We start from the raw sequence: 54,994 nt of genomic DNA, 5'->3' as shown, positions 1-54,994 counted from the left end.
CCTCGGGGGGCAGCGACCCACGCGAAGCGGGGAGCGTGGGGGCCTGTTTCTTCCATGGGGCGAGTTGCAGCACGCTGGCCCAGCTGACCAGCAGCATCAGAACGCCCACCCCGACCATGATGCGAAAGGCCCAGAACACCGGCGCCACCGGCGGGTGCTTGCCTTCAAACTGGTCCAGGCCCTTGACTTCGCCGTCCAGCGAATGGGTGAGGTAGAGCGAGGCCAGCTTGGGAATTGCGATTTCGTAGTGGTTGGCCTTGGCCTTTTCGTCCGGCAATGCGAACAGAATCGCGGGCACGCCTTTTTCGGTCTTCCAGATGCCTTCCATGGCGGCCAGCTTGGCCGGCTGGTGTTCCATCGTGTTCAGGCCGTGCTGATCGCCCGCGACGATCTGCAGCGGAATCAGCATCGCAGCCATGTAGATGCCCGTCTTCAGGCCGGCCATGACTTCTGCCCCGCGATCGTTACGCAGCCAGCGGTAGGCCGAAACACCCGCCACCAGAAATGCCACCGTCAGCCCCGACGCCAGCAGCATGTGCGTGAGACGGTAAGGAAAGGACGGGTTGAAGATCACCTCGAACCAGCTCGTCACATGCGCCTGGCCGTTGATCATTTCAAAACCCGCCGGCGTCTGCATCCAGGAGTTGAGCGCCAATATCCAGAAAGCCGACAGCGTGGTGCCGCCCGCCACCAGCAGCGTGGCGATGGTGTGCATGGTTTCGCTCACGCGTTCACGCGCAAACAGCATCACGCCCAGCATGGTGGCCTCCAGAAAGAAGGCCGTCAGCACTTCGTAGGCCAGCAGCGGCCCGGCGATGTTGCCCACTTTCTGCATGTAGCCCGGCCAGTTGGTGCCGAACTGGAAGCTCATGGTGATGCCGCTGACCACACCGAGGGCAAAGGTCAGCGCGAAAATTTTCACCCAAAACTGGTAGGCGTCCATCCAGTATTGCGCTTTGGTTTTCACGAAGCGCAGCTTGAAGTACAGCAGCACCCAGCCCAGCGAAATGCTGATGGTGGGAAACAGAATGTGGAAGGTGATGTTGGCCGCGAACTGGATGCGGGCCAACAGGAATGCGTCTAAACCGTCCATCATCAACTCCTGTTTTCGTCGGGAAGGTTGGCAGCGGGTGCTGCTGGGCCGGGAAGCTCGCCGGAAGGCTTCGCCGCCACTTTGCTGGATGCGGTGCGGCCTGTCAAACCGGCCTTCATGCTGCTGGCGACCTTGTCTTTGACCTCCAGCAGCTTCTGCACCTTCGCGCCCATCTTCATCAGGCTCATCAGCGTGGCCGAGTCCATCTTCTGCACATCGGCCAGCCAGCCTGTCATCAGCTCGATCAAATCGTGCATCTGCTTCATGCGCGCCTGGGCGTGAATGTCGTCCTGGTTGGCCGGGTGTTCCATCAGCGCATCGCGCAGCATGGAAAGCGTCGGGTCAATCTCGCGCTTGCGGCGTTCCTCGGCCAGTGTGCGGAAGATGGCCCAGACGTCTTCCGGCGCACTGAAATACTCGCGCCTGTCGTTCGGCAGGTGCTGCAGCCGCACCAGGTTCCACGACTGCAATTCCTTCAGCCCCATGCTGACGTTGGAGCGCGAAAACGCCAGCGCCTCGCCGATTTCGTCGGCATTCAGGGCCCGTGGCGAGACGTACAGCAAGGCATAAATCTGCCCAACAGTCCGGTTAATGCCCCAACGGCTGCCCATTTCACCGAAATGGAGGACAAATCGCTGGGTTAAGGGGGCAAGGTTCATGGCGCAGGGCCTCTTTGGTTTATTGAATTTTCAGGAATTACTGAAATTCTAATAAATTGAAACGATTTGCGCTGGCGACCGGATTGACCTTGTGTGCAGCCGGGTGAAATCGGGTGTAGCCGTCGAACGCTGACCTGACCCGACACCAGTTTGTGCTGGCAGGTTGCTATCGAATTCGTAGCTGCTTGCGTTTGTATCTATTGGGCTAGAGGCCAATCTCATGCGTGAAAAAGCCCCAAAACAGCGTCAAAAGCGGCCCCGCAAACGTTCATGTGCGAGCTAAAGCTGTTTTTCGCCGGTTTCAAGGCTATTTTCAGCATGAAAACAGCCTTCAGGCCAATCCAGACAAGCGCAATAAGCTATCAAATATATAGCACTCCCAACATACAACCCAAGCTGTGGCAGCGGGATTTGCGCTGAAACGAAACGACCGGTTGCCGGGTCGGGTCACCGCTATTGGCAAGCCCGTCGCAACATGGGCATACTGGCCCGCCCATACACAACACCCCACAAAAAGGATTCCATGCGCCACACCACCACCGTCCTCGGCTTTTCCGTCACCGTTGCCTTTGTGGCCGGGATTGCGCTGTCGCCGCTGGCCCAGCACGCCCTGCCCGATGCGCATGCGCAGGCCGTGCCCCTGGCGCCGGCGATGATTGACCTTGCGGCGCTCAAGCACGGCGACATTCCCGGCACCCCAAACCCTGAAATGAATGCGAAAGGGCTGGTCATCACCGACAACGCCACCATCGGCATTCAGTCCGGCAATGTGGCCAAACACATTCACCCGAAAACCGACGAGATCCAGTACATCATCGAAGGCAGCGGTGCCATGTGGCTGGGCGGCGAGCGCAAGGAGTTCAAGCCGGGCACGCTGATCATCATTCCCAAAGGCACGGCACACGGCGGCACGCTGGTGACCAGCGGGCCCGTCAAGGCGCTGGCCATCAAGATCCCGCCGCAGGCCAGGGACGACGTGACTTTTGTGAATTGAGCGAGCGCGCCTCGTCAGCGGGGCGATTCAGCGCGGCGTACGCGGCGCCGCTGGGCGCCGCCTTGCAGGCGGGCGCTTCCGGACCGCAGGCGCGGGTGTCGTCGCGACCTCCGGTGTGGACTCCGGCACCAGCAGCACAACTTCCTTCAGCCCCATGCCCAACATGCCGAGCTCTTCCGCCGCGGCGCGGCTCAGGTCGATGATGCGGTTGCCGCTGTAGGGTCCGCGGTCGGTGATGCGGACGTCCACATCACGGCCGTTGACCAGGCTGTGCACACGCACCATGGTGCCAAAAGGCAGCGTGCGGTGCGCAGCGGTGAACTCCTGCATGTCAAAGCGTTCTCCGCTGGCGGTGCGCCGGCCGTTAAAACGCGGGCCGTACCAGGAAGCCTGGCCGCGCTGGAATTCGCGGGGCACTTCGCCGGCCAGCAGCGACGGCCTGGGTGCAGCGGCAGAAGGCGGCACCTCGTCGGCTATCTCACCGGTCGCGGGTGATGCATCGGTGGCGGGACGTGAAGGACGCGGCGCCGGTGCAGCAGCACCCGGCACGGTGGATGGCTTGTTGGGTGGCGGCGTGGTGCATGCGGCCAGCAAGGCCAGCAGCACCGCAGCGCTGAGGGTGACGGCAGACCGGCGTGCACCCTGCTGCATGGCGTGTAGCCTCAGGCGCGCTGCAGTCGCCCGATGATTTCGGTCGTCGCTGCGGCCTGGTTCATCGTGTAGAAATGAATGCCGGGCACGCCTGCGGCGTAGAGCTGCTCGCACAGGCCGGTGATTACGTCCAGGCCGAAGCTCTTGATGGACGCGGTGTCGTCGCCAAAGCCCTGCAGGCGCAGGCGGATCCAGCGCGGAATCTCGGCGCCGCAGGCATCGGAAAAGCGCATGAGTTGCGTAGAGCTGGTGATGGGCATGATGCCGGGCACAATGGGCACGTCCACACCCAGAGCCTGCGCGTCGTCGACAAAACGGTAGTAGGCGTCGGCGTTGAAAAAATACTGTGTGATGGCCGAGTTGGCGCCGGCCTTGACCTTTTGCACAAAGGCCTGCAAGTCGGCATCGGCCGATCTGGCCTGGGGATGGATTTCCGGGTAAGCGGCCACTTCGATGTGGAAAGTGTCGCCGGTTTCAGCGCGGATGAAGGCCACCAGGTCGCTGGCGTAGTGGAACTCACCGCCCGCGCCGTAGCCGCTGGGCAGGTCACCGCGCAGGGCGACCAGGCGTTTCACACCCATGATTTGCAAGGTGGTGAGCTGCTGGCGCACCGTGGCCTTGGTGGCGCCCACGCACGAGAAATGGCAGGCCGCCGCCACGCCTTCGGCCAGGATTTCGTTCACCGTGCCGAAAGTGCCGTCTTGCGTGGAACCACCCGCGCCAAACGTCACCGAGCAAAACTCGGGCTTGTGCGCATAGAGCGCCTGGCGCGCCACACGCAGCTTCTCGGCGCCTTCAGGTGTCTTGGGCGGGAAGAATTCAAAACTGAGGGGAAGATTCAGGCTCATCACGGATCTCACTCGTCGTTATTTGTCGTGTCGGTTTTGCTGTCACGCCGCTTGCCACGCGCAGGGCCAGGCTGGCCGGCATGCGCAAGTTCGGAGTCTTCGTGCGGCGCGCGGGAGGCGCGCATTTCGCTGCGTGGCACGCGCTTGGCAATCTTGCGCTGCGGTACGGCCGGCAGCGGCTGGTCTTCGCCCGCCACGTCCTGGCCCTTGACGGCCTGGATAAAAAATTCGCGGTTGCCGTCACCGCCTTCAATCGGCGACGCCAGCCAGGCTTTCACTTCCAGCCCCAGCGCTGCGCAGGCATCGCGCAAGCGCTTTTCGACAAACTCGAAATGCGCCGGGTCACGCACAATGCCACCCTTGCCGATCTGGCCGGGCTGCAATTCAAACTGCGGCTTGACCAGCATGAGCAGGTCGCCGCCGGGCTTGAGCAGGCGAACCACGGCGGGCAACACCAGCGTGAGCGAGATGAAGGACAAATCACCCGTCAGGAAGTCGAAGTTGGCTTCTGCGGCCAGGCTCGCTTCATCCAGGTCGGCGTCATCCCCATCGCCATCGAAGTCATCAGCAAAATCCATGTCGCCGCTGTCGCCTGCATGGCCGGCCACCAGGTCGGCGGCGGTCATGGAACGGGCATTCAGACCCTCGACGCAAACCACACGCGGGTCGTCACGCAGGCTGGCATGCAGCTGGCCGTGGCCCACATCGACGCCCACCACCTGCAATGCGCCGTGCTGCAGCAGGCAGTCGGTAAAACCGCCAGTGGACTGGCCCACGTCAAGGCAACGCAAGCCCGCCACACTGAGGCCGGTAGCCTTGAGCGCGCCTTCGAGCTTGAGCCCGCCGCGCGAGATGTACTTGGCTTCGGTGGTATCCAGCAGCTGCAGCTCGGCGCCCGCCGGAATCTCGTCGCCGTTCTTGGCAACCTTCTTCCAGGCAGCGTCGGCTTCAGGACGCCACTGCACCCCCGAAGCGATCAGGCGCTGGGCCTGCGAGCGGGTGGCGGCATGGCCGTGTTCGACGAGGAATAGGTCAGCGCGCATGTAATGTGTTCTCGGTATTTCAACGGCCTCAAGGATCGTTGCGGGCGCATGCTGGCCAGTGCGGCCAGCCCGTTCACCGAACCTGTCGAAATATCGACCAGGCTCAGTGAACGCTCAGATATTCAAAGGCGGACGCTCATGCAAACCGCCTTCGACCACTCATTAATAGCGGTACGTATTAGCCTTGTACGGGCCGGCTTTAGAGACACCGATGTACGCAGCCTGCTCGTCGCTCAACTCGGTCAGCACAGCGCCAACCTTTTTCAGGTGCAGGCGCGCAACTTTCTCGTCAAGGTGCTTGGGCAGCACATAGACCTTGCCCACTTCGTAAGCGTCTTTCTTGGTGAAGAGCTCGATCTGCGCGATGGTCTGGTTCGCAAAGCTTGACGACATCACGAAGCTCGGGTGGCCGGTGCCGCAACCCAGGTTCACGAGGCGGCCCTTGGCCAGCAGGATGATGCGCTTGCCGTCCGGGAAGATCACGTGGTCGACTTGCGGCTTGATCTCTTCCCAGGTGCATTTTTCGAGCGATGCGACGTCGATCTCGTTGTCGAAATGGCCGATGTTGCAGACGATGGCCTGGTCTTTCATCTTCGCCATGTGCTCATAAGTGATGACGTTCTTGTTGCCGGTGGCGGACACAAAAATGTCAGCCTTGTCGGCAGCGTATTCCATGGTCACGACCTTGTAACCTTCCATCGCGGCCTGCAGGGCGTTGATGGGGTCGATCTCGGTCACCCACACCTGGGCGCTCAGTGCGCGCAAGGCTTGTGCGGAGCCCTTGCCCACGTCGCCGTAACCGGCCACGAGTGCGACCTTGCCGGCGACCATCACGTCGGTGGCGCGCTTGATCGCGTCAACCAGGGATTCGCGGCAGCCGTACAGGTTGTCGAACTTGCTCTTGGTGACGGAATCGTTCACGTTGATGGCGCGCAAGGCCAGCGTGCCCTTGGCCGACATTTCATTCAAACGCAACACGCCGGTGGTGGTTTCCTCAGTCACGCCGATGATGTTTTTCAGGCGGCGGCTGTACCAGGTCGGGTCTTGCGCCAGCTTGGCCTTGATCGAATTGAACAGGCAGATTTCTTCTTCGCTGCCGGGCTTGGAAATGAGGCTCGCGTCTTTTTCGGCCTTGGTGCCCAGGTGCATCAGCAGCGTCGCGTCGCCGCCGTCGTCCAGGATCATGTTGGGACCTTCTTCAGGCGTGCCCTTGGCGCCGCTGAATTCGAAGATCTTGTGGGTGTAGTCCCAGTAGTCGGCCAGGGTTTCGCCCTTGATGGCGAACACCGGCGTGCCGGCGGCGGCAATCGCGGCGGCGGCATGGTCCTGCGTCGAGAAGATGTTGCACGAAGCCCAGCGCACTTCAGCGCCCAGGGCTTGCAGGGTTTCAATCAGCACGCCGGTCTGGATCGTCATGTGCAGCGAACCGGTGATGCGCGCGCCCTTCAGCGGCTGCGCCTTCGCGAATTCTTCGCGGATGGCCATCAGGCCGGGCATTTCGGTTTGCGCGATGTTCAGTTCCTTGCGGCCCCAGGCGGCAAGCGAGATATCGGCAATGGTGTAGTCGGTGGAAGGTTTCAGGACGGCGCTCATACGGTTCTCCAAATTCAAACGTCAACTGGGCAAAATCGCCACGGGCAAGGCGCTTTCGAAGCAGCGGGGGAATTCAGTCATTCACCCGGCTTGAGAGAGCACTTGCGGGTGAGCGTGGTTGCAATGAAGTCCTGAGCCTGGTCCACATGGTGTGGCTTGCAACGCTCCTCAGGAAGCCACGATTATACCGAACTCCCCCGTTCAGGCTCACTTCGTGTAGCCTGCTCTCCCCTCGAGGGGGCGGCGCCTGGGGCCGGCGAAGCCGGACCCTCGGCCCCCGCTGGTGAAATACGCCATCACCGATCGCGCCCAAAGAACGCTTCAACCCGCATGGGCCGCGGAACCGGCTTTGCCGGGCCGCAGGCTCAGTCCCCTGCAAGGGGAAAAGGGCTACACGCAGTGAGCCCGATAGGGGTGTGCCAATTTTTCGGCTTTGCCGGGCCGCAGGCGGGCGGCCCCCTCGAGGGGGCAGGGAACTACATGCAGTGAGCGACCGTGGGGGCCCACACCATGCGAGAATTTCACCATGCAAGAGTCCGCAGCCTGCCACTTTCGCCCCTCTTCCGTAGGGCATCCAGGCTTCGGGGCGGCCTGATGTACCCCCGTCTGGCGCCCGTCTACTGTGCCTTGTTCCTGATCATGGGTGCGGGAATGAGCGCCAGCTTCGCATCAAAGGCATACCGGGCCTTGCAAACCCTCGATTGGGAAACAGGCAGCGCGCAAATACTTTCGTCCAGCGTGAAGGCCACGTCCGACAAGCGAGCCAGTTGCTATGAGCAGCTTGCCACCTATAGCTACAAGGTGCAGGGCCGACCCTTCACCGGCCAACGTGTGCGCGCGGCGGACAGCTGCCTTTCGAAGGAAGAGTCCGAGCTATTCGAGGCTGCGTTCAAGAAAGGCGACACGGTGGCCGTGCGCTACGATCCCGAAAATGCCTCCGAAGCGGTGCTCGAGCCCGGGGAACTGTGGTTCAACGATTGGATCCAGGGGATCGCGGGCTTGTTGATCACAGGCATTGCCGTTCTGATGGGCATCGAGATACTGAGAAAGCAACGATGAAGGACCTCACATCCTGGGCGCTCACCGAGCGCGCACAGATCACCGGCGTCTTCACCGACATCGACGACACACTGACCACCGAGGGAGCGATCACCGCCGATGCGCTGGAGGCTTTGGGTGCGTTGAATGCCGCCGGGCTCAAGGTGGTAGCCATCACCGGGCGGCCCGTAGGCTGGAGTGAGCCCTTCGCGGCAAGCTGGCCGGTCGATGCCATCGTGGCGGAGAACGGTGCGGTGGCGCTGCTGCCGGCGCAGGTTTTAGACAAAAAAGCCCCGCAAGCCGCACCAGCCTTGCGCAATCAGCTATCAAAAATATACCAACAGGATTCCGCGACACGCGCTGCCAACTTCGCCCGCATGCAGGCCGTGCTGGCGCGCATCGAGCGCGAGATGCCGGGCGTCACCCGCGCCACCGACTCGCCGGGCCGTGAAACCGACATCGCCATCGATCACAGTGAGTTCGTGCAACTGAGCGACGCGCAAATCGCCGCAGTGGTGGCACTGATGAAAAGCGAGGGCATGCACGCCACCGTCAGCAGCATCCACATCAACGGCTGGTATGGCAGCCACAACAAGCTCGAAGGCGCGCGCTGGATCGTCCGGCAGCTCTGGCAGCGCGACCTGGACGCGGAGATGGATCGCTGGGTTTATGTGGGCGATTCGACCAACGACCAGCTGATGTTCAAGACCTTTGCCAACAGCGTGGGTGTGGCCAACATCGCGCGCTTTGTGCCGCAGCTGGCGCACCTGCCGCGCTATGTCACCCAGGGCGAGCGCGGCGCAGGTTTCACCGAAATGGCGCGCGCTTTACTGGATTAACAACCGCGGCTGCCCCGCGTTACCTCAGCGGGTGCCGCGGATCGGGCTTTGCCCGGCCGCAGGCACCGTCCCCTGAAGGGGAGGGGACGCTACACGAAGTGAGCGTCAGCAGGGGTTAGCTATATTGGCGGCGCACTGAGCCCCAGCGCAACCAGGCGCCGAGAGCCGCTACCGCCAGAACCAGCGCGGCATAACCCTCTACCGTAGCGGGCAGGCCCAACGGTGCGATCAAGCGGCCTGCCAGCATGGCGGGCACGCTGAAGGCCAGGTAGCTGATGGCGTACAGCGCAGAAAACAACTCCGCCCGCTGGTGCGGCTGTGCCATCGGCGCCAGCGTCTGCACCTGCGCGGAGAAAGCCGAGCCGCCGCCGAAACCGGCCAGCGCCGTCCCCGCGAAAAACAGCGCCACGGAACGGGTGGCCAGCGACAGGACCACCAGACCTGCGCCCACGGCGAGCAAGCTCATGCCGATGGCGCTCATGCGCACGGGCGAAAAGCGCCTCAACAAAGTCGGCGAAGCAGCGCCCAGGCCGAAGAAGGCCGCAATGGCCAGGCCGTTAACGATGCCGTCGTGGATGCCAAAGATTTGCTGCAGCACGGAAGGCACCAGCGACAGGTACAGGCCCGCAAGCGACCACACCGCCAGCATTGTCGGCACGCCGCGCACAAATTCGGCGCGCGCCTGCACCGGCACCGAGATGCGCGGCACCAGCGAAGCCAGCGCGCCGGGGCGCGGCGTGACGCTTTCGGGCAGGAACAGCGTGGCCACCGCACCCACCACGCAGATGGCGACCAGCACGCCAAACACCAGCGGCACCGGGTGCAAGGTGAACTTGACGGCGATACCGGTGAGCAGCGCGCCCACGGCCAAGCCCGCCAGCGGCGAGACGCTGCCGATCATCGCGCCCAGGCGTTTTTGCGCAGCGGGGGCGGCCTCCACCACCGCCGCCGTCAGCGCGCCGCCGACCATGCCGGTGGCGATGCCCTGCACGATGCGCGCAGCAATGATGCCGTTGATGCTCCCGGCCAGCAAAAAAGTCAGCATCGCGCCGGCCTGCAGCAGCAAGGCGGTAAACACCACAGGCCGCCGGCCGATGTGGTCAGACAGTGAGCCAGCCACCAGCAGCGAGGCCAGCAGCGCAATCGCGTAAATCGCAAACGCCACCGTCAGCAGCGCAGGGGAAAAGCCCCACTGCTGCTGGAAGACGACGAACAGCGGCGACGGCGCACTGCCCGCCACGAAGAACGCGAACAACAGGATCGCCAGCAAGGGGAAGGCGGCTGCGGGCGGCAGTTGCCAGTGGGCCGCCGTCGGGCGGGATGGTTGCAATGAGGGATCGGCGGGAGCAGCAGGGGTAGCCATGGGGAACGCTCAACTTTCTTAAAGCTAATTTATTCGCGTTTGCAAATTCTATACCCGTTCAAAAATTAACGCAAACATCGTTGCTTTTAGGCTAGAATTCGCCCTGATGAGCACCCTCCAAACGCCCCAGAACAAACGCCCCGGCGGACGCAGCGCCCAGGTGCAAATCGTGGTGCGCAAGGCGCTGGAAGAACTGATTGCCCAGGAGGGCCGCGACAAAGTCACCGTGCCGGCCGTGGCCGAGCGCGCCGGCGTGAGTGCTTCCAGCATTTACCGGCGCTGGGGCGACGTGAACGGCCTGCTCGGCGAAACCGCCCAGCAGCGGCTGGACCCGAACCGCCCCCTGCCTGAGACGGGCGACCTGAAAGCCGAACTCACGGCCTGGGCCAAGGAACTGATCAACCACCTCAACAAGCCAGGCAATGCCTCACTGCTGAAGGCCGCTGCCGCGCTGGCGGGATCAGAAGAAACCAATTGCCTGAAAAACCGCCGCAACGAAGCCACGGTTCTGGTCAAACGCGCCCAGGCCCGCGGCGACGCCACACCCACCGTGCAGCAGGTGCTGGACCACATGATGGCCCCCATCATCTACCGTTTGATTTTTGGCGCTGGCGTCGCGCCCGCGCTGGCGGAACAGTTAGCCGACGAATTGTTTGTCTTGGCAAACCCGGTCAGCAAATAGACCCGAAAAAGCCGGGGAGGCCGCGGAACCGGCTTCGCCGGGCCGCAAGCCTCGTCCCCTGCAAGGGGAAAAGGGATTACACGAAGTGAATCCCGATAGGGGTGTGCCTACTTTTAGTTGGGCTTGGCGAGGCCTAACTTATCGATCAGCACCTTCTCCCGCCCAACGGTGTCTTGCGCAAACTTGGTGTAGTCGGCCGAGCTCAGGTAGTTGGGCAGCATGTCGTAGCGGCCCAGCGCCGCGACGTAGCTGGGTTCTTCCATTGCTTTCTTGAAGGCGTCGTGCAGGCGCTTGACCACTTCGGGCGGCGTGCCTTTGGGCGCGCCTATCCCGAAGGGCGAGTTCTGCACGATGTCATAGCCCAGCTCTTTCAGGGTGGGTGCGTTCGGGAATTTGTCGAGCCGCTTCTCGCCCCAGGTATTGAGCACGCGCAGCTTGCCCGCCTCGACCTGCGGCGCAAAACCGGTGCTGTCGGCGCCTGCCATCAGCTGGCCGCTGACCAGCGCCAGCATCAGGTCGGCGCTGCCTTTGTAGGGCACGTGCTGCAATGTGATGCCCGCTTTTTGCGCGATGAGTTCGGTCGTCAGGTGCGGGCTGGTGAGTGTGCCCGTCGAGCCGTAGGTCAGCTTGCCGGGGTTGGCCTTCGCATAGGCGACAAAGTCGGCCCAGGTCTTGAAAGGGCTGTCGGCCGGCACCACGATGCCGAAGGCGTAGCCGGTCACGTTGATCACGTAGCTGATGTCCTTGACCGGGTCCCAGTTGATCTTGGTGGTGTAGCCAAGGCGGAACACGCCCAGCGGAATCTGCGCCAGCGTGTAGCCGTCGGCCTGCGCGCTTTGCAGTTGCTGGGCCGGCAGGGTGCCGCCCGCGCCGGGCTTGTTCTCAACGATCACCGTCTGGCCCAGAATCTTCGAGGCATTGTCGGCAAGCGAACGCATGGTGATGTCGGTGGGCCCGCCCGCCGGGAAGGCGATGATCAGTTTGATCGGTTTGACCGGGAAATTTTGCGCATGGGCCGCACCCCACGCGCCGGCGAGTGAAATGGCCAGGGCGGCGGTGATCTGCAGTAAAGGGCGGCGTTGCATCGGTGTATCTCCTGATCCTGAAAGTATGGCGGCTTGAGCCCATATCATGCGTGCAGCAAGCCGCCATCGCATCAGGGCAACACCTGAAAGGTTGTCACGTCGGTGTCAGCACTTTCTTCGGCGTTTTGGGTGTTTTAAGCGTTTCAACCATACAGGACCAGCGCAAGCAGCTATTAATTCAATAGCAAAGCCTGCCGCAGCGTTGACTCCATCTCTGCCAGCAGGGGCCGCGGAACTGGCTTAGCCAGGCCGCAGGCGCCGCCCCCTCGAGGGGGGAAGGTGCTACGCGAAGCGAGCATCCGACGGGGGTGCTATCTGTTCAATACGCTTCCCAAGGCTTTCCCGGTATGCGTGCCGAGCTTGACGACAGCCTCGGGCGGAGCCGAAGCCACCACGCGTCCACCCGCATTGCCGCCGTCCGGCCCCAGGTCAATCACCCAGTCGGCTTCGGCGATCACATCCAGGTCATGTTCGATCACCACCACGCTGTGGCCGCCGTTGACCAAGCGGTGCAACACATGGATCAGCTTTTCCACGTCGGCCATGTGCAGGCCCACCGTGGGCTCGTCCAGCACGTAGAGCGTGTGCGGCGCCTTCTGGCCGCGGCGCGTGATGTCGTCGCGCACCTTGCTGAGCTCGGTCACCAGCTTGATGCGCTGCGCCTCGCCGCCCGAGAGCGTCGGCGACGGCTGCCCCAGGGTGAGGTAGCCCAGGCCCACGTCTTTCAGCAACTGCAACGGGTGGCTGATGTTGGGCATGGAAGAGAAGAAATCCACCGCCTCGTCCACTTCCATCTTCAGCACGTCGCCGATGTTTTTGCCGCGCCAGGTCACGGCCTGCGTTTCGGGGTTGAAGCGCGCGCCGTGGCAGGTTTCGCACAGCACCTTCACGTCGGGCAGAAAGCTCATGCCGATGGTCCGCACCCCCGCGCCTTCGCAGGTGGGGCAGCGGCCTTCGCCGGTGTTGAACGAAAAGCGCCCGGCACTATAACCGCGTGCGCGGGCTTCCAGCGTGTCGGCAAAGAGCTTGCGTATCGTGTCCCAGAAACCGATGTAGGTAGCCGGGCAGGAGCGCGGCGTCTTGCCGATGGGCGTCTGGTCGACTTCCAGCACGCGGTCTACCACCGCATAGCCCTCGATGCGTTCGCAGCCGGTCCAGTCGGGCGTCTTGCCCTTGTCGTCGGCGTCGCGCCCAGATTTGGTCGAGCGCTGCATGACGCCCGCGTGCACATTGGTCAGCAGCACATCGCGCGCCAGCGTTGATTTGCCGGAGCCCGATACCCCCGTCACCGCCACCAGGCGGTACAGCGGCACGGTGACCGACACATCCTTGAGGTTGTGCAGATCGGCATTGACCACGGTGAGCCAGGAGGTGAAAGGCCCGGCCGCCGCCGGCGCCGCATTGTGCAGTGCGCTGGCATTGGCGGCGGCGGCTTTGAGTGCGGCTGCCTTGAGCGTGGCCGCCTTCTGCTTGCTCACCGGCTTGGCGCTCACGTCAACGGGCGCTTCTTTCACCGCGGCCAGGGGTGCCACGCCCTTGCGTGTTTCGCGCCGGATCTGTAGCGGGTGAATAAGCGGGTTGGCAAGGTAGCGTCCCGTCAGAGATTCCGGCACAGCCGACAATTGCGCCGCCGTGCCTTGTGCGACCAGCGTGCCGCCGCGCTTGCCTGCGCCGGGGCCGATGTCGATGATGTTGTCGGCGCGGCGAATGGTGTCTTCGTCATGCTCGACCACCACCAGCGTGTTGCCGCGGTCGCTGAGCTTGCCCAGCGCGCTCAGCAAAATCTGGTTGTCGCGCGGATGCAGGCCGATCGTCGGCTCGTCCAGCACATAACAAACGCCTTGCAGGTTGGAGCCGAGTTGCGCCGCCAGGCGGATGCGCTGCGCCTCGCCGCCCGAGAGCGTGGGCGCGCCACGGTCCAGGGTGAGGTAGCCCAGGCCCACGTCTTCGAGAAACTCGAGGCGGCTTTTGATTTCGGGAATCAGGTCGCGCGCGATGCCAGCCTCACGGCCCAGCAGCGCGAGTTTTTCGACCCAGCCCCGCACGTCCGTCACCGACAGCGCTGCGATGTCGGCAATGCCGACACCCGCGAACTTCACCGCGCGGGCCTTGGCATTGAGGCGCGTGCCTTCGCAGGTCGGGCAGGCGGTGCCGGCCACGTCTTCCACCTCGGGCTCGGCAAAACTTTGCTCGCGGCCCTTGTTGTCGTCGTCCATCACCGAGTCATCAAACACCTTGCGCTGTTCTTTGGTGAGCTTCACGCCCGTGCCCACGCAGTCGGGGCACCAGCCGTGCTTGCTGTTGTAGCTGAAGAGGCGCGGGTCCAGTTCGGCATACGAGGTGGCGCAAATCGGGCAGGCGCGCTTGGTCGAAAACGCGATCAGCTTGCCGATGTTTTTGGCACTGGCGCCGGCCATCATCGCGCCGCGCAGGCCGTCGAGCGGGGCCAGCACGTGGACCACGCCCTTGCCGTGTTCCAGCGCGGTCGCCAGCGCGGCACGCAGCGCGGCCTCGTTGTCGGGCGACACATGGATGTCGGCAATCGGCAGCTCGACCGTGTGTTCCTTGAAGCGGTCAATGCGCGGAAAGCCCGTGGTCGGCAAAAATTCGCCGTCGATGCGCAGATGCGTGTAGCCGCGTGGGCGCGCCCAGTCGGCCAGCTCGGTGTAGACGCCCTTGCGGGCAATCACCAGCGGAGCCAGCAGGCCGATATGCTGGCCGCGGTAGGTTTTGATCAGCTGCGCGGCGATGCTCTCGGGGCTTTGCGGCATCACGGCTGCGCCGTCTTTGGTGCAGTGCTGGATGCCCAGCTTCACATACAGGAGGCGCAGGAAATGCCAGACCTCGGTGGTCGTGCCCACGGTGGACTTGCGGCCGCCGCGCGAGAGGCGCTGCTCGATCGCCACAGTGGGCGGAATGCCATAGACCGCGTCCACCTCGGGCCGGCCCGCCGGCTGCACGATGCTGCGTGCGTAGGCGTTCAGCGATTCAAGATACCGCCGCTGCCCTTCGTTGAACAGGATGTCAAAGGCCAGCGTGGACTTGCCCGAGCCCGACACGCCGGTCACCACATTGAACTTGCCGCGCGGAATGTCGACCGACAGGCTCTTGAGGTTGTTCTCTTTGGCGTTGACGATCTGGATCAGGTTGGAAAACGCCGGCCGTGTGGCCCAGACCTTGGGACGCGACTCTTCAACGCCGTGCACCTTGCCCATGGCCTGCTCGTATTCGCGCAGGGCGAGCGCCGTGTGTGAAGTCGGGTGCTGACGCACCTCCTCAGGCGTTCCCTGGGCCACCAGCAGGCCACCGCCCTCCCCGCCTTCGGGGCCGAGGTCAATCAGCCAGTCGGCCGAGCGGATCACGTCGAGGTTGTGCTCGATGACGATCAACGAATGGCCGGCTTCGAGCAGCTTGCGCAGTGCGCGCATCAGCTTGGCGATGTCGTCAAAGTGCAGGCCGGTGGTCGGCTCGTCGAACAAAAACAGCGTGCCACGGCCCGGTTGCCTGAGCGCCAGCGCCTGCTTGCTGGCGCTGGTGGTTTTGCTGGCGTTGGCGAGGAAACCCGCGAGCTTGAGGCGCTGCGCCTCACCGCCCGACAGCGTGGGCACGGGCTGGCCCAGCTTCACGTATTCCAGGCCCACGTCGACGATGGGCTGCAGCGCGCGCACCACTTCGCGGTCTTGCGCAAAGAGGGCAATCGCCTCGCTCACCGTGAGGTCCAGCACGTCAGAGACATTGAGCAGGCGCGGCTTGACGTCGCCAATCGCCTTGCGCTCAATCGTCACTTCAAGGATCTCGGCGCGGTAGCGCTTGCCGTCGCAGTCGGGGCAGCGCAGGTAGACGTCACTCAAAAATTGCATCTCGACATGCTCGAAACCCGAACCGCCGCAGGTCGGGCAGCGCCCGTCACCGTTGTTGAAGCTGAACTTGGTGGCGGTGTAGCTGCGCTGTTTGGCCAAGGGCGCCAGGGCGAAGAGGTCGCGCACCGCATCCCACGCCCCCACATAGCTGGCCGGGTTGGAGCGCGCCGTCTTGCCGATGGGCGACTGGTCAACAAACACCACGTCGGTCAGGTGGTCGGCGCCCATGAGGCGGTCATGCAGGCCCGGCGTCTCGGTCGCCTTGCCGAACTGGCGCAGCAGCGCGGGCGCGAGGATGTCCTGCATCAGCGTGGACTTGCCCGAGCCGCTGACGCCGGTGACGCACACCAGGCGCTGCAGCGGAAAATCGACGGTCAGGTTCTTCAGGTTGTGGTCACGCGCGCCTTCGAGGATGAGGCGCGGGGTGTTGTCGGTCACCGCGCGCTTGAACCCCATGCCCACCTGCTTGCGCGAGCCGAGGTAGGCGCCGGTCAGCGTGTCGGCATGTTTGATGTCGTCGGGCGTACCGTCAAACACGATCTGGCCGCCCTTCTCGCCCGGGCCCGGGCCCATGTCGATCAGGCGGTCGGCCGCCAGCATGACAGCCGGGTCGTGCTCGACCACCACCAGCGTGTTGCCGGCGTCACGCAGGCGATGCATGGCCTGGGTGATGCGGTTCATGTCGCGCGGGTGCAGGCCTATGGAGGGCTCATCGAGCACAAACAGCGTGTTCACCAGCGAGGTGCCCAGCGCAGTCGTGAGGTTGATGCGCTGCACCTCTCCGCCTGAGAGCGTGCGGCTTTGCCGGTCGAGCGTGAGGTAGCCGATGCCGACGTCGCAGAGGTATTTGACGCGGGTCTGGATTTCTTCGAACAGCGACTTCAGCGCCTGCAGCTCGGCGTCGTCGCCCATCACGTCGAGTGACAGGCCGCTGAAGAACTGTCGCAGCCTGTCGATCGGCAGGCGCATCAGGTCGTGCAGCGCCAGGCCCGGCAGGGCTTCGAGCTGTTCACGGCTCCAGTGCACGCCCACCGGCATGAAGCGCTGGCTGGGCGGCAGCACCGCATCGGCGGCTTCTTTGGAACCGAGGCGCCAGAGCAAAGACTCGAGCTTCAGACGCGCGCCGCCGCAGGTTTCGCACTGCGTATAGCTGCGGTATTTGGACAGCAGCACGCGGATATGCATCTTGTAGGCCTTGCTTTCAAGGTATTCGAAGAAGCGCTTGATGCCGTACCACTGCTTGTTCCAGTTGCCGTCCTTATAGCCCGGTGTGCCGTTGATGACCCAGCCCTGCTGCTCGGGCGTGAGCTTGTACCAGGGCGTGTCGCGCGGAACGCCCGCCGCTTCGGCGTGGCGCAGCAGGTCGTCCTGCGCTTCTTTCCAGGCCGGGGTCTGGATGGTCTTGATCGCGCCGGCGCGCAGGGTGAGTTTGTCGTTGGGAATCACCAGGCCGTAGTCGACACCGATGACACGGCCAAAGCCGCGACAGGTTTCGCACGCGCCCATGGCCGAGTTGAAGGAGAACAGCGAAGGCGTGGGGTTGGTGTAGCGCAAGTCGCTGTCGGGGCAATGCAGGCCGGTGGAGAAACGCCACATGACATCGGGCTGACCGTCCTCAGCGTGCTGCACATAGATATTGAGCCTGCCGCCGCGTTTAAGCGCGGTCTCGATGGCTTCCATGACCCGGGCTTTTTCCACTGCGTGCGTGCGAAAGCGGTCTGCCACCACATCCAGCAACTTGTGCGGACCGGCGGGCGTGGCGACGTCGCGCTGGGCATGAACGCGCGTGAAGCCGCTGACAGAGAGCCACTGCTCGACCTGCTCGGCACTGGTGTTGCCGGGCAACTCGACCGGGAAGGTCAGCACGACACGCGGGTCGCCCTCTTTCGTGCGTGACATCAACTCGGCATAAATCGATTCGGGTGTGTCGTGGCGCACGTTCTGCGCAGTCTGCTTGTCGAAGAGCTGCGCGGCGCGCGCGTAGAGCAGCTTCAGGTGGTCGTTGAGCTCCGTCATGGTGCCCACGGTGGAGCGCGAGCTGCGCACCGGGTTGGTCTGGTCGATGGCGATGGCGGGCGGCACGCCTTCCACCTTGTCGACGGCCGGCTTGTCCATGCGGTCGAGAAACTGCCGTGCGTAGGCAGAGAAGGTTTCCACATAACGGCGCTGGCCTTCGGCAAACAAGGTATCGAACACCAGGGAAGATTTGCCCGAGCCGCTGGGGCCGGTGACGACCGTCATTTCACCGGTGCGAATATCCAGATCGAGGTTTTTGAGGTTGTGCTGGCGCGCGCCGCGAATGCGGATGATTCCCTGGGACATGAGTGCAGTCTTTCCTGAAGAGGTCAAACATTCTAGACAGGGCAACCGGCTGTGCAGGGCGTAGGGATTAATGTCCTTTTTGCACACTTTTTGCTACGCCAATTAGGGCGGCTTCTGGTTTTCCTGATCGCATTTTTTGCGCTTTCATGCTTCACTTATGGATACATCATTTCACCCCGGATGGAAACACTGTGAACAACATGACAAAACTCAGCAGATGGTGCGCCGCCATCGCGATGGTGGCCGTGGCCCAGGCCAGCCATGCGCAACTCCTTGTCGGGCAAACCGCGGGGTTCACCGGTGCCGTGGGCGCCGGCGTCAAGGAAACCACGGAAGGCGCCAAGCTCTACATCGACGCCGTCAATGCCAAGGGCGGTGTGGGCGGGCAAAAGATTGAGCTGGTGTCACTCGACGACAAGTTCGATCCCAAGCTGGCAGTCGAAAACGCACGCAAGCTGATTGAAGAACAAAACGTGCTGGCCATGTTCCTGACCCGCGGCACACCCCATACCGAAGCCATCATCCCGCTGCTCGACAAGAACGGCGTGCCGCTGGTTGGCCCCTCCACCGGCGCCATGGTGCTGCACCAGCCCGTCAAAAAACATGTGTTCAACGTACGCGCCACCTACCAGCGTGAAGCCGAGAAGGCGGTCACCCACCTGCATTCCATGGGCATCACGCGTATCGGCATCGTGTATGCCGACGACAGCTTCGGCGCTGACGGCGTGACGGGTGCGCAAAAAGGGCTGACGACTGCCAAGCTGCAGCCCGCGGTACTGGAAAAATTCGACCGCTCCAAACCCGACTTCGGACCCATCGCACCCAAGGTTTACCAGTCCAATGCGCAGGCCGTCATCATGGTGGCCTCAGGGCAGGCTGTGGTCGACGGCATCAAGGCCTTCCGCGCGGGTGGCTCTACGGCGCAAATCGTGACGCTTTCGAACAATGCCTCGGGCGGCTTTGTGAAAAGCCTGGGCGACAACGCCCGCGGCGTGATCGTCACGCAGGTGTTTCCGTATGAGCGCTCCATCGCCTTTCCCATGGTGAAGGAGGCACAGGAGCTGGCCAAGGCCAAGGGGCAAGCCGACGTGAGCCCCGCGATGCTGGAAGGTTTTGCCGCCGCAAAGGTGTTGGTGGAGGGCTTGCGCCGGGCAGGCGCCAAACCCACGCGCGAGAAACTCCAGGCCGCGCTGGAAGGCATGCGCAAGCTGGATATCGGCGGGCTTGAGGTGAGCTACAGCCCCGAAGACCATACCGGGCTGGACTTTGCCGATCTGTCCATCATCGGCACCGATGGAAAATTCAAGAGATAAATAGCACCCCCCTGCCGACGCTCACTTCGTGTAGCGTCACCTCCCCCCAGGGGGACAGGCGCCTTGCGCCCGGCATAGCCGGATCGCGGCCCCTGCTTGGAAAGAGAATCCCCCCTGCCGACGCTCACTTCGTGTAGCGTCACCTCCCCCTGTGGGGGGACGGGCGCCTTGCGCCCGGCATAGCCGGATCGCGGCCCCTGCTTGCGAATTCGCACACCTGCGGCGCCAAGCCGTACGGGTTTGCTCAGCCGTACAGAGCCTGCTCAAGTTCCTTGAACTTCTCGGGGCCTACAGCGTCCTTGATCTTGGGTGCCAGTTCCTTGAGCTTGTCGATATCGCCTGCGGCTTCCACCGCCAGGTTCAACCTGAAACCCCGAAGGCCCAAGGCGGCCGTCAACCGTGTGGCGATGGGATAGGCCCTTGAATAATGCTCTTGTGCATTCAGGGTGGGACTGCCGTCGGCGTTGTGCGCCGACACCTCAGGGGCTGGCTCGGCAGGCGGCTGCACTGCCAGCGGCGCCAGCAGGCCCAGCGAAATCAGGTGGTTGATGTCTTCTGCGGTTACGCCGAATCCTGAGGTGGCCTTGACCACATCGGCCATGCTGCGTTTGCCGTCAAACATGATAAAGGCAGAGCGCTGCCGGGGGGTCAATGCGACGGTTCGGTTCTGTACGGCGGTCTGGCCGGCTTCCGTCTTGGTGTAAATCATCGGCTGGTCTCCAGTAAATGCGCGAGGGCGCCACCATGCGGTGCTTGATATTCAGAGACGCTGTAATGGCTTGTTTTGTCTCTGTTAATTCAATTTACCTCATTTTTACCTGCGCCGCACCTATTTCGGGCATGTCGCGGCACTGTCCTGCCTGCGAATGCGCCACGCGCTGCCAGCCTGATCCCTTCACTCAACCGCCCGCATCAACCCCAAAAGCAGCCGCAACAACAGGTACATCCAGCCGCGAAGCACCATGTTTTTCACCACTCAGATCAATATTGCCGCCCTTGTTCAACAGAAATAATGCCAGCCCGGCAATCACGATAAAACCCACAACAATTTTCCACATCTTTCTTTCTCCCAAAAAAAAGCCCCCGGCAAATGGATGACGAGGGCCCGTAAAAAACACAAGGCTTTTCAGCCTGAAAAGGCCGGTGCGGGCTCCTGGCCCGCACCGGCGCAAATACCCATCAGTCGTTGGCGTAAATATCCACGTCCTTGGTTTCCTTGATGAACAAGGTGCCAACCACCAGCGTCATGGCGGCGACGATGATCGGGTACCAGAGGCCGTTGTACATATTGCCGGTCTGCGCCACGATGGCAAAAGCCGTGGTGGGCAGCAGGCCACCGAACCAGCCGTTACCGATGTGGTACGGCAGGCTCATGGAGGTGTAGCGGATGCGCGTCGGGAACAGCTCCACCAGCATGGCGGCGATCGGGCCGTACACCATGGTGACCAGCAGCACCAGATAGAACAGGATGACCGTGACCATGACCTTGTCGACCTTGGCTGGATCAGCCTTGCTCGGGTAGCCGGCAGCCTTCAGGTCGTCCGCGACCGCTTTCTTGAACTCGGCGTCCTTCTTCTTGGCGTCGTCGGCGCTCAGGCCCTTGGCGTTGTAGCTGGGGATGGCGGTTTCGCCGATCTTGATGGTGGCCACGGTGCCGGCGGGTGCTGCGACGTTGTCATAGCTCACCGAAGCGCCTGCCAGCACCTGCTTGGCGATGTCGCAAGAGCTGGTGAACTTGACGGTGCCGGTCGGGTTGAACTGGAACGAGCACTCTTTCGGATCGGCGGTCACAACCACCTTGTTCTTGGCTTGTGCCGCGGCCAGGTCAGGGTTGGCGGCTTTGGTCAGCGCAGTGAACACGGGGAAGTAGGTGACCACAGCCAGCAGGCAGCCGGCCATGATGATGGGCTTGCGGCCGATCTTGTCGGACAGCGTTCCGAAGATCACGAAGAAAGGCGTACCCAGGATCAGCGAATAAGCCACCAGGATGTTGGCCGTGGGGCCGTCGACCTTGAGCGCCTGCGTCAGGAAGAACAGCGCGTAGAACTGGCCGGAGTACCACACCACAGCCTGGCCGGCGGTCAGGCCGATCAGCGCCAGGATCACGATCTTCAGGTTTTTCCACTGGCCGAAAGACTCGGACAAGGGTGCCTTGGAGGTCTTGCCCTCAGCCTTCATTTTCTGGAAGGCAGGAGATTCGTTCATCGACAACCGGATGTAGACCGACACGGCCAGCAGCAGGATGGAGACGATGAACGGAATGCGCCAGCCCCAGTCGGCGAATGCGACTTCGCCCATGGCGGTACGCACACCCAGGATGACCAGCAGACTCAGGAACAGGCCCAGCGTGGCTGTGGTCTGGATCCAGGAGGTATAGGCACCGCGCTTGCCCTGTGGCGAGTGCTCGGCCACATAGACAGCTGCACCGCCGTATTCACCGCCGAGCGCCAGGCCTTGCAGCATGCGCAGGGCAATCAGGATCACCGGAGCGGCGACACCGATGGATGCGTAGTTGGGCAAGAGGCCGACGATGAAGGTCGACAAGCCCATGATCACGATGGTGACCAGGAAGGTGTACTTGCGGCCGATCATGTCGCCCAAGCGGCCGAACACCAGCGCGCCGAAGGGGCGCACGATGAAGCCGGCTGCAAAAGCGAGCAGCGCAAAGATGAAGGCAGAGCCTGCATCCAGTCCGCTGAAGAACTGCTTGGCAATGATGGCTGCCAATGAACCGTAGAGATAGAAGTCGTACCACTCAAATACGGTGCCGAGCGAGGAGGCGAAAATCACCTTCTTCTGCTCGGCTGTCATCGGCCTGTTGTCGACGGCTGTTGCCATGATGTTGTCTCCAAAATAATGAGACTTCCGGTATGGAAGCTACCTTCATTATTTTGGTTGTGCCTGACCTAGCTCTGACGTGAAACTAACAGGAGCTTTCACGAAACTTATGCTTGGCTGACAAGTCAAGGGGAAACCCTTGAAGAACTTTTCAGCATGCGAAGCACCTCAGGGAAAACGCTTAAAACCTTCTTAGGTCCCGCGTTTGATGCCCGTCGCAACCTTACACGCGGCATTCCAGCCATCACCATCAAACCAGGGGCTGCCGAGCAGGTACTCGCGCAGCATCGGCAACGCATCCAGGCCCCAGAAAATTTTGCCGTCCACCTCAAACGCCGGCACGCCAAAAACGCCCTTGGCAATCGCCGCTTCCGTATTGCTTTTAAGCTGCGCCTTCACGCCCTCGTCCTGCACATCGCGTACCGGCGCAAGCTGCTTGAGCAGCGCTTCGTAACGGGCCGCATCGCCGGCTTCACCGCCTTCGCCCCAGACATGGCGAAAGATGGTTTCGCATGCATAGCGGTTGGGCGTGCCACCCTGCCCCTCGGGGCCGCAGGCCACAGCCAGGCGCAGCAAGGGCAATGGGTTGAAGGGGTGGCTGACCGGCATCTTCATCGCGATACCCAGGCTGTGCGCCAGCCACAACACCTGCCGGTAGGTCCAGTCGCGTTTGGGGGCAATCTCCGCAGGGCCCAGCTGGCCATAGTGCTTGAGCATGCCCGCGAACAGCACCGGCGTGTACGCCACGCTGTAGCTCACACCCTTCAGCGCTTCTGGAAGGCGCTCAAAAGCCAAAAAGGCATAGGGCGAAATGACGTCGAAGTAGCATGTGATGTGCTTGATCGCGGGTGCATCACCGGCTGCCGGCTTCATCGTTGTGTTCTCGCCGGTCATGGCTGCATCGCAGCCATGCGCTGCCCTATGGATGTCCAGATATGGCGCTTTGCGGTGTCGTCGGCCCCACTCCACTGCGCAATTTCATCGCGCGTGCGAAAGCAGCCTTCGCACAGGCCCGAAGCCGCGTTCATGCGGCACACGGAAATGCAGGGCGACGGAACGTCCGGCTCATCGTCGAGTGTGGCCGCGCGCAGAGAGACCAGTTCGATCGCGTGCTTCCTCGCCAGTTTGTCTTCGTCCACATTCACCGCAAAGTCCGCCACCGGTGCGCCCGTCAGCAGCTCAAGCTCCTGCGGCGACAGCTGGAACACCGCATGCGGATGGCCCGCGGCCGCCCACACGGTTTCAAAGCGGAACAGCGAGCGGTCAATCAGCGTCACGGAGGGCGTGGCATGCGCCAGCGGCGACACACCGCCTATGGAGAACCCCGTGCGCGCCTTCACAAACTCCGCATCGGCCCGTGCCAGGCGCTTGCCATCGATACACACCATGGCCTCGACCTTTTTTTCATCGACCCGCTGGTCGCCGGACGTCACCACCAGCACGGCGGCATCGTCGGACTTGCGGCGAAAAATAATGCTCTTGGCAATCTGGCCCACCTGCACACCCAGTGCATCGGCTGCCTGCTGCGCGGTGCGCGCGGCATCGTCGAGCATGACAGGCGCATGCAGGTGGCCGCTGTCCAGCAGCACAGCGGCAACCCGCTGCACGCCCTCAGGCAACGTCTTCAATTCGGATCCACACATTTCAATTCAGCCTCTTGTTCAACAAAGCCGTAGCGGCGCGGGAATTGGGCTTTCGCCCCAGGAAATCGCTGATGAATTTTCCCGCATCAATCAACTGATCCAGATCAATGCCCGTTTCAATGTCCATTCCATGCAGCATGTAGACCACGTCTTCTGTGGCGACGTTGCCGGTGGCGCCCTTGGCAAACGGGCAGCCTCCCAAGCCTGCGACGGAGGTGTCGAATTGCCAGACGCCCATTTCCAGCGCGGCCAGCGTGTTGCTGAGCGCCTGGCCGTAGGTGTCGTGAAAATGCCCGGAGACATCGTCGATGTCGAAATGCTTGAGCGTCGCCTCCATGGCGCGCTGCACCTTGAGCGGCGTGCCCACGCCAATCGTGTCGGCCACCCCCACATGCTGCACGCCTATGCCCTTCATCAGGCCGGCGAGCATGTCCACACGTTCAGGCGCAATGTCGCCTTCATAGGGGCAGCCCACGGTGCAGGACATCGCGCCCCGCACATAAATTCCTTTTTCACGCGCGGCCTCGACCACGGGGCGAAAGCGCTCAATGCTTTCGGCAATCGAACAGTTGATGTTCTTCTGGCTGAAAGCCTCGCTGGCCGCGCCGAACACCACGATCTCGTCGGGCCACAGCTCGCGCGACGGCGCAATTGCGGCTTCAAAGCCTTTCATGTTGGGCGTCAGCACCGAATAGCGCACACCCGGCTTGCGCTTGATGCCGGCCATCACCTCGGCGTTGTCGGCCATTTGCGGCACCCACTTGGGCGACACATAACTTGTGACTTCAATCTCTGTGAGGCCCGCATCCTGCAGGCGGTGCACCAGCTCGATCTTCACGGCGGCAGGCACCTGGGCTTTTTCATTTTGCAAGCCGTCGCGCGGGCCGACATCGACAATTTTGACTTTGGAGGGCAAGGACATGGTTTTTCCGTATTCGATTTCAAGTATCAGACGGCCGCAGGCGCCGCACCGCGCGGGCGCAACCACAAAAGCAGCCAACCGGCCAGCACACCCAGCGCACTGAACAACAAAAGAACCCCACCGATAAAGCCCTGCACCAGCACCGACCCCACAATCTGGGCCTGCACCGGATCTGCCACCGGATAACGCACCTTCACGGCCTCACCCACTTTATGGACGGCGCCGCCCTGGCGCACCAGCGGATCAGCCACACGCAGGGTACGGCCATCGTGCGCGGAAAATTCGACAATGCTTTTCTGGCCCGTGCTGAGCTTCAGGCGGGAAGCTTCATGTCCCACCACCCGCCCGGCAACCGTTCGGGTGTCGCTGCCAAGCCCCAGGCTTGAGGCCAGCAACCAGAGCGCTGCCAGGGCTGTCAGCCCGCTAGGCACCAGCAACAACCAGCCCAAAACACTGAGCAGGCGGTGAGATGTGGACGATGGCATCAATGAAACTCCGGGGCCTGCGCTTCAACGGTCACTTCAATAGCCACGCAGTGGATCAACAATACCAGCAACCCGCTCCCCGCGTTCGACGGCACGCACCTTGCCCGCAATCTGGACAATGCTTTCCTCGCGCAGCGTGCGGGCTGAGGTGTGCGGGGTTACCGTGACCTTCGGGTGTTTCCAGAAAGGGTGGTCTGCCGGTAACGGCTCGGTGTGAAACACATCCAGCGTGGCGCCCGCCAGGTGGCCGTTGTCGATCAGCGTGATCAGGTCGCCATCGACCAGGTGACTGCCGCGCGCCACGTTGATGACATAGCCGCCCGGCCGCAACTGCGACAGGGTGTCCAGGTTCATGATGCCCCGCGTTTCAGACGTCAGCGGCAGCAGGCACACCAGGATGCGGCTGGCCGCCAGGAAATCCTGAAAACCCTGCCCACCCGCATCGCCTGAAAAGCACTGCACGCCCTCAATCGTCTTGGGCGACCGGCTCCAGCCATTGACCGGAAAGTCAAACTGGGCCAGCGCGCGGCCGACGCGCTCGCCCAGCACGCCCAGGCCCATCACGCCAATGGGGTAGTCAGTGCGCAGGCGCGGCTTGCGGTACGACCATTTGCCTTCGGCAATATCAGCCTCGTAACCATCGAGCTCGCGAAAGTGGCGAATGACCGCATGGCACACAAACTCGGCCATCTGCACAGACATGCCGGCATCGTCCAGCCGCACCACCGGAACACCTGCCGGTAGCCGCAGCTTCATCAGCGCATCAACGCCGGCGCCAATGTTGAAGATGCCTTTGAGCTTTGGCTGCTCGTCAAAGAACTGCTGGGGCGGCGCCCAGACCACCGCGTAGTCGGCCGGCGCCGCGCCGGCGGACCACAACTCCACCTGTGCATCGGGAAACTCGGCCTTCAGGCCGTCTACCCAAGGCTGGGGTTTGATATCGGAACAGCAAAAACTGATGCGCATGAAGAAAATCCCGTTTGAATCAAAGCAAAGTAAAAATCAAACGGCTATTTTCAACAATTCCGAACCCTCGCTCACCTGGTCGCCCGGCGCATACAGCAACTCCTGCACTACACCATCGGCCGGCGCGGCAATGGTGTGCTCCATCTTCATGGCTTCCATCACCGCCAGTGGCTGGCCCTTGCTCACCTTGTCACCGGCCTTGACGGCAAACGACACCACCTTGCCCGGCATGGGCGCCGTGAGGCGGCCGCCTTCGGCCTGCGCTTCGCCCGCATGGGCCAGCAGGTCAATCGACAGGATCTGCGTCGCGCCTTTCGCGGTGAACACATGGTCCAGCTCGCCCTGGGCATACACGGCAGCCGTCATGCGCTGGCCGGCAAACTGCACGTCAATGCCCTGGGCGGTTTCGGCAAACACCAGCGGGCCCGATGCCCCACCAATCGTCAGGCGCAGCGCACCGTCGTGCAGGTAGGCAAGCGTTGCCTTGGCGGGTTCGCCGTGAAATTCAAACTCAAAGCGGCGCTCCATCACACCATGCGAGCGCCAGCCGTCGCGGCGGCTGAAAGGGTCTGCGCCTTCCATGGCCCGCTCATCCAGCAGGGCTTTGGCCACCGCCGCCGCACCCGCCATGGCCAGGCCCACCGGCTCCTGCTTGAAAAGCACGGCTTCTTCGCGCTGGATCAGCGCGGTGTCGAGGTTGGCCTTGGCAAACGAAGGGCTGCGCACCACATAGCGCAAGAACTGCACATTGGTGCTCAGACCCACGATGCGAGTCTGCGCCAGCGCGTCGTCCAACCGGGCCAGCGCTTCTTCGCGCGTGGCGCCATGCACAATAAGCTTGGCCACCATGGAGTCGTAATAAGGCGAAATTGCATCGCCTTCACGCACGCCGTCATCCACCCGGACCTGTCCTCTCTCGAATGCCGTGTGCGCCGGCTTCTTGTAGACGTGCAGCGTGCCGGTAGCAGGCAGAAAGTTGTTGTCGGGCGTCTCCGCGCAAATACGCGCTTCGATGGCATGGCCGTGGATGCGCAGCTGGTCCTGCGCCAGCGGCAGCTTTTCGCCTGAGGCCACGCGCAGTTGCCACTCGACCAGGTCCAGCCCGGTAATCGCTTCGGTCACGGGGTGTTCGACCTGCAGACGCGTGTTCATTTCCATAAAGAAGAAATTCATGCTGCCGTCGGCTCGCTGCTCGACGATGAACTCCACCGTGCCCGCGCCCACGTAATTCACAGCACGCGCAGCGGCCACAGCGGCCTCACCCATCTGCTTGCGCATGGCTTCCGTCATGCCGGGCGCTGGCGCCTCTTCCAGCACCTTCTGGTGGCGGCGCTGCACCGAGCAGTCGCGCTCAAACAGGTAAACGTAATTGCCATGCGTGTCGCCGAACACCTGGATTTCGATGTGGCGCGGGCGCTGGGCATATTTTTCCACCAGCACCGCGTCATCACCAAAGCTGTTGATGGCCTCGCGTTTGCACGATGCCAAAGCGGCGTCGAAGTCTTCCGTCTTGTCGACAGCGCGCATGCCCTTGCCGCCGCCGCCTGCGCTGGCCTTGATCAGCACCGGGTAGCCAATGCGGTCAGCCTCGCGTTTGAGCAGCGCCGGGTCCTGATCGCTGCCGTGGTAGCCGGGCACCAGCGGTACGCCGGCTTTTTCCATCAGCTGTTTGGACTCGGCCTTCAGGCCCATGGCCTTGATGGCCGACGCCGGTGGGCCGATAAAGACCAGCCCTGCGTCGGCACAGGCCTGGGCAAATTCCTCGTTCTCGCTCAGAAAACCATACCCCGGGTGGATTGCCTCGGCGCCCGTGGCTTTGGCCGCTTCAATGATGCGTTCCCAGCGCAGATAGCTGTCTTTGGGTGCGCTACCGCCGATGTGCACAGCCTCGTCGCAAAAGCCAACATGCTTCGCACCCGCATCGGCATCGGAATACACCGCGACAGATTGAATGGCCATGCGGCGCGCAGTTGCTGCAACGCGGCAAGCGATCTCGCCTCTGTTGGCAATAAGAATTTTTTTAAACATGGTCGTTCTTTGAGAAAGGAGACTTCAAGGTGAAAGCGGAAGCGGTGCCGGGGTCCGGCCTGCCGCTGAAGATGCGGGCCACGCGAATAAACAGCTGGCGCAGGAACCGCCAGCAAATACGGATCAACCAGATGCTGAGCGCCAGCACCAAAGCCAGCACCACCACAAAGATCAGCGGATGGGCAATCGCCAGCCACAGGCCGGCCGGCACCAGCGAGTCTTCGACCAGCGAGGCGCCAATATTGCTGAAAGGCTCGGGCGAGGTGTTGATGGCTGCGCGCGTGGTGGCCTTCGCCGCAAAGCTGGTGGCGGCCAGCGTGCCGCCCAGTAGCGCCGCTACCAACGCGCCCAGGCCGTTGTCGGCGCCAAAGACCGCCGCCGCAAGCGCCGCACCCGCTGGGATGCGAATCACGCCGTGCACCACATCCCACAGCGAATCAAGGCCCGGAATCTTGTCGGCAAAAAATTCAATGAACACCATGAAGCCGCTGACGCCCAGCACCACCGGATTGGCCAGCAGGCGCAGGCCCTGCGGAAGCTCTACCCAGCCCATAAAGCCGGCCAGCCCGGTCAGCAGCACGACAAGGTACAGGCGCACGCCGCTGGCCCAGCCCAGCGCACCGGCGAGAGCAATCAGTTGCGCGGTGTCCAACGCTTGCATCAAGTGATCCAGTTCGGTTTGCGCTTTTGCAGGAAGGATTGAACGCCCTCACGCCCTTCCGCGCTCACACGCACATCGGCAATGCTTTCCACCGTCCTCTGCACCAGTTCCGGCGTGATGGGCTGGCCGCCCACGTCCTGCACCAGTTGCTTGCACAGCTTCACGGCCTCCGGGCCGGCGTTGACAAGGGCCTTCACCATCTCGGCCACCCTGGCGTCCAGCGCGTCGGCCGTCACCACTTCATGAACAAAACCAATGCGCAAGGCCTCCGCCGCATCAAAACGTTCAGCCGTCAGGAAGTAACGATGCGCCGCCCGCGCGCCCATGGCGCGAATCACATACGGGCTGATGGTGGCCGGGATCAGGCCCAGTTTCACCTCACTGAGGCAATAGCCTGCCGTGTCCACTGACACAGCCATGTCGCAAGCCGCCACCAGGCCCATGCCGCCGGCATACACGTCGCCCTGTATGCGGGCAATCACCGGCTTGGGGCATTCATAAACAGCCTGCAGCATGGTGGCCAGGCGGCCCGCGTCTTCCAGGTTTTGCGCATGGGTGTAGTCGGCCATGCTGCGCATCCAGTTCAGGTCGGCGCCTGCGCAAAATGCCGGGCCGTTGGCCGCCAGCACAACGCAGCGCACCTCGTCGTGCATGCCCAGCTCGACAAAAGCCTGCGTCATCTCGGCAATGACCTCCTGGTTGAAAGCATTGCGCACGTCGGGGCGGTTCAGCGTGACGGTCGCCACCAGCGACTCGATCTGGATGTTCAGATGGTTCATCTCATTTGTCCTTTCCGGCTGGCTTGCTAAAGCCCACGGTGTCAAGAAACTCGGCAACCCGCGGCTGCCACACCTCGGGAAAGCGGGAAAACAGGCTGTGCCCGTCTTCGCCATGCGGAGGGTATTGCGTCATCTCGGCCTTGCCACCCGCAGCCACATAGGCGTCGAACCACTCCCTTGGCAGCTTCGGGCCAGAGTACATGTCGTTTTCGGTATAGACCCAGAGCATGGGGATGCGCGCCGTTGCCCCGTAATCGCGAAACAGGCGTTCCAGCATTTGCGGCTGGCAGGGTTGTTGCGGGTGGGTTTTGGGGTTGCCTCCCCCGCCTCCGGCGAAATTAATGCTGGCCTGCACACCCGGCGGGTTGAGCGCAGCGACGGTAGCCGCCGTAGTTCCGCCGTACGATTGCCCCATCACAACAGCCCGGTTCTTCGCAGCGTCCGGCCGTTGCCGCACGGCCTCAAGCACCGCCAGAGTCTGCGCAGCCGCAGCCGCATAGCCCGGTGGATAGTTCTTGCGATTACAGGCACCGCTGTATTCCACGTCCTCGCCACCACTCACGCCGTAGCCGATACGTGTCGGTACGGCGACGATAAAGCCGCGCTGGACAAAAAACTTCGACGCGTTGCTGAACCGTGCCCGCCCGACTTTCACCCGGTCTTCCGGCTCGACAGCACGCCCGTGGTTGAGCACCAGCACCGGGGCCGGCCAGGGATTCACGCCGTCAGAGAAGACGGTCACCTTGATGGTGTGCTCGATCGTCTTGCCGTACGCGTCGACCACCTTCACCGGCAAGTCGAACTGGTCTTCACGCAAGCGAGCCTGCGCGGTGCCGGTGGTGACAAGCATTGCGGCACATAACAGGAAGGGCCAAAGTCGATACTGTTTCACGTCAATACCTTTTTGGCCATTTCTTTCCCACACGATTTCCGTATGCTCAGAATGACGTAGGTGTTGTTCATGGTCTTTATTCGCTCCGCAGGCTTACATGCGGAACACGCCAAACTTCGTATCCGGAATCGGTTGGTTCAGCGTGGCCGACAAGCCCAGCGCCAGCACACGCCGCGTATCGGCCGGGTCAATCACGCCGTCGTCCCAACCCCGCGCCGTGGAGTAATACGGGTGCGACTGCTGGCCAAACTGATCCAGCACCGGCTGCTTGAAGGCGGCCTCTTCTTCGGCGCTCCAGCTGCCGCCCTTGGCTTCAATCGCGTCGCGCTTCACGGTGGCCAGCACGCCGGCGGCCTGTTCGCCGCCCATCACGCAGATGCGCGCGTTCGGCCACATCCACAAAAAGCGTGGTGAATACGCCCGGCCGCACATGCCGTAGTTGCCGGCGCCGTAGCTGCCGCCGATGATCACGGTGAACTTGGGCACCTGGGCCGTGGCCACGGCCGTCACCATCTTGGCGCCGTGGCGGGCAATGCCTTCGGCTTCGTATTTGCGGCCGATCATGAAGCCGGTGATGTTCTGCAGAAACACCAGCGGCACCTTGCGCTGGCAGCACAGCTCGATAAAGTGCGCGCCCTTCTGGGCTGATTCACTGAACAGAATGCCGTTGTTGGCGATGATGCCGACCGGCATGCCTTCAATGTGCGCAAAGCCGCAGACCAGCGTGGGGCCAAAGCGCGCCTTGAACTCATGAAACTCGCTGCCGTCGGCGATGCGGGCAATCACCTCGCGCACGTCATACGGCTTTTTCGGGTCCACCGGAATCACGCCATGCAGCTCTTGCGGGTTGTACAGCGGCGGCACCGGTGCGCGCAGGGCCTGGTCGAAGCGCTTGGTCTTGTTGAGGCTGGCCACGGCCTGGCGGGCCAGGGCCAGTGCATGCGCGTCGTTTTGTGCCAGGTGGTCTGCCACACCCGAAAGCCGCGTGTGCACATCGCCGCCGCCCAGGTCTTCAGCTGAAACGATTTCACCAATGGCCGCCTTCACCAGCGGCGGGCCGCCCAGAAAGATGGTGCCCTGGTTCTTGACGATGATGGTCTCGTCGCTCATGGCCGGCACATACGCGCCGCCGGCCGTGCAGCTGCCCATGACCACGGCAATCTGCGCAATGCCCTGCGCGCTCATGTTGGCCTGGTTAAAAAAGATGCGGCCAAAGTGGTCGCGGTCAGGAAACACGTCGTCCTGGTTGGGCAGGTTGGCACCGCCCGAATCGACCAGGTAGATGCAGGTGAGGTTGTTCTGCATCGCCACTTCCTGCGCGCGCAAATGCTTTTTCACCGTCATCGGGTAGTAGGTGCCGCCTTTGACCGTGGCGTCGTTGCACACGATCATGCAGTCCACCCCATTGACACGGCCGATGCCGGTGATGACGCCGGCGCAGGGCGCGCTGTCGGTGCCGTCGCGGTCAGGGTACATGTCTTTGGCGGCCAGAGGGCCGAGCTCCAGGAAAGGCGTGCCCGGGTCCAGCAGCATCTGCACGCGGTCACGCGGCAGCAGCTTGCCCCGCGACACATGCCGCGCCCGCGTGGCCTCGCCGCCGCCCAGGGCGGCCTTGGCGACTTGCGCGTTCAGGTCGTCCACCTGCGCCTGCATGGCGGCGGCATTGGCCTGAAAGTCGGCAGAACGGGCGTTGAGTTTTGTCTCCAGAGCGGGCATGGCAATTCCTGAAATACGGGTGAAAGGCGCTGAAACGGGGCTGGCCTGCGCCAGCCCTACGGGCGCGTGGGCCCTACCTTAGCGCCAGATTAGCGCTAAAGAGCCAGCTTAGCGAAAACCCGCCCCATTCACACAGCCAATGAGGTTGCAAATCCTGCCACTCGCGTAGAAAATTACCCCCGTGCCCACGAAAGCCGCCACAAGGCCCACCAACCCGCCCAAAGCCGCCACCCCCATGGCCTTTGCCAGAAGCATTACTTCTGCCTACAAACGCTACAACCAAAGCCCGACAGAAGCCCTGAAACTGGCACAGATCACGCCAGCCCAACTCAAACAAGCCAACGCCCACATCACCGCCCGCCAGATGGAGCAACTCTCCGGCGCCGCCATGCAAGAGCTGGACGACGAAGGCCTGGGCGCCTTCAGCCGCAAACTGCCCTGGGGCAGCTACGGCATGCTGGCCCGCGCCTCCATCAGCTCACCCAACCTGGGCGTCGCCCTCAAACGCTGGTGCCGCCACCACGCCCTGATTGCCGACGACATCACCCTGCGCGTCACCACATCCGGCGATACCGCAGCCATCACAGTCGAAGAAAAAGCCCCTGGCAAAGTCGGTGAGTTTGCTTTGGTGCACGTGCTGCGCAACATCCACGGCCTGGCCTGCTGGTATGTGGATTCGCGCATTCCGCTGCAGGGTGCACGCTTTCCGTTTGCCGCACCGCCGCATGTGGAGGCCTATGGGCTGATGTTCCCCGGGCCGCTGCAGTTCAATGCCGCGCAGGCCGAGATCCGGTTTGACGCGCGCTACCTGGGCTTGCCGCTGCGCCGCGATGAAAAAGCCTTGCAGCAAATGCTGCAGCGCGCCTTGCCGTTGACAGTGTTGCAGTACCGGCGCGACAGATTGCTGGTAGAGCAGGTACGCCAGGCGCTGGCCAACCCGGCGGTGGCTTCGCACAATGCAGAGGCTTTGGCGGCGGCGCTGAATATGTCAGCGCGCTCATTACACCGGCAGCTTCAGGAGGAAGGCGCTTCGCTACAGCAGCTCAAGGACGAGGTGCGGTTTGAGAAAGCGAAGGAGTTGTTGCTGCGGACCTCAAAACCGATCAAGCAAGTGGCCGAGGCTTCGGGATTTCGGAACGAGAAGAGTTTTATTCGGGCGTTTCGGGAGTGGAGCGGCCAGTCACCGGCGGAGTTTCGGCAAGGCAAGCAGCCACTGGCCTGATTTGCCCCATTTGTGGCAGGACTTGTGACGCGCTGCCCCCTAGACTGTGCGCATGATCACCCTTCACCACTGCGTCAGCGCCCGCTCGTTCCGGCCCTTGTGGATGCTCGAAGAGCTGGACTTGCCCTACACGCTGCGCATGCTGCCTTTTCCGCCGCGTGCGCTGGCCCGCGAATTCCTGGCAGACAACCCCTTGGGCACCGTGCCGCTGCTGGTTGACGGCGACACCCGCATGACCGAATCTGCAGCGATCTGCCAATACCTTGCGGCACGGCACGGCCCCGGGCAGCTGGATGTCCCGCTGACAGACCCAGCCCATGGCGCTTACCTGAACTGGCTGCACATGGGCGAAGCCACGCTGACCTTTCCGCAAACCCTGGTGCTGCGCTATACCCACTTCGAGCTTGAAGAGCGCAAACAGCCCCAGGTCGCCGAAGACTACAGCCGCTGGTTTCTGGCCCGGTTGAAAGCGATGGACGCCGCCCTGCAGCAACAGGAATTTCTTTGTGCCGGCCGCTTCACCGCAGCCGATGTGTCCGTCCACTACGCCCTGATGCTGGCCAGCCACCTTGGCCTGACGGGAAAATTCCCCGATGCCGTGCGCCGCTACCACCAGCAGCTGGAGCAACGCCCGGCATTCCAGCGCGCCCTGCAAGCGCAGCACCAGGCCGCGCTGGACCAGGGCATTCCCACCACGCCGGCACCGGACATGCGGCCGGGCAAGTGAGTGGAACAGGGGAAGAATTGCCCGCAGGGTTCACTCACAACTTCTGTGGGCAACTCAAGGACGAAGTGCGATTTGAAAAGGCGAAGGAGTTGTTGCTGCGGACCACGAAGCCGATCAAGCAAGTAGCTGAGGTTTCGGGATTGGACCAGCACATCGACTACTGGCTTTCGCCAAACCTCCGAAACATAAGAGTTATATAAACTCGCCGGCGAAGTCAGTACTCATGACTCTATTTCGCAGCCCCCAATGAGGCGCAATTAACGCGTTCAAGTTTTCGCGGGCCCAGCGTCTAGCTGCCTAGCGCCACTATTCCAGGCAATTTTTTCAAAATCCGGCTCATCCATCAGCCAGATTTGCTCATTTGTCATCACCAAAGCAAGCTTGAAAGCTCGCAAAAAATCAATTCCCACCAAAACCACTACCGCTGTCGGTGCAAGTGTCACAACTCCAAGATGACTCCGCTGTGAAAATCCTACCGTAGCAAGAGCTGTAGGCATCGCGACACGACTCCCATCAGCCATTGTTCCTGTGGTTGAAGGCCCAGCTTGAAAGCCAAGCGGGTCGGCGTCTTGCGTCGACATCATGAGGAACCCGCTAAAACCAGTGTCTACCACTGCATCAAATTGCTCAGGATGTCCCTTAGTTCCTGACACCAGTAGACTGATGACAGGATATTTGCCTTTAAAGCGCCCAGCCCAGACCGGCATTGGGGACAAAAAAGCCTAGCTGCACGGCGCTAGAAGAACCGATCCGGATGAGATGCTGGCGATGAGATCCAAAGCGTTTGCTAGCGGTGATCACCGCGTCTTCAGCATATTCGCCGATAACAGCTTCTTCGGTATCAATATCAATCACTAGGTATTGGTCCGGGAATTTCGCTTCGTAAGACGCTTTGAATTTCTGTTCGTAAATGCGCTCACCTGCCTTGACGATTTCCTGCAAGTCGTCGCGCTCAGTAATTACAGTCATGGCCTTGTATGCGTTGCATGTTTGTCGTACATAGGAACTCCTAAAAGTACGGAAAACCGTATTTAACGTCATGCATAACGATGATGCAAACTTGTTATCCACAAAGTTATCCACAAAATCGCGGAGGTCCGAGCTATGCGATTCAGAGCGAAATAGGTGAATATGCAAGATTCATCAGCATTTTTGACCAAAAACAAATGTCGATAACCTGTGCATAACTTTTTTCTGAAATTTATCTCTGATGCGGCGAGATGTCCACAGATGCGTCGGAATTACATTGATTTGCTCGATAACAGCGCCCCCCTTTCACCCAGCTGCAATTCACCTCTCCGAGCGCAATATCCAGCGTTACATCGCTAGCCAAGGTGTCCAAGTCTTCCTGGCGTGCCTTCACAGTTCTAGGGCACCAATAAATGCAACCTGCATGTAGATGCTTATGGGTCGATGTTTCTCGGGTCGCTGCAGTTCAGTGCGCGCAGGCCGGGATCCAGTTTGAGTCACGTCATCTGGCTTTGCCGCTGACGGTGCTGCGGTACTGGTGGGATCGGTTCTTAGTGGGAGGGCGCGGCAGGCGCTGGCGAATCCAGCAGTAGCTTCGCACAATGCGGAATCCTGGCGACAGTTCTCAATATTTCGCCGCGCTTCTCAAACCGCCAGCTTCAAGAGGAACGAGCTTCGCCGCATCAATTTAAAAATGAGGTGCAGTTTGAACAAGTCCCGATCCTGTTGCTGCTGACTGCAAAGACTAGGTGGTTAAGATCTCGGGGCTTCGAAATGAGACGAGTTTTATGATGGCTTTTCGAGAGGGGCAGGAGTGCCGTCGAACCATCTACTCCTTGATTTCAAGAACCCCCTTAAGTGGCAAATCGCTGCCAGTGACGGAGCACAGAACTGACATGACACATCGCTCAACGCCCAAACCAAGCTCGAACCACTTTCCATGCACGTTGCAGTCGGTTGTTATCCAACTTCAACTCATTTTTCTGGTGGATTTGACGCTCTTTGTCACGGTGATCGCGCTCGCGCACACGCGCAATTTGCGCGTCCGACATTAGCCCAGCCCAAATGACTTCATTTTGTTTAATCCAATAATGCGATTTGCAAGGAAAAGACCAGTTTCCAATTGACGGATATAGGCTCACCGCGCTACCACGCCTACGCAACTGCCACTCCGCAGGTGAAAGCGGCGTCACAACTTCTTGTCCGCACCCACAGCAACACAAATGCAGGGCAATTGCATATTTCTCGCTCACATAAAGAATGCCTGGCTCTAACGGATTTGGAGCGGACTCCACGAAGTTCGGACAAATAGAGGTCAATTTCATAATCGAACATCCGAATTTTCGCCTCGAACAAGGGACGGTGCACCAACCGAGAATTGAAGTTGATGTGCTCGAAAATCATCAACGTAAAAGCCGCAGTGCTGCTTCCATTTCATGACCGCAAGTAGCGCGTTCATCGCATTCATATCCGCCACCTGGATATTTTTGTCATAAATTGCCTCCGCTCCATCTTCATGAACAGGTACGCACTTGCCCCAATGCTCTGTTTTGCCTGCGGAAAGGAGCGTTACGCGACAAGCACCATAAAGTTTTTGATCGTCGAGTGCCAACTGAATATCCATGCCGCAATCAATGAACGATTTCTTGCGTGCTATCAAAAATTCCCCAATCAATGCACGGACCGGGCCTTTATCGACGCAGAGAAAGATGAAATCACATCCTTCTAACTCTTCAAGATTTACTTCAGTGACATATTGCGCGTGCGGAATGATTCCCTTGTGCATCGCATCGTAGCGTTGATGAAAATAGTTGACCTTGGGCATACGGCAGGCCAGTTCGTCGGCGCGAGCTGCACCTGGCGCTCGAAATGCATTGTGCTCAAGGAAGTGATCGCCATCGTACAAATGTATTGTCTTAACAGCTGTCTTCGCGAGTTGGTCTAGGACATAACCTCCAGTACCGCCCAATCCAACGATTGCAACGGCGCCCACAGATAGTCGGTCACTTGTAGCGAGATATTGCCCTCGAGCAGAAGCGCTATCAGGGTATCTAAAGACAGATTCTGCGTCGTAGATGACAGCGGCCTGTTTGGTCTGGGCGCTCACGCCAGGCTGCAGGGGTTGCGCTTGGGCAACGATCAGATCGGCATAGTGCATCAACTGAACATAGTGATCTGCGTAACCCACAAATCCATCAGGCTTATTGGAAAAATAGTGGTTTGTCTTAAAGCCTGCAAATCGTTCAGTCACTGAGTGATCAAGCCCAAGCGGATCCATAGGCGCGCCATTCGCATAGCAAGGAAACTCACCAGTGAACCACACCTGATGTGTATTTGGTGGGTCTGCGACTCCTGCATTTGTAGTAAACACAGAAGACAACGTTCCGCGCTTGATCGAGAGGTCCGATGACACGTAGGGAATATCGTGCAGTAGCAAGTGCTGATCCCTCACGGTGATGGAATACCCTTCCTCTATGAAACGCTGCAGCGCCGGATTAAGAGCGACCAGATTTGACGACAACGAACACCATCCCATCTTTAATTTTGACATCTTGTCCGGCGACTAACTGACCGTCGTGACCATGTTCATTTGAATAGCTCACCGAATAGATGATGGAGCCGTCCTGCGGATCGCTTGGATATGCGATTTTGGAAACTTGTTCGTAACTGAGACGACTGTCGGTCACCTCCACTCTCCGAGTGTTTACGACGATTTCAAAGGTTTTATTGTGTCCAGGAGCCTGTTGCGCTTGCTCAGATGTCATGATTGATCCTCAAAGTTGATGTGTAAATGCAATGGTTTGAAGGAACGCCATGACCCGTAACAAACCGCTCAGGCGGGATTTAGGGGTTGACTGGTTGTTCGGTCTATCCATAAAATTTATTATGAATGTCCGGAATTCGGATGTCAACTACTTTTTTTATCGGAAATCAGAACTTCATGGCAAGCATAGGTGAAAAGATCCGTTCGCTGCGGAAAGCGCTGGGCATGACCCTTGACGAATTTGCAACTGAGATCGGAGCATCCAAGTCGTCAGTATGGGAGTTGGAAAACAAGGAAACCGTTCGCCCATCAGCGGATCGTATTAATGCAGTCGCAAGGGCGCTTAACGTCACCCCAGAATTCCTGCTGGATGACAAGGCGGTTTCTCCCTCTGCCAATGTCGCCGACCAAGCTTTTTTCCGCCGCTATCAGCAACTTAGCGATCCCACCAAACAGCAGCTGCACGAAATATTGAAAGTACTGGATCGCAAGGATCCTGATTGAGCACACCGGCATCACCGCAACGCGAGGCTATAAAGCTAGTTACGCTCTGGCGCGCGGTTCAAGGTGATGTTTTTCCAATAGATGCGGGCGCCCTTGCATTAAGTTGGTCGCAACAGACTGCGCCCGCCGATCCTATCGGCGATTTGGAGGGCCAAGAGCTGAATGGCTTCGAAGGGGGGTTGTTCTGGCTACCGACCAGGAAAGTCTGGGCGCTGCTGTACCAGCGCCATGACAATCTTCCAGGCCGCACTAATTACACAATTGCTCATGAGTTTGGTCACTACGTACTTCACCGCAAAAACCAACAAGCATTTCAATGCTCTCAGGATGCGACCTTAGGCGCCAGCGCCAAGGCGCTTGAGCGAGAAGCAGACACATTTGCATCATATTTGTTGATGCCAATAGATGATTTCCGCGCCCGAGTCAAAAATCAACACATAACGTTGGATGTGCTGTCCGTTTGCGCGACCAGATATGGCGTATCGATGACTGCCGCCATTTTGAAATGGGTTGAGTTCACAGATGCACCCGTGGTGGTAGTGAAGGGCAGTGAAGGCATGGTGGACTGGTGGCGGGCTAGTTCAAGTGCCAAAAATTATTGTTACGGCAGCCTACGTCGCGGTATGGAATTACCTGCAAATTCACTTGCATCTAACCCAGTAATCGCCTCCTCTTTGGCAGATTACCGGATTGGCATTCATCACCTCCCAGGAGTCTGGTTTTCAAACATGCCAGTACGCGAAATGCTCATTTCCTCAGACCAATATGACATGACGATATCCGTCTTGGTGCTAGATGACGGATTTGGAGCGCGGCCCTTAGATGAAGAGCCCGATCACGATATGACAACGGATTTGCCAACTTTTTGACACTCAAAAGCAGGCTGACACTCATCCACTATCCAACAACCTGCCTCTCCCCCTCAACGCAATATCCAGCATCATCTTGCTAGCCAGCGTCTCCAACTCTTTCTGCAACGCCTCCACAGACAAATTAGCAGGCACCAGCAAATGCGCCTCCACCTTGAAGGTCTGCTTGCCTGAGACGCCGCTGCGCACGATGTCGGTGTGAATGCTTTCGATGCTGATGCCGCGCTCGGCGAGCATCTTGATCAGGTTGTTGACGAGGCCCAGGCGGTCTTCGCCTACCAGTTCCAGTTCTAAACCCTGCTTGCAGGCATACAACTTGCGTCCCCGCGCTTAAGGCGGAGCATGCTTTGCAGAGCAACTGGCGACGCCCGGGACCCCTCCAACTCTGAAAGCGACCTATGTCATTCACCCGTACCGCCTGTCTGGCGCTTTGCGCCGCGACCAGCTTGGCGCTCACTACTCCCTCCTTCGCACAAGACACCTACCCCAGCCACCCGGTCAAGGTCATCGTCGCGCTGCCGGCTGGCGGCAGCGTCGACATGGTGGCGCGCCAGGTCAGCCAGCAGCTGACCACCGACCTGGGCCAGCCCTTTGTGGTGGACAACCGGGCCGGCGGCTCGGGGCAGATTGGGGTGCCGGTGGTGGCCAAGGCGGCGCCAGATGGCTACACCATCATGGTGTCGCCGGCGTCTTTTCTGACGACGAACAAGAGCATTTTCAAGACGCTGCCCTACAACCCCGAAACCGACTTTGTGGCGGTGACCAAGCTGGTCAACCAGGCCATGGTGCTGGTGGTGAACGACAAGGCGAAGTATGGAACGCCGGCGAGCATTTTGGCGGCGGCCAAGGCCAACCCGGGCAAGCTGACGTATGCCTCTTCAGGTGACGGCAGCCCGCAGCACCTGGCGGGGCTGATGTTTGAAAGCCAGACCGGCGCGAAGCTGCTGCACGTTCCCTACAAGGGCGGCGCGCCGGCCATTACAGACCTGATTGGCGGCGTGGTGGACATGGCCTTTGCCCCGCTGCCGGAAGCGCTGCCGCACATCAAGTCGGGCAAGCTGCATGCGGTGGGTGTGTTGAGTGAAAAACGTGCCGTTTCTGCGCCGGACATTCCCACGCTGCGCGAAGGCGGCGTGAACAATGTGGTGCTGTCGGCATGGATCGGCCTGCTGGTTCCCGCCAAAACGCCGCAACCCGTCATCGACAAGCTCAGCAAATCCGCGAAGGCGTTTCTGAGAGGCGATGCCAAAACCAAATTGCTGGAAATCGGCATGGAGCCAGCGCCCGATGAGGCCAAGCCCCTGGCGCAAGTGATTTCAGAAGAGATCCGCATCCACGCCGACCTGGTGAAAGCCGCCGGCCTGGTGCCGCAGTAACAGCGAAGGCGCTGGCGTGGGGCGCATGCCTCTGGCAGCCCTCGATCGAAAGCTAAGCCAAAGCCTCGGCGGTAACGCCTTCAATCACGCTTCGCGCATTACGCGCAGCAGCAACGCCCATATTCACGTATGCGTTGCTCGTGACACCGCCGATGTGGGGGCTCAGGATGAGACCCGGCTCGTTCTGAAAGGGGTGCCCTGGCGCCATGGGTTCCACGCTGAAGCTGTCCAGGCCCGCTGAATGGACTTGCCCGCTGCGAAGGCCTTCGAGCAAAGCCGCCTCGTCCACCAGCCCGCCGCGCGCTGTGTTGACGATGATCACACCCCTTTTGCACTTTGCCAGCGTGGTGCCATTCAGCAGGTTGCGGTTCTCGTCCGTCAGCGGGCAATGCAGCGAAATCACGTCGGCGTTTTGCCAAAGCGTTTCGAGCTCGACCCGTGTCATGAATTCCGGCAGCTCTTTGGCGTATGGGTCAAAGCCCAAGACCTCCATGCCCAATGCACTCGCCATGCGTGCAAAGCGCAGCCCGATGGCACCCAGGCCCACCAGCCCGACGGTTTTGCCATACAGTTCCACGCTTTTGTGGGTGGCCTTGTCCCAGTGGCCGGCGCGCATGCGCGCGTCCAGCACGGGAATTGACTTTGCACAGGCGAGCATCAATGCCAGGGCCTGTTCGGCGACGGCATTGGCGTTGGCGCCGGCCGCGGCACGCACTTCGACGCCCCGCGCGGCGGCGGCCACCTTGTCGATGGTGTCGGTGCCGCTGCCGTGCTTGGAGATCACGCGCAGGGATGGTGCCGCCGCGATGGCGGCAGCCCCCACCTTGCTGTAGCGCACGATGATGCCCACCGGGTCGTATCGCTTGCAGAGGGCGACGATGTCTTCTTCAGTTGGCGTCTTGCCGGCGTAGATGACTTCGTAGCCCTGCAGCAGTGCCAACGCTTCTGGTGCAAGGTCTGCCGCCGTGACCAGAATGACCGGTTTCTCGTGGCTCACAGCGACTCGCCTTCTTTCAGCACACCAGCGCTGCGCAACGCTGACTCCAGCCACTTGGCTGCCGTGTCGCCTTTTTTGATCGCCGCTATCCGTGCGTTTTCATCGGCCACCTTCTTCGTAGCTAGCGGCAGCAGGGATTCGATCTTCTCGCGTTCAACGACGACAACGCCGTCCGCGTCGCCCATCACGAAGTCGCCCGCATGCACGGTGACACCGCCTGCCGTCACGGGGTGGCCGATGCGACCCGGGCACGTTTTGGTGGGGCCGTTCGGGTTGTACCCGGCCGCAAAGACCGGGAAATCCATTTCGTCAATCTCGAGGGTGTCCCGCACTGCGCCGTCAATGACAACACCGACGATACCCAGCTGTTTGCAGGCGGTCATCATGATGGTGCCCATCAGCGCGGCGGTGAGGTCGCCCTTGCCGTCAATGACCAGCACATCGCCCGGCTGCGCCAGTGACATGGCCGCATGGATCATCAGGTTGTCGCCAGGGCGAACTTCAACGGTGAAGGCCGTTCCGGCAAATTTCATGCGGGGGCGCAATGCCTTGATGCGCCCGTGCATCGCACCCCGACGGCCGGCGACGTCGGCCAGGATGGCGGGCTGGAATGCAGCGGCTTCGCGCACCACGGCGGCCGGTACGCGGTCAAACTTGCGGATGATGTCTTGTGTCATGTCAGTCTACTTTCGCACCGGATTCTTTGACGATCTTGCCCCAGCGGGTGATGTCTTCCCGGATCAGTTTGCTGAATTGCTCCGGCGTGCTCCCCTCTACGTCGGCGCCCTGGTCGCGCAGCTTCTTGCGCAGGTCTGCCGCCTGCAACGCCTTGTTGATGTCTGCGTTGAGTTTGGCGACGACTTCCTTCGGCAGGTTCGCAGGCCCGGCGATGCCGAACCAGGTCACGGCCTCGAAGCCCTTGTAGCCGGACTCGGCAACGGTCGACACCTGCGGCAGGTCTTCGGTGCGTTTGGCCGACGTGACGGCGATGGCGCGCATCTTTCCGTTCTTGATGTGGCCGATGAGCGTGGGGATGGAAGACACATAGAGCTGCACCTGCCCGCCAATCAGGTCGGTGGCGCCCTGCGCCGCGCCCTTGTACGGCACATGCGTGAGCTTGACGTCTGCTGCTTTCTGCAAGGACTCGGTCGCAAGATGCGCGACGGTGCCGTTGCCGGAGGTCGCGTAGTTCAGGGAGCCGGGTTTGGCCCTGGACGCCGCAACGATGTCGGCGAGCGTCTTGTACGGCGAGTCCGCCGCGACGACGATGACCAGGGGCGCGCTCGCCACGAGGCTCACGGGCGTGAGGTCCTTCACGGGGTCGTATGGAAGTTTGGCGTACAGGCTGGGGTTGATCGCCAGGTTGCTGGTCTGGCCGAGCACCAGCGTGTAGCCGTCTGCCGGTGACTTCGCCACGGCGTCCACGCCGAGGTTGCCGCCAGAGCCCGGCTTGTTGTCAACGATGAAGGTGTAGCCCGAGCCCGTGACCTTGTTCGTGACTTCGCGGGCAATGATGTCGGTGCCGCCGCCGGCCGGGAACGGGACGACGAGACGAATGGGTTTGGTGGGCCAGGCCTGCGCAAAGGCACCAGTGGCCAGGGAACACGCGATGGCAGCGGCCAGCACGTAACGGCGGGAAAGTTTCATGAATATGTCTCCAAGGCTCCGCTTTAAAACAATAGCTGCGGTATGGATGTGACTGTAGGCGCGCGTTGCACGCCATACAATACCGTTTCATACAGTGAACCATGGTGCGGCATGCGCAACGATCCAGCAAATGAGCCAGTTGAGGCGGGCGGCGGCGTCATCGCGGTGACGCGGGCGCTCTCGCTGATGGAAGCTTTTGAGGTGGGCGAGTCAACGCTTTCGCTGGCGGAATTGAGCCGGCGCTCACACATGCACAAGACCACGGTGCTGCGCCTGGCGCGCACGCTGGCCTTGTCGCAGTACATGGTGCAGGCCGACGACGGCCAGTGGCGGCTGGGGCCGGCCGCCGGCTGGCTGGGTGCGCGCTACCAGGCCGGGTTCGACGTCAACCGCATCGTCGAGCCCACGCTGCACGAGCTCGTCGAGGCAAGCGGTGAGAGCGCGTCGTTCTACGTGCGCGAAGGCGACATTCGCGCCTGCGTGGCGCGCGTCGAAGGGCCGCAATCGGTGCGGCACCACGTTCGTGTCGGCGAGCGGCTGCCCTTGAACAAGGGCGCACCGGGGCGTGTGATCCTGGCCTTCAGCGGCGCAGCGGGAGAGCCGTACGAGTCGATCCGAGAGCAGGGGTACCAGATCTCGATGGGCGAACGCGAAGCCGAAGTGGCCAGTGTGGCGGCGCCGGTGTTCGGCCTCAACTGGCGATTGCTGGGGTCCATCTGCATCTCGGGCCCGAGTGCGCGGCTCTCAAAAACCAAACTGATGAAGCACGCAAAGAGCGTCATCCGCGCGGCGAACCAGCTGTCGTATGCGCTCGCCGGAAGCAAGTCGGCCCACACGCCGCGGGCGGTCTCGCGCTGGCATCCCTGAGAGTTGCGAAAGTTGCTTGTGAGCCGCCGTGGGGTCGTCTGGAAAAAAGAGATGGTGCCGGGGGCGGATATGGCCCTGGAGGACGCTTACATCAAGGCGCGGCTTTTCTCAATCGACCGTTTCCTGCTCAACCAGACGCCTGATCTTCACCGCTTTCTCAAAGTGGTCCAGCCGGTGCGTTTGGATCCACCATTTTGCGGCCTCCATCAGGAGCTCCGGGTTGTCATTCTTGTTGGCAAAAAACGCGTAGAAAGACACGCCGACGTTTTCGCCTTTCTCTCTGATCTTGTTTTCACAAACATCGATTATTTTCTGTTTCAGGTGAGCGCGCATTTGCATCCTCACGCCTTCGCCGACACCTTGAGTGCCAAAGCAAGATAGTCACGAACATGCTTGCCCGTGATGTCTTCAACTGATGCCAATTTGATGTGGCGACGGAATTTGCCTTCGCCCTCGAGCACTTTGAACTTGTCCGGCAGTGATGCGCCCTCGCCGAACTCCAGGGAGACGTGTTTTGCGTATGAGAACACCCCACAAAACGGCTTTACAGCGGAGAACAGGAGCCCACCGTATTTCACCTCTTCAGAGATCGAGGAATCCAGGCCAAGGATGATTTTTCTCAGTGCCTGTACAAGCTCGAAGCGTTCGGGATCAAGAAGGCGTATGTCGTCGAGAAATTTTGAGATGCGGTCGCTGGTCATGGTTTCAGGATTTGTAGTGTTGCTTGAACTCAGGGCTATTACAGCAAATCATGATTTTCGTTACTGCCACCACTCTCAGCCACCACGCCGGACAAACCGAATCTCAGCTCACTTGCCGGAAACCTGCCGCTCCCCCAAGCGAAATCTCTTAAAGCTCGCGCACGATCAACCAGGCACACAAGCCCACCACCAGAACCCCGGCAGCGACAAGTCCGGTCATCGTGGACATCCGGCGCTGGCGTTGACTGCATGGCAGGCAATAATTGAACATCTCGCCTTTGTAATGATGAAGAGGCAGGAGCAGGCCCGACCCGCCGCAGGCATAACACCTGCCCTGCGCATTCCTCCGCTTGCCCCGGCGGTCACGCCACACCTGAATGATGAGCCCAACGATGGGCAGCACACCCAAGCCCCCAACAACCAGCACCGCCACAACGATTTCAACCATTGCTATTCCGTACTCTTAGCTCACTTCATGCCCGAGGGGCGTGTTGACTTACCCGACAGCAACCTGCCGCTCTCCCAACGCAATATCCAGCATCATCTCGCTGGCCAAGGTGCCCAGCTCTTTCTGCAACGCCTCCACCGACAACTTGGCCGGCACCAGCAAATGCGCCTCAACCTTGAAGGTCTGTTTGCCTGAGACACCACTGCGCACGATATCGGTGTGAATGCTTTCAATGCTGATGCCGCGCTCGGCGAGCATCTTGGTCAGGTTGCTGACGATGCCCAGGCGGTCTTCGCCTACCAGCTCCAGCTCAAACACGCGCAGCGCGGCGGGGGTGTTGGCGCCATCGCTTTTTGCCACCACGACTTGCAGGCCGCTGGATTGCAGGCCGCGCAGCGAGTTGGCGAGGTTGTCGGCGTTTTCGCGGGGCACTTCGAAGTGGACCATGCCGGCGAATTCACCGGCCAGGCGTGTCATGCGGCTGGCGGCCCAGTTGGCGCCGAAGCGTTGGGCTTTGTCGGCCAGTGCGCTGACGATGCCTTGCCGGTCTGTGCCGACGATAGAGACGACCAGCGAGGTGTTGGCGGATGAGACCTCTTCGGTCAGCACCACGGCTTTGCGCAGCATGGGGGCGCGGGTGGCGAAGGCGGGGTCTTGCACGTCGGCGGGCAGGCTGCCTTGCAGGCGGGCGTGGTGCACGACTTTGCTGAGCAGCGCCAGGCCCATGGGCGCCAGGGCGCGTTCCCACAGTTCGCGGGCTGTTTCGCCTTTTTTGACAAAGCACCAGTCTTGCGCGGCGATGGCGCCGGCGTCCCAGCCGTCGGCCAGGTGATAGACGGAGCCGCCGGCAATCGGGTCGCCTTCCAGAATCGTCCATTCAACCGCTGCGATGCCGCGATGGCGTGGCAGCAGCGAGGGGTGGTAGCCGATGCCGCCAAGGCGCGAGCGGGCGAGTGCGTCGTCGCTTACACGGGCATGGGTGTGCGCGGCGATGATGAGTTCGGTGCCTTCGGCAATCGCCTCGCCGGGCACGATCTTGGGGTTGGCCAGCACGTGCACGGGGATGCCGGCGGCGCGCCCGGCAATCGCCAGCCGGTCGTCTTCAGCCGGGGCGACGATGCTGGTGAACTCAATGCCTTCTTCTTTGCGAAGCGCCTCAAACACCGAGGCAGCGAAAAAACGGGAACCGACCAAAGCGCATTTCATGGACACGTCTCTTTAGGAATGAATAGATAAAGGGATGGATTAAAACGGAAAGCGGACATAAAAAAGGGAGCCGAAGCTCCCGATGAGAAACAGCCGCTCAGGCCGCGACAGCCTGGCGCGCCTTCTCGGTCAGGCCAATTTCGTCGAGCGCAGCAGCGAGCTGGCCGACGGTGCGGTCAGACTGGTGCCACTTCTCGAGGCCAAACAGGCCCACGCGGAAGGTCTTGAAGTCTGCGGTCTCGTCGCACTGCAGCGGCACACCGGCAGCGGTTTGCAAACCTTGCGCAAGGAATTTTTTGCCGGACTGGATGTCTGGGTCTGTGGTGTAGCTGACGACCACGCCCGGGGCCTTGAAGCCTTCGGCGGCCACGCTGGGCAGGCCGCGGCTTTCAAACAGTTTGCGCACTTTGCTACCCAAGGCTTCCTGCTCGGCCTTGACTTTGGCAAAGCCGTAGTCTTGCGTTTCTTTCATGGCGGCGCGCAGGCGCGTGAGGGCGTCTGTGGGCAAGGTGGCGTGGTAGGCATGGCCGCCGTTTTCATACGTTTCCATGATCTGCATCCACTTCTTCAGGTCGCAGGCAAAGCTGGAGCTGGCGGTGCTGTCAATGGCGGCGCGGGCGCGTTCGCTGAGCATGACCATGGCGCAGCAGGGTGAGCTGCTCCAGCCTTTTTGCGGGGCGGAGATGAGCAGGTCAACGCCGGTGGCCTTCATGTCGACCCACATGGCGCCGGAGGCAATGCAGTCGAGCACAAAGAGGCCGCCGACGGCATGCACCGCCGCGGCCACGGCCTGCAGGTAGCTGTCGGGCAGGATCATGCCGGAGGCGGTTTCTACGTGCGGCGCAAAAACGAGCGCGGGCTTTTCTTTGGCGATGGCAGCCACCACATCGGCAATGGGCGCGGGGGCCCAGGGGGCTTGCGCGCCGGGGCCGGTCTGCCTGGCCTTGAGCACGGTGTGCGACGCGGGGATGTGGCCCATGTCAAAGATTTGCGTCCAGCGGTAGCTGAACCAGCCGTTGCGAATGACCATGACATGCTTGCCTCCCGCAAACTGGCGGGCCACGGCTTCCATGCCGTAGGTGCCGCTGCCGGGCACCAGGGCCACGGCGTGCGCCTTGTACACGTCTTTGAGGATGCGCGAGATGTCGCTCATCACGCCCTGGAAGCTTTTTGACATGTGGTTGAGGGCGCGGTCGGTGTAGACCACCGAAAACTCGAGCAGGCCGTCAGGGTCAACGTTGGGGAGGAGTCCGGGCATGGTGTTGTCTCTCAAATCGTTATTAAAAGTCGGGCAGCCAGCTTAACAGGATGAGGCGATTTTGGCAGTGGGGTTATGCGTGGTGGCTGGAGGCCCCAGGGTGTGGGAGCGGCGTGGGAAGGCTGTGCGGCGGGCGCTCCGGGGGCACCGTCTGCTATTTATTTCATAGCGGCTCGCGCAGATTCTTATTGGGCTGCAGGCACTTTTTATAGGCAAAAGTTGATACAAATCAAGAATTTGGGCGGTTTGGGCGCCTTGCGGTGCACCACACCCGCCGCCACACCCCGCCAGCCCTTCCTGATGCAATCCTGATGCGGCCGATGGTACGCTGGGCTTCTGATGATGAAAGCTGCTGAACCTACACCCGCCACCGGCACAAGTTTGCGCCACTGGGCCATCGTGGCCGTGCTGCTGGCAGCCGCCACCGGCGGCGGGCTGCTGCTTGACAGGCAGGTCACGATTGCCAGCCAGGCCATGCTGTATGTGCTGGTCGTGGTGGTCGTGTCTTACACCATGGGCTGGAAGGAGTCCGTGACCTGCGCGATAGTGGCCGTGACCGCGCTGAACTACTTTTTTGTGCCGCCGCGCTTTACCTTCGAGGTGGAGAGCCGGGATCACCTGATTGCGATTTTCAGCATGCTGCTGGTGGCGCTGGCCATCAGCCACCTGTCTGCGCGGCTGCGGCGCGAAACGGCCGTGGCCCGCCTGAACGAAGAGCGGGCGCGCCAGCTGCAGGGCCTGGCCACGCAGCTGGCAGCTGCAGCAAACGCTGAAGAAATTGCGGCACTGGGCCAGGCGGCGCTGGACGAGGCCTTTGAAGGCCCCTGCCTGCTGGGCACACGGCAAGCCGGCGGCGAACTCTCGAACGCCGCCGTGCTGGAGCCCTCAGTGCTGGACGGCATGAAGTGCTGCATGCGCGAAGCGGCCACGCTGGGGCCCGGCACCGGGCGCTGGCCGGGGCTGAACGCCTGGTACCTGCCGCTGGGCGACAAGACGCAGATGCACGGCGCGGCCCGGGTAGAGCCCGCGCCGGCACACGACACCGGCGGGCGTGAACATGCCGAGGCGCTGTGCGCGCTGCTGGGGCAGGCGCTGTGGCGGCTGCAGCTCAGCCAGTCGATGCAGGCGGCGCAGGGCGAGGCGCAACGCCAGCAGGTGCAAAGCACTTTTCTGGCGGCCATTTCGCATGACCTGCGCACGCCGTTGGCAACCGTGGTGGGCGCGGCATCAGCGCTGCAAACGCAGGGCGACAAGCTGGCCCCGGCCGAGCAGGCGCGGCTGCTGGGCAGCATTGTGAGTGAGGCCTCTTATTTATCGACCGTGACGGAGAACACGCTGCAGCTGGTGCAACTCTCCAACACCGCGCAGCCGCCGGCACGGCAATGGGAGTCGCCGGAGGAAATTGTCGGCACCGTGCTGGCGCGCGTGCGCAAGCGCGACCCCGAGCGCCGCATTACCTCCACCGTGCAGGCCGGGCTGCCGCTGATCAAGGCTGACCCGGTGCTGCTGGCGCAGCTGGTCGACAACCTGCTGGACAACGCGCTCAAGTACAGCACCGGCGCGATTGCGCTGTCGGTGGAGGCCCAGGGCAACACGCTGCGGCTGGCGGTAAAGGACAGCGGTCCGCAAATCGCAAAAGACAAGTACGAGGCCATCTTTGCGCCCTATGCACGCGGTGACCAATCCGGCCCGCGCGGCGCGGGCCTGGGACTGGCGCTGTGCCGTGCCATTGCAGAGGCGCACCAGGGCCGGCTCACTTTATCGTCGCGCCGTGATGTTGGCGAACCAGGTGAAGGCAATGTCTTTACGTTGACGCTGCCCATCGAGGCGCAGCAACCCGCGGGGATGCAGCCATGAGCCTGCGCCTTCTGGTGGTGGAAGACGACCGCGACCTGCGCGAGCTGATGCGCGCCTCGCTCTCGGTGGAAGGATTTGAGGTGCAGACGGCCGTGTCGCTGAGCGAAGCCGCGGCGCTGGTGCGCAACGACCCGCCCGACGTGATTGTGCTGGACCTGGGCCTGCCCGACGGTGACGGCGCAGAGCTGGTGCAGGAAGTGCGGCGCAAGCATTCACTGCCCATCCTCGTGGTGTCTGCCCGGCACCAGGAAGCGCAAAAAATCAAGCTGCTGGACGCGGGCGCCGACGACTACCTGACCAAGCCCTTCAGCGTGAGCGAGCTGCTGGCGCGCATACGCGTGGCGCTGCGCCACCGCGGCACGGCCCTGGCTGCGGCCGTAACGGTGCATGAACTTGATGGTTTGCGTGTGGACCTGACGCTGCACACCGCGCAGCTGCACGGCGAAACGCTGCACCTGACGCCCACCGAGTTCAAGCTGCTGGCGCGGCTGGTTCGCAGCGCGGGCCGCGTGGTGACGCACCGGCAGCTGCTGGCCGACGTGTGGGGGCCGGAGTACACCGAGCACGTGCATTACCTGCGCCTCTACATGGCGCAGCTGCGCGCCAAGATTGAGCAGGAACCGGCCGAGCCCCGGCATTTACTGACCGAAACCGGCGTGGGTTACCGGCTGGCGGTGGACTGAAAAGCCCCAGCTTACGCCCACTTATGCTTTCCTGATGCCCGCCGGCCGACAGTGAGGGCTTCTTCACTGAGGGATGGAATGTATGGGAAATGTCGCAACGACTGCGAATGCTGCTGCAGAGGGCCAGGCCACAGCCGCCAACAACAACACGCGTAAAAAAGGCCACCGCGAAGGCGTGGCGGCGCTGACGCTGGGCGCGCTGGGCGTGGTGTACGGTGACATTGGTACCAGCCCGCTCTACACCATGAAGGAAATCTTCAGCCCGGCCACGGGCGTGCCGCTGGATGCGGCGCACCTCATAGGCGCGGTGTCGGTGATTTTCTGGGGCCTGATGATGATCGTCACGCTCAAGTACATCCTGCTGATCTTGCGGGCCGACAACAACGGCGAAGGCGGCATCATGGCGCTGACCGCGCTGGCGGCCAAGGCGGCAGGGCACAACCCGAAAGCGCGCACGGCCCTGCTGCTGACGGGCGTGCTGGGCGCGGCGCTGTTTTACGGCGACAGCGTCATCACCCCGGCGATCTCGGTGCTCAGCGCGGTCGAAGGCCTGGAGGTAGTGACGCCCGCGCTCAAACCCTATGTGCTGCCGGTGTGCATGGCGGTGCTGGTGGGGCTGTTTGCGGTGCAGCGTTTTGGCACGGGCCTGGTCGGCAAGCTGTTTGGCCCGGTCATCGTGCTGTGGTTTGGTGTGCTGGCCTTTACCGGCGCGATTGAGATTGCGCAGCAGCCCGGCATACTGGCCGCGCTGAACCCGCTGAACGCCATTCGCTTTTTAAGCGCACAGGGCTGGCACATGTTTGTGGCGGTTGGCGCCATCGTGCTGGCCTTTACCGGCGCGGAGGCGCTGTACGCCGACATGGGCCACTTCGGCAAGCGTCCCATCCAGTTTGCCTGGGGCGGCCTGGTGCTGCCGGCGCTGGCCATCAACTACATGGGCCAGGGGGCGCTGCTGATGCGCGACCCGGCGGCGCTGGAAAATCCTTTCTATCGCATGTTTGCCGAAGCCTGGCTGATTCCGGCCGTGGTGCTGGCCACGCTGGCCACGGTGATTGCATCGCAGGCCGTCATCTCGGGTGCTTATTCGATGACGCGGCAGGCCATACAGCTGGGCCTGCTGCCGCGCATGAGCGTGCTGCACACCTCGGCGCGCGAGGCCGGTCAAATCTACATGCCGGGCGTGAACTGGCTGCTGCTGGCGGCGGTGCTGGCCACGGTGCTCGGCTTTGGCAGCTCGTCTGCGATGGCGGCAGCCTACGGCATTGCGGTGACGATCACCATGCTGATCACCACCTTGCTGACTTTCTTTGTCATACGCCAGGGCTGGCGCTACCCCTTGCCGCTGGCGATTGCCGCCACCGCCGTCTTTGTGGCGCTGGACCTGCTGCTGGTGGTGTCGTGCATGCTGAAGTTCATGCAGGGCGGCTGGTTTCCGCTGGTGATGGGTGTGGCGATCTTCACCGTGATGGCGACGTGGCGGCGCGGGCGCGAGCTGCTGGTAGAAAGCATCCGCCACGACGACCCGGAGCTGTTGCCCTTTGTGACGGCGCTGTCGGCCGACAGTGTGAACCGGGTACAGCGCACTGCGGTGTATGCGGTGGCCAACCCCGACACGGTGCCGCAGGCGCTGATGCACAACCTCAAGCACAACCAGGTTTTGCATGAACGCAACCTGATCCTGACGGTGGTGTTTCATGAAGTGCCGTGGATACCGTTTACCGAACGTGTGCAGGTGCAGCCGCTGGCACCGGGTTTCTGGCGGGTAGAGGTGAACTACGGCTTCAAGAACACGCCCGACATTCCGAAAGCGCTGGAGCTGTGCAAGGCCCAGGGCCTGCCCATCAACCTGTTCGAGACCTCGTACTTTTTAAGCCGCGAAATCGTGGTGCCCACCCGCGGCTCGGGCATGGTGCACTGGCGCGAGGCGCTGTTCGCCCTGATGTCGCGCAACGCAGGCAGCGTGGCGGGGTTTTTCAAGCTGCCCAACAACTGCGTGATTGAGCTGGGGACGCGGGTGCAGATTTGAGGGAGCCGGCAAGTGCGCGAAGTTACTATCAAATTGATAGCTGGTTGCGCAGACTCCCATTGGGCTGCAGGGACTTTTAATGCCTGAAAACGCCTGTTTTTGGTACTTTCTTGTGCTCAAAAAGCACTCAGGCCAGTTTTCAGCTCACACGGAAACGCTATCAAAACAATAGCTGCTTGCGCCCGTTGTTATTGGGTCAGAGGCCTTTTTTGTGCCTGAAAATGGCCCAAAAAGGCCGGTCAGGCGCCAGCCAGCCGCCTCAGGCCTTGCCGTCGTACTGCTCAAAGAAATCGATGGGGTGCATGTCGATGCGCCAGCCGGCCTGCTCGCCCAGCGTGGCCGCCGGATGCAGCGAGGCGGTTTTCACGGCTTCGTCCGGGTTGGCAGCGTCGATGATGAAAAAGCCGCCCACCAGCTCTTTGGCTTCGGTGAACGGGCCGTCGATCTTCTGCGTCTTGCTGCCGCGCGGCTGCAGGCGGATGGCGGGCTCGCCCAGCGAGGCGCTGACGCGCAGCTGGCCGGTGGCCTTGAGCTGGGCGTCTTTGGGCGGGCACTGGCTGACCAGGGCCTGCATGTCGGCGGGCGGCATGGCGGCGAATTCGGCGGGGTTGTAGTAGGCGAGGCAGAGGTATTTCATGGTGTTTCCTTCAAAAAATGGTGACTGACACCTCTACGACGAATGGATTCGACCGGAATCGACAGGCTGGCCACGGAAAATTCCGGCTTTATGCCAGATTCGGCCATGGTCGCATCATGGCGCATGTTGGAAGGCGGCAGCCCCAGCACAGCTGGCGCGGTAGCCCATACCCCGCGCAGCGATGACAGCCCGTAGACAATCAGGCACATTGATGCCAATGTGGAATGCATCCATGGCGATGAGTAAAAGCGGTTTCCCATCTTATGAACTCGTTATCCAGATATTTCTTCAAGGTCCTTTTTGTGGCGTCGAGCGGCCTGACCGCGGCAGGGATTGGCATCGCGTGCTTCCTGCTCATCAATCTTGCACCCACTGTCATCTGGGGTGATGAGATTCTTGTGGTCTCACCCTACTTCACGGGAATCCCCAGCCTGGTGGCTGGATTTTTCGTATTTGCGTGGTTCTTCAAGAACGTGCTGGAGTGGCTTAACTACGGCTTTCAGCCACAGCAGAGGTCCCCTTCGGGGCCGCAATTCATTTTTACAGGAGTCACTATTGCGTTAGGCATAGCAGCGATTTTTACTGCCACGAACGGGCTCTACTCCCAATTCTTCGACCTGGCATGGCGCGAAGAAATCCGGCTGGGCAATGGTGAGCTGAAGGTCGTGGAAACACGCAGAACCTATGAGCGCACCGGCTGGCGGCTGCACGAATTCAAGGATGCACGCCTGCAGAGTACCGAACTCAGTTTTGAACCGGCGGCGGGTGAACCCAAGGTGTCCGTTATCACTCAGTTTCAGCCGATCTACCTGAACCGGTTTGATGGAATCTGGTATCTCGTCCTGGCCGGACTGGATGACAGCTTGAACCAAGCACTGCCTAAAGAAAATTGGGGCAGCAGTTACAACACAATGGGACATCGGCTTGCGACATTGGATGGTCGAGAATTCAAACCCATCTCATGGGAGAAAGCCCCCAGATCCATCGTTTTTCACAACCTGCTGTCGACAACTATTTTTGATCTGGCCAAGGTCAAGGCGACAGAAAAGCACGTCATGACCTTGGGTGAAAAGCAGACCTTGATGTACCGGTACGTCAACACGCCGCCGAGTCCAGATCCGCTCAGAATCACGAGAAGCGAGGCCATGAAAACACCGATGATCGCCGAGTACCGGCAGGCCATTGACGATCTCATCAAACCGCCCTGACTGGCAGATCAGCCCATCAAAGATCTGACATCACCCGGTCGCTTCAGCTCAGCAACGCCGGCAGGTCGGCCATAGCGGTGAACACATGCACCGCACCGGCGGCGCGCAGGGCTGCGGGCGCGTCGTGGCCCAGCTCGGGCGGGCTGTAGCCAAACACCGTGCAGCCGGCCGCCACGCCGGCCGTGACGCCGGTAACAGTGTCTTCGACCACGGCGCAGCGCTTCGGGTCTACCCCCAGCGCGGCGGCGGCGGCCAGGTACACATCGGGGAAGGGCTTGGAGCGCGGCAGCTCGTGCCCGCTGAAGATGTTGCCCTCAAAGAAAGGCATCAGGCCGCACTTTTCCAGCTGCAGCTCGACCTTGAAACGGTCGGCGCCGGACGCGCAGGCGATGCGGCCCTGGTAGGCCGTGTGGATCTGGCTGACGGCCTCGACTGCGCCATGCACAGCCAGCAGCGACTCGACCAGGGCTTCGTTGCGGCGGGCGCGAAACTCCAGCATCCACGCTTCAGTCAGCGGCTTGCCGGTGTGGGCTTCGATGGTGGCGGCTTCGTCCTTGACGGCCTTGCCGACAAACATGGCCATGCATTCGGCCGAGCCGAGCTTCCAGCCGAGCTCTTCCAGCATGTCGCGGAGCACGCCGTTGGTCAGCGGCTCGCTGTCGACCAGCACGCCATCACAGTCAAATAACACGGCATCGAACTTCATCTGTCAGCT

General features: G+C 61.5%; 54 protein-coding genes, 1 pseudogene and 1 riboswitch (1 of these 56 only partly in view). Of the genes and pseudogenes, 15 read left to right on the top strand and 40 right to left on the bottom strand.

All coding sequences use genetic code 11. The annotated features are described in order from the left end of the window. Together AC1D13_RS15705 and AC1D13_RS15700 are read right to left on the bottom strand one after the other, a co-directional pair. Positions 1–1,093, bottom strand: partial view of a cytochrome ubiquinol oxidase subunit I gene (locus AC1D13_RS15705; protein ID WP_477689866.1) — the 5' portion only. It extends 410 nt beyond the left edge of the window; only the first 1,093 of its 1,503 coding nucleotides appear in the window; its start codon is at positions 1,091–1,093; its stop codon lies off the left edge, out of view. A 2-nt stretch (positions 1,094–1,095) separates the two neighbouring features. After that, positions 1,096–1,752 (bottom strand): GbsR/MarR family transcriptional regulator, encoded by a 657-nt coding sequence (locus AC1D13_RS15700; RefSeq protein WP_477651344.1) that lies wholly within the window; start codon positions 1,750–1,752, stop codon positions 1,096–1,098. Between the two features lie 523 nt (positions 1,753–2,275). Between AC1D13_RS15700 and AC1D13_RS15695 the strand changes: the two genes are divergently transcribed. After that, positions 2,276–2,746 (top strand): cupin domain-containing protein, encoded by a 471-nt coding sequence (locus AC1D13_RS15695; protein WP_457282890.1) that lies wholly within the window; start codon positions 2,276–2,278, stop codon positions 2,744–2,746. 27 nt (positions 2,747–2,773) lie between these two features. Here AC1D13_RS15695 and AC1D13_RS15690 read toward each other — a convergent pair whose 3' ends face one another. From AC1D13_RS15690 to ahcY, 4 genes are all read right to left on the bottom strand, one after another. Next, positions 2,774–3,397, bottom strand: coding sequence for a septal ring lytic transglycosylase RlpA family protein (locus AC1D13_RS15690; RefSeq protein WP_477689865.1), 624 nt, complete (start codon positions 3,395–3,397; stop codon positions 2,774–2,776). A gap of 11 nt (positions 3,398–3,408) precedes the next feature. Beyond that, positions 3,409–4,245, bottom strand: a complete 837-nt coding sequence (gene metF / locus AC1D13_RS15685; RefSeq protein WP_457282888.1) for a methylenetetrahydrofolate reductase [NAD(P)H] — start codon at positions 4,243–4,245, stop codon at positions 3,409–3,411. Positions 4,246–4,253: 8 nt separating this feature from the next. Next, positions 4,254–5,288: a TlyA family RNA methyltransferase gene (locus AC1D13_RS15680; protein WP_477689864.1), complete on the bottom strand. Its 1,035-nt coding sequence runs from the start codon at positions 5,286–5,288 to the stop codon at positions 4,254–4,256. Positions 5,289–5,450: 162 nt separating this feature from the next. Further along, positions 5,451–6,881: an adenosylhomocysteinase gene (gene ahcY / locus AC1D13_RS15675; RefSeq protein WP_457282886.1), complete on the bottom strand. Its 1,431-nt coding sequence runs from the start codon at positions 6,879–6,881 to the stop codon at positions 5,451–5,453. A gap of 103 nt (positions 6,882–6,984) precedes the next feature. After that, a riboswitch (S-adenosyl-L-homocysteine riboswitch) is annotated at positions 6,985–7,057 on the bottom strand. A gap of 451 nt (positions 7,058–7,508) precedes the next feature. On the opposite strand from ahcY, the gene AC1D13_RS15670 reads away from it, so the two are divergent. Both AC1D13_RS15670 and AC1D13_RS15665 read left to right on the top strand, forming a co-directional pair. Beyond that, positions 7,509–7,940 (top strand): DUF3592 domain-containing protein, encoded by a 432-nt coding sequence (locus AC1D13_RS15670; protein ID WP_477689863.1) that lies wholly within the window; start codon positions 7,509–7,511, stop codon positions 7,938–7,940. Beyond that, a complete protein-coding gene (locus AC1D13_RS15665) occupies positions 7,937–8,758 on the top strand; it encodes an HAD-IIB family hydrolase (protein WP_477689862.1) in 822 nt (273 codons plus the stop codon). The genes AC1D13_RS15670 and AC1D13_RS15665 overlap by 4 nt, the downstream gene beginning before the upstream one ends. Before the next feature lie 115 nt (positions 8,759–8,873). Here the strand turns inward: AC1D13_RS15665 and AC1D13_RS15660 are convergent, their stop codons facing one another. Then, positions 8,874–10,121, bottom strand: coding sequence for an MFS transporter (locus AC1D13_RS15660; RefSeq protein WP_457282883.1), 1,248 nt, complete (start codon positions 10,119–10,121; stop codon positions 8,874–8,876). A gap of 106 nt (positions 10,122–10,227) precedes the next feature. Here AC1D13_RS15660 and AC1D13_RS15655 point away from each other — a divergent pair, with 106 nt between their 5' ends. Continuing rightward, complete coding sequence (locus tag AC1D13_RS15655; protein WP_477666793.1) at positions 10,228–10,803, top strand: TetR/AcrR family transcriptional regulator; 576 nt, start codon at positions 10,228–10,230, stop codon at positions 10,801–10,803. A gap of 113 nt (positions 10,804–10,916) precedes the next feature. Here AC1D13_RS15655 and AC1D13_RS15650 read toward each other — a convergent pair whose 3' ends face one another. Further along, positions 10,917–11,888, bottom strand: a complete 972-nt coding sequence (locus AC1D13_RS15650) for a Bug family tripartite tricarboxylate transporter substrate binding protein (protein ID WP_457282881.1) — start codon at positions 11,886–11,888, stop codon at positions 10,917–10,919. A 311-nt stretch (positions 11,889–12,199) separates the two neighbouring features. Further along, the gene (gene uvrA / locus AC1D13_RS15645) at positions 12,200–18,070 is read right to left on the bottom strand and encodes an excinuclease ABC subunit UvrA (RefSeq protein WP_477689861.1); all 5,871 of its coding nucleotides are present in this window, start codon (positions 18,068–18,070) and stop codon (positions 12,200–12,202) included. A 200-nt stretch (positions 18,071–18,270) separates the two neighbouring features. On the opposite strand from uvrA, the gene AC1D13_RS15640 reads away from it, so the two are divergent. Then, positions 18,271–19,383: an ABC transporter substrate-binding protein gene (locus tag AC1D13_RS15640; RefSeq protein WP_457282879.1), complete on the top strand. Its 1,113-nt coding sequence runs from the start codon at positions 18,271–18,273 to the stop codon at positions 19,381–19,383. Positions 19,384–19,627: 244 nt separating this feature from the next. On the opposite strand, the gene AC1D13_RS15635 is transcribed toward AC1D13_RS15640, so the two are convergent. The 14 genes and pseudogenes from AC1D13_RS15635 to AC1D13_RS15570 form a co-directional block, all read right to left on the bottom strand. Continuing rightward, on the bottom strand, positions 19,628–20,092 hold the full coding sequence (locus AC1D13_RS15635; protein WP_477666795.1) for a hypothetical protein: 465 nt from the start codon (positions 20,090–20,092) through the stop codon (positions 19,628–19,630). Positions 20,093–20,282: 190 nt separating this feature from the next. Continuing rightward, positions 20,283–20,441: a hypothetical protein gene (locus AC1D13_RS15630; protein WP_477689860.1), complete on the bottom strand. Its 159-nt coding sequence runs from the start codon at positions 20,439–20,441 to the stop codon at positions 20,283–20,285. A gap of 121 nt (positions 20,442–20,562) precedes the next feature. After that, on the bottom strand, positions 20,563–22,221 hold the full coding sequence (locus AC1D13_RS15625; RefSeq protein ID WP_457282873.1) for an MFS transporter: 1,659 nt from the start codon (positions 22,219–22,221) through the stop codon (positions 20,563–20,565). A 192-nt stretch (positions 22,222–22,413) separates the two neighbouring features. Next, positions 22,414–23,064, bottom strand: a complete 651-nt coding sequence (locus AC1D13_RS15620) for a 2-hydroxychromene-2-carboxylate isomerase (protein WP_477689944.1) — start codon at positions 23,062–23,064, stop codon at positions 22,414–22,416. Positions 23,065–23,111: 47 nt separating this feature from the next. Beyond that, on the bottom strand, positions 23,112–23,360 hold the full coding sequence (locus AC1D13_RS15615; RefSeq protein ID WP_477689943.1) for a DUF1289 domain-containing protein: 249 nt from the start codon (positions 23,358–23,360) through the stop codon (positions 23,112–23,114). A gap of 12 nt (positions 23,361–23,372) precedes the next feature. Beyond that, positions 23,373–23,864 (bottom strand): annotated as a pseudogene (locus tag AC1D13_RS15610) (YbaK/EbsC family protein); the annotation flags it as partial. Position 23,865: 1 nt separating this feature from the next. Next, positions 23,866–24,786: a hydroxymethylglutaryl-CoA lyase gene (locus AC1D13_RS15605; protein ID WP_477689859.1), complete on the bottom strand. Its 921-nt coding sequence runs from the start codon at positions 24,784–24,786 to the stop codon at positions 23,866–23,868. A 26-nt stretch (positions 24,787–24,812) separates the two neighbouring features. Beyond that, positions 24,813–25,271, bottom strand: coding sequence for a DUF3592 domain-containing protein (locus tag AC1D13_RS15600; protein WP_477689858.1), 459 nt, complete (start codon positions 25,269–25,271; stop codon positions 24,813–24,815). A 36-nt stretch (positions 25,272–25,307) separates the two neighbouring features. Next, complete coding sequence (locus tag AC1D13_RS15595; protein WP_477689857.1) at positions 25,308–26,237, bottom strand: 2-hydroxyacid dehydrogenase; 930 nt, start codon at positions 26,235–26,237, stop codon at positions 25,308–25,310. Positions 26,238–26,273: 36 nt separating this feature from the next. Then, the gene (locus AC1D13_RS15590) at positions 26,274–28,265 is read right to left on the bottom strand and encodes an acetyl/propionyl/methylcrotonyl-CoA carboxylase subunit alpha (protein ID WP_477689856.1); all 1,992 of its coding nucleotides are present in this window, start codon (positions 28,263–28,265) and stop codon (positions 26,274–26,276) included. Then, a complete protein-coding gene (locus AC1D13_RS15585; RefSeq protein ID WP_477689855.1) occupies positions 28,258–28,926 on the bottom strand; it encodes a DUF4126 domain-containing protein in 669 nt (222 codons plus the stop codon). Before AC1D13_RS15585 ends, AC1D13_RS15590 begins: the two co-directional genes overlap by 8 nt. After that, on the bottom strand, positions 28,926–29,705 hold the full coding sequence (locus AC1D13_RS15580) for an enoyl-CoA hydratase/isomerase family protein (RefSeq protein ID WP_477689854.1): 780 nt from the start codon (positions 29,703–29,705) through the stop codon (positions 28,926–28,928). The genes AC1D13_RS15585 and AC1D13_RS15580 overlap by 1 nt, the downstream gene beginning before the upstream one ends. A 1-nt stretch (position 29,706) precedes the next feature. Next, positions 29,707–30,555, bottom strand: a complete 849-nt coding sequence (locus AC1D13_RS15575; RefSeq protein ID WP_477666803.1) for an alpha/beta hydrolase family protein — start codon at positions 30,553–30,555, stop codon at positions 29,707–29,709. A gap of 135 nt (positions 30,556–30,690) precedes the next feature. Next, positions 30,691–32,313 carry a carboxyl transferase domain-containing protein gene (locus tag AC1D13_RS15570; RefSeq protein ID WP_477689853.1) on the bottom strand — a complete coding sequence of 541 codons (1,623 nt, stop codon included), beginning with the start codon at positions 32,311–32,313 and terminating at the stop codon, positions 30,691–30,693. Between the two features lie 235 nt (positions 32,314–32,548). Between AC1D13_RS15570 and AC1D13_RS15565 the strand changes: the two genes are divergently transcribed. Together AC1D13_RS15565 and AC1D13_RS15560 are read left to right on the top strand one after the other, a co-directional pair. Continuing rightward, a complete protein-coding gene (locus AC1D13_RS15565; RefSeq protein ID WP_477689942.1) occupies positions 32,549–33,535 on the top strand; it encodes an AraC family transcriptional regulator in 987 nt (328 codons plus the stop codon). 52 nt (positions 33,536–33,587) lie between these two features. After that, a complete protein-coding gene (locus AC1D13_RS15560) occupies positions 33,588–34,262 on the top strand; it encodes a glutathione S-transferase family protein (protein ID WP_477689852.1) in 675 nt (224 codons plus the stop codon). A 266-nt stretch (positions 34,263–34,528) separates the two neighbouring features. On the opposite strand, the gene AC1D13_RS15555 is transcribed toward AC1D13_RS15560, so the two are convergent. From AC1D13_RS15555 to AC1D13_RS15535, 5 genes are all read right to left on the bottom strand, one after another. Continuing rightward, positions 34,529–34,846: a hypothetical protein gene (locus AC1D13_RS15555; RefSeq protein WP_477689851.1), complete on the bottom strand. Its 318-nt coding sequence runs from the start codon at positions 34,844–34,846 to the stop codon at positions 34,529–34,531. Between the two features lie 97 nt (positions 34,847–34,943). After that, on the bottom strand, positions 34,944–35,231 hold the full coding sequence (locus tag AC1D13_RS15550) for a hypothetical protein (RefSeq protein ID WP_477689850.1): 288 nt from the start codon (positions 35,229–35,231) through the stop codon (positions 34,944–34,946). 908 nt (positions 35,232–36,139) lie between these two features. After that, positions 36,140–36,556 carry a ubiquitination-like system serine protease family protein gene (locus AC1D13_RS15545; RefSeq protein WP_477689849.1) on the bottom strand — a complete coding sequence of 139 codons (417 nt, stop codon included), beginning with the start codon at positions 36,554–36,556 and terminating at the stop codon, positions 36,140–36,142. Beyond that, on the bottom strand, positions 36,553–37,782 hold the full coding sequence (locus AC1D13_RS15540; protein WP_477689848.1) for a ThiF family adenylyltransferase: 1,230 nt from the start codon (positions 37,780–37,782) through the stop codon (positions 36,553–36,555). Before AC1D13_RS15540 ends, AC1D13_RS15545 begins: the two co-directional genes overlap by 4 nt. After that, positions 37,727–37,996, bottom strand: coding sequence for a multiubiquitin domain-containing protein (locus tag AC1D13_RS15535; protein ID WP_477689847.1), 270 nt, complete (start codon positions 37,994–37,996; stop codon positions 37,727–37,729). Before AC1D13_RS15535 ends, AC1D13_RS15540 begins: the two co-directional genes overlap by 56 nt. Positions 37,997–38,136: 140 nt before the next feature. Between AC1D13_RS15535 and AC1D13_RS15530 the strand changes: the two genes are divergently transcribed. Together AC1D13_RS15530 and AC1D13_RS15525 are read left to right on the top strand one after the other, a co-directional pair. Further along, positions 38,137–38,499 carry a helix-turn-helix domain-containing protein gene (locus tag AC1D13_RS15530; protein ID WP_477689846.1) on the top strand — a complete coding sequence of 121 codons (363 nt, stop codon included), beginning with the start codon at positions 38,137–38,139 and terminating at the stop codon, positions 38,497–38,499. Then, positions 38,496–39,368 carry an ImmA/IrrE family metallo-endopeptidase gene (locus AC1D13_RS15525; protein ID WP_477689845.1) on the top strand — a complete coding sequence of 291 codons (873 nt, stop codon included), beginning with the start codon at positions 38,496–38,498 and terminating at the stop codon, positions 39,366–39,368. Before AC1D13_RS15530 ends, AC1D13_RS15525 begins: the two co-directional genes overlap by 4 nt. Before the next feature lie 21 nt (positions 39,369–39,389). On the opposite strand, the gene AC1D13_RS15520 is transcribed toward AC1D13_RS15525, so the two are convergent. After that, on the bottom strand, positions 39,390–39,683 hold the full coding sequence (locus AC1D13_RS15520; RefSeq protein WP_477689844.1) for an ACT domain-containing protein: 294 nt from the start codon (positions 39,681–39,683) through the stop codon (positions 39,390–39,392). Between the two features lie 83 nt (positions 39,684–39,766). On the opposite strand from AC1D13_RS15520, the gene AC1D13_RS15515 reads away from it, so the two are divergent. After that, positions 39,767–40,744 carry a Bug family tripartite tricarboxylate transporter substrate binding protein gene (locus AC1D13_RS15515; RefSeq protein WP_477689843.1) on the top strand — a complete coding sequence of 326 codons (978 nt, stop codon included), beginning with the start codon at positions 39,767–39,769 and terminating at the stop codon, positions 40,742–40,744. 52 nt (positions 40,745–40,796) lie between these two features. Here AC1D13_RS15515 and AC1D13_RS15510 read toward each other — a convergent pair whose 3' ends face one another. The 3 genes from AC1D13_RS15510 to AC1D13_RS15500 are packed head-to-tail and all read right to left on the bottom strand — an operon-like array spanning position 40,797 to position 43,388. Beyond that, the gene (locus tag AC1D13_RS15510; RefSeq protein WP_477689842.1) at positions 40,797–41,741 is read right to left on the bottom strand and encodes a hydroxyacid dehydrogenase; all 945 of its coding nucleotides are present in this window, start codon (positions 41,739–41,741) and stop codon (positions 40,797–40,799) included. Beyond that, positions 41,738–42,418 (bottom strand): RraA family protein, encoded by a 681-nt coding sequence (locus AC1D13_RS15505; RefSeq protein WP_477689841.1) that lies wholly within the window; start codon positions 42,416–42,418, stop codon positions 41,738–41,740. The genes AC1D13_RS15510 and AC1D13_RS15505 overlap by 4 nt, the downstream gene beginning before the upstream one ends. Before the next feature lies 1 nt (position 42,419). Continuing rightward, positions 42,420–43,388, bottom strand: a complete 969-nt coding sequence (locus AC1D13_RS15500; protein ID WP_477689840.1) for a Bug family tripartite tricarboxylate transporter substrate binding protein — start codon at positions 43,386–43,388, stop codon at positions 42,420–42,422. Positions 43,389–43,499: 111 nt separating this feature from the next. On the opposite strand from AC1D13_RS15500, the gene AC1D13_RS15495 reads away from it, so the two are divergent. Continuing rightward, positions 43,500–44,255, top strand: coding sequence for an IclR family transcriptional regulator (locus AC1D13_RS15495; protein ID WP_477689839.1), 756 nt, complete (start codon positions 43,500–43,502; stop codon positions 44,253–44,255). Positions 44,256–44,363: 108 nt separating this feature from the next. On the opposite strand, the gene AC1D13_RS15490 is transcribed toward AC1D13_RS15495, so the two are convergent. The 5 genes from AC1D13_RS15490 to AC1D13_RS15470 form a co-directional block, all read right to left on the bottom strand. After that, positions 44,364–44,588, bottom strand: a complete 225-nt coding sequence (locus tag AC1D13_RS15490) for a DUF6500 family protein (protein WP_477689838.1) — start codon at positions 44,586–44,588, stop codon at positions 44,364–44,366. A gap of 8 nt (positions 44,589–44,596) precedes the next feature. After that, positions 44,597–44,956, bottom strand: a complete 360-nt coding sequence (locus AC1D13_RS15485) for a DUF1801 domain-containing protein (protein ID WP_477689837.1) — start codon at positions 44,954–44,956, stop codon at positions 44,597–44,599. Positions 44,957–45,104: 148 nt separating this feature from the next. Next, the gene (locus AC1D13_RS15480; protein ID WP_477689836.1) at positions 45,105–45,404 is read right to left on the bottom strand and encodes a hypothetical protein; all 300 of its coding nucleotides are present in this window, start codon (positions 45,402–45,404) and stop codon (positions 45,105–45,107) included. A gap of 48 nt (positions 45,405–45,452) precedes the next feature. Further along, positions 45,453–46,610, bottom strand: coding sequence for a formyltransferase family protein (locus AC1D13_RS15475; RefSeq protein ID WP_477689835.1), 1,158 nt, complete (start codon positions 46,608–46,610; stop codon positions 45,453–45,455). A 97-nt stretch (positions 46,611–46,707) separates the two neighbouring features. Next, positions 46,708–47,868, bottom strand: coding sequence for an aminotransferase class V-fold PLP-dependent enzyme (locus AC1D13_RS15470; RefSeq protein WP_477689834.1), 1,161 nt, complete (start codon positions 47,866–47,868; stop codon positions 46,708–46,710). A 339-nt stretch (positions 47,869–48,207) separates the two neighbouring features. On the opposite strand from AC1D13_RS15470, the gene AC1D13_RS15465 reads away from it, so the two are divergent. The 3 genes from AC1D13_RS15465 (at position 48,208) to AC1D13_RS15455 (ending at position 52,434) form a co-directional block, all read left to right on the top strand. Continuing rightward, a complete protein-coding gene (locus AC1D13_RS15465) occupies positions 48,208–49,725 on the top strand; it encodes a sensor histidine kinase (RefSeq protein ID WP_477689833.1) in 1,518 nt (505 codons plus the stop codon). Further along, the gene (locus AC1D13_RS15460) at positions 49,722–50,408 is read left to right on the top strand and encodes a response regulator (protein WP_457282848.1); all 687 of its coding nucleotides are present in this window, start codon (positions 49,722–49,724) and stop codon (positions 50,406–50,408) included. The genes AC1D13_RS15465 and AC1D13_RS15460 overlap by 4 nt, the downstream gene beginning before the upstream one ends. Before the next feature lie 82 nt (positions 50,409–50,490). Continuing rightward, positions 50,491–52,434, top strand: a complete 1,944-nt coding sequence (locus AC1D13_RS15455; protein ID WP_477689832.1) for a potassium transporter Kup — start codon at positions 50,491–50,493, stop codon at positions 52,432–52,434. A gap of 259 nt (positions 52,435–52,693) precedes the next feature. Here the strand turns inward: AC1D13_RS15455 and AC1D13_RS15450 are convergent, their stop codons facing one another. Both AC1D13_RS15450 and AC1D13_RS15445 read right to left on the bottom strand, forming a co-directional pair. After that, positions 52,694–53,071 carry a YciI family protein gene (locus AC1D13_RS15450; RefSeq protein WP_457282846.1) on the bottom strand — a complete coding sequence of 126 codons (378 nt, stop codon included), beginning with the start codon at positions 53,069–53,071 and terminating at the stop codon, positions 52,694–52,696. Next, positions 53,068–53,280, bottom strand: a complete 213-nt coding sequence (locus tag AC1D13_RS15445; protein WP_477689831.1) for a hypothetical protein — start codon at positions 53,278–53,280, stop codon at positions 53,068–53,070. Before AC1D13_RS15445 ends, AC1D13_RS15450 begins: the two co-directional genes overlap by 4 nt. Positions 53,281–53,334: 54 nt before the next feature. Between AC1D13_RS15445 and AC1D13_RS15440 the strand changes: the two genes are divergently transcribed. Then, the gene (locus AC1D13_RS15440) at positions 53,335–54,279 is read left to right on the top strand and encodes a hypothetical protein (protein ID WP_457282844.1); all 945 of its coding nucleotides are present in this window, start codon (positions 53,335–53,337) and stop codon (positions 54,277–54,279) included. 43 nt (positions 54,280–54,322) lie between these two features. Here the strand turns inward: AC1D13_RS15440 and AC1D13_RS15435 are convergent, their stop codons facing one another. After that, complete coding sequence (locus AC1D13_RS15435; protein WP_457282843.1) at positions 54,323–54,985, bottom strand: HAD family hydrolase; 663 nt, start codon at positions 54,983–54,985, stop codon at positions 54,323–54,325. Positions 54,986–54,994 lie beyond the last annotated feature (9 nt).

The organism is Polaromonas sp. P1_E12 (genome assembly GCF_056405975.1).
Note: the sequence above shows the minus strand (reverse complement) of the source record. Positions and strands in the feature narration are given on the sequence as shown.

What these genes read in the sequence shown, in the direction of transcription:
- AC1D13_RS15700 (WP_477651344.1), bottom strand. Translation starts at nt 1,752, where the DNA reads ATGAACCTTGCCCCCTTAACCCAGCGATTTGTCCTCCATTTCGGTGAA.
- AC1D13_RS15695 (WP_457282890.1), top strand. Translation starts at nt 2,276, where the DNA reads ATGCGCCACACCACCACCGTCCTCGGCTTTTCCGTCACCGTTGCCTTT.
- AC1D13_RS15690 (WP_477689865.1), bottom strand. Translation starts at nt 3,397, where the DNA reads ATGCAGCAGGGTGCACGCCGGTCTGCCGTCACCCTCAGCGCTGCGGTG.
- metF (WP_457282888.1), bottom strand. Translation starts at nt 4,245, where the DNA reads ATGAGCCTGAATCTTCCCCTCAGTTTTGAATTCTTCCCGCCCAAGACA.
- AC1D13_RS15680 (WP_477689864.1), bottom strand. Translation starts at nt 5,288, where the DNA reads ATGCGCGCTGACCTATTCCTCGTCGAACACGGCCATGCCGCCACCCGC.
- ahcY (WP_457282886.1), bottom strand. Translation starts at nt 6,881, where the DNA reads ATGAGCGCCGTCCTGAAACCTTCCACCGACTACACCATTGCCGATATC.
- AC1D13_RS15665 (WP_477689862.1), top strand. Translation starts at nt 7,937, where the DNA reads ATGAAGGACCTCACATCCTGGGCGCTCACCGAGCGCGCACAGATCACC.
- AC1D13_RS15660 (WP_457282883.1), bottom strand. Translation starts at nt 10,121, where the DNA reads ATGGCTACCCCTGCTGCTCCCGCCGATCCCTCATTGCAACCATCCCGC.
- AC1D13_RS15655 (WP_477666793.1), top strand. Translation starts at nt 10,228, where the DNA reads ATGAGCACCCTCCAAACGCCCCAGAACAAACGCCCCGGCGGACGCAGC.
- AC1D13_RS15650 (WP_457282881.1), bottom strand. Translation starts at nt 11,888, where the DNA reads ATGCAACGCCGCCCTTTACTGCAGATCACCGCCGCCCTGGCCATTTCA.
- uvrA (WP_477689861.1), bottom strand. Translation starts at nt 18,070, where the DNA reads ATGTCCCAGGGAATCATCCGCATTCGCGGCGCGCGCCAGCACAACCTC.
- AC1D13_RS15640 (WP_457282879.1), top strand. Translation starts at nt 18,271, where the DNA reads ATGACAAAACTCAGCAGATGGTGCGCCGCCATCGCGATGGTGGCCGTG.
- AC1D13_RS15635 (WP_477666795.1), bottom strand. Translation starts at nt 20,092, where the DNA reads ATGATTTACACCAAGACGGAAGCCGGCCAGACCGCCGTACAGAACCGA.
- AC1D13_RS15630 (WP_477689860.1), bottom strand. Translation starts at nt 20,441, where the DNA reads ATGTGGAAAATTGTTGTGGGTTTTATCGTGATTGCCGGGCTGGCATTA.
- AC1D13_RS15625 (WP_457282873.1), bottom strand. Translation starts at nt 22,221, where the DNA reads ATGGCAACAGCCGTCGACAACAGGCCGATGACAGCCGAGCAGAAGAAG.
- AC1D13_RS15605 (WP_477689859.1), bottom strand. Translation starts at nt 24,786, where the DNA reads ATGTCCTTGCCCTCCAAAGTCAAAATTGTCGATGTCGGCCCGCGCGAC.
- AC1D13_RS15600 (WP_477689858.1), bottom strand. Translation starts at nt 25,271, where the DNA reads ATGCCATCGTCCACATCTCACCGCCTGCTCAGTGTTTTGGGCTGGTTG.
- AC1D13_RS15595 (WP_477689857.1), bottom strand. Translation starts at nt 26,237, where the DNA reads ATGCGCATCAGTTTTTGCTGTTCCGATATCAAACCCCAGCCTTGGGTA.
- AC1D13_RS15590 (WP_477689856.1), bottom strand. Translation starts at nt 28,265, where the DNA reads ATGTTTAAAAAAATTCTTATTGCCAACAGAGGCGAGATCGCTTGCCGC.
- AC1D13_RS15585 (WP_477689855.1), bottom strand. Translation starts at nt 28,926, where the DNA reads ATGCAAGCGTTGGACACCGCGCAACTGATTGCTCTCGCCGGTGCGCTG.
- AC1D13_RS15580 (WP_477689854.1), bottom strand. Translation starts at nt 29,705, where the DNA reads ATGAACCATCTGAACATCCAGATCGAGTCGCTGGTGGCGACCGTCACG.
- AC1D13_RS15575 (WP_477666803.1), bottom strand. Translation starts at nt 30,555, where the DNA reads ATGCTTGTCACCACCGGCACCGCGCAGGCTCGCTTGCGTGAAGACCAG.
- AC1D13_RS15570 (WP_477689853.1), bottom strand. Translation starts at nt 32,313, where the DNA reads ATGCCCGCTCTGGAGACAAAACTCAACGCCCGTTCTGCCGACTTTCAG.
- AC1D13_RS15565 (WP_477689942.1), top strand. Translation starts at nt 32,549, where the DNA reads ATGGCCTTTGCCAGAAGCATTACTTCTGCCTACAAACGCTACAACCAA.
- AC1D13_RS15560 (WP_477689852.1), top strand. Translation starts at nt 33,588, where the DNA reads ATGATCACCCTTCACCACTGCGTCAGCGCCCGCTCGTTCCGGCCCTTG.
- AC1D13_RS15555 (WP_477689851.1), bottom strand. Translation starts at nt 34,846, where the DNA reads ATGATGTCGACGCAAGACGCCGACCCGCTTGGCTTTCAAGCTGGGCCT.
- AC1D13_RS15550 (WP_477689850.1), bottom strand. Translation starts at nt 35,231, where the DNA reads ATGACTGTAATTACTGAGCGCGACGACTTGCAGGAAATCGTCAAGGCA.
- AC1D13_RS15545 (WP_477689849.1), bottom strand. Translation starts at nt 36,556, where the DNA reads ATGAAATTGACCTCTATTTGTCCGAACTTCGTGGAGTCCGCTCCAAAT.
- AC1D13_RS15540 (WP_477689848.1), bottom strand. Translation starts at nt 37,782, where the DNA reads ATGTCAAAATTAAAGATGGGATGGTGTTCGTTGTCGTCAAATCTGGTC.
- AC1D13_RS15535 (WP_477689847.1), bottom strand. Translation starts at nt 37,996, where the DNA reads ATGACATCTGAGCAAGCGCAACAGGCTCCTGGACACAATAAAACCTTT.
- AC1D13_RS15530 (WP_477689846.1), top strand. Translation starts at nt 38,137, where the DNA reads ATGTCAACTACTTTTTTTATCGGAAATCAGAACTTCATGGCAAGCATA.
- AC1D13_RS15515 (WP_477689843.1), top strand. Translation starts at nt 39,767, where the DNA reads ATGTCATTCACCCGTACCGCCTGTCTGGCGCTTTGCGCCGCGACCAGC.
- AC1D13_RS15505 (WP_477689841.1), bottom strand. Translation starts at nt 42,418, where the DNA reads ATGACACAAGACATCATCCGCAAGTTTGACCGCGTACCGGCCGCCGTG.
- AC1D13_RS15500 (WP_477689840.1), bottom strand. Translation starts at nt 43,388, where the DNA reads ATGAAACTTTCCCGCCGTTACGTGCTGGCCGCTGCCATCGCGTGTTCC.
- AC1D13_RS15495 (WP_477689839.1), top strand. Translation starts at nt 43,500, where the DNA reads ATGCGCAACGATCCAGCAAATGAGCCAGTTGAGGCGGGCGGCGGCGTC.
- AC1D13_RS15490 (WP_477689838.1), bottom strand. Translation starts at nt 44,588, where the DNA reads ATGCGCGCTCACCTGAAACAGAAAATAATCGATGTTTGTGAAAACAAG.
- AC1D13_RS15485 (WP_477689837.1), bottom strand. Translation starts at nt 44,956, where the DNA reads ATGACCAGCGACCGCATCTCAAAATTTCTCGACGACATACGCCTTCTT.
- AC1D13_RS15480 (WP_477689836.1), bottom strand. Translation starts at nt 45,404, where the DNA reads ATGGTTGAAATCGTTGTGGCGGTGCTGGTTGTTGGGGGCTTGGGTGTG.
- AC1D13_RS15475 (WP_477689835.1), bottom strand. Translation starts at nt 46,610, where the DNA reads ATGAAATGCGCTTTGGTCGGTTCCCGTTTTTTCGCTGCCTCGGTGTTT.
- AC1D13_RS15470 (WP_477689834.1), bottom strand. Translation starts at nt 47,868, where the DNA reads ATGCCCGGACTCCTCCCCAACGTTGACCCTGACGGCCTGCTCGAGTTT.
- AC1D13_RS15465 (WP_477689833.1), top strand. Translation starts at nt 48,208, where the DNA reads ATGATGAAAGCTGCTGAACCTACACCCGCCACCGGCACAAGTTTGCGC.
- AC1D13_RS15460 (WP_457282848.1), top strand. Translation starts at nt 49,722, where the DNA reads ATGAGCCTGCGCCTTCTGGTGGTGGAAGACGACCGCGACCTGCGCGAG.
- AC1D13_RS15455 (WP_477689832.1), top strand. Translation starts at nt 50,491, where the DNA reads ATGGGAAATGTCGCAACGACTGCGAATGCTGCTGCAGAGGGCCAGGCC.
- AC1D13_RS15450 (WP_457282846.1), bottom strand. Translation starts at nt 53,071, where the DNA reads ATGAAATACCTCTGCCTCGCCTACTACAACCCCGCCGAATTCGCCGCC.
- AC1D13_RS15445 (WP_477689831.1), bottom strand. Translation starts at nt 53,280, where the DNA reads ATGTGCCTGATTGTCTACGGGCTGTCATCGCTGCGCGGGGTATGGGCT.
- AC1D13_RS15440 (WP_457282844.1), top strand. Translation starts at nt 53,335, where the DNA reads ATGAACTCGTTATCCAGATATTTCTTCAAGGTCCTTTTTGTGGCGTCG.
- AC1D13_RS15435 (WP_457282843.1), bottom strand. Translation starts at nt 54,985, where the DNA reads ATGAAGTTCGATGCCGTGTTATTTGACTGTGATGGCGTGCTGGTCGAC.